This window comes from Actinoplanes sp. NPDC051388, assembly GCF_055586225.1.
In genome coordinates this window covers 1-57,671 of the sequence record NZ_JBVJIP010000029.1, presented here as the reverse complement: position 1 = coordinate 57,671, position 57,671 = coordinate 1, and the positions used below count along the sequence as shown (strand labels likewise).

Below are 57,671 nucleotides of genomic sequence, written 5' to 3'. Positions count from 1 at the left end.
AACCCGGTCCTCGGCATCGGCTCAGCGACCCCCCGCCTCTCCTGGCGGATCCCGCAGGCCGACGCGGACTTCGAACAAGCCGCCTACCAGGCGGAACTGGTGCGCGATGGCGCGGTCGCCGAAACCTTCACGGTGGATTCGGCCGACCAGATCTTGGTGCCGTGGCCGGCAACATCCCTGTCTTCACGGGAGCGCGCCCGGGTTCGGGTACGCGTGCACAGCTCGGAGGGTTGGAGTGACTGGAGTGCGTACGCGGGTGTCGAAGCGGGCCTGCTCGCAGCGGAGGACTGGACCGCTCGCTTCGTCAGTCCACCCGTGGTCGACAGCCCGGAGCAACCCGCACCCGTCCTGAGCGGAACCATCCAGGTGCCCGCGGAAGTGGTACGCGCTCGTCTCTACGCCACGGCACACGGCCTCTACACCGCGGAGCTGAACGGGCACCGCGTCGGTGACCAGGAGTTGACCCCAGGCTGGACCAGCTACCAGCACCGGCTGCGCTACCAGACGTACGACGTCACCGATCTCGTAACCCCCGGCGAGAACCGCCTGGACGTGCTGCTCGGCAACGGCTGGTTCCGCGGCCGCCTCGGATTTCACGGGCAGCGGGGTCTCTACGGCGACCGGCTCGCCTTGCTGGCCCAGCTCGAGGTGACCACCGCAGACGGCTTGGTCCACGTCCTGGCCACCGACGGATCGTGGACCGCCCGGGACAGCACCGTCATCGCCGACGACCTGTACGACGGGCAGAGCACCGATCTGCGCCGAGCCCCCGGGCCGGCGCGCCCTGTCGACGTGCTCGACGTCGACCTCGGCCGGCTGGTCGCACCGGACGGACCGCCGATCCGGATCACGGACATCCTGCCGGCCCGCGCTGTCACCACTTCACCCGCAGGCAAGACGCTGGTCGACTTCGGGCAGAATCTGGTCGGCCGGGTCCGGCTCAAAGTCCGCTCCGGCTCCGCCGGCCAACAGGTCGTCGTCCGGCACGCCGAGGTGCTAGAGAAAGGTGAACTCGGCACACGGCCTCTGCGCACCGCGAAGGCCACCGACGCCTGGGTTCTCGCCGGCCCGGACGACGTCGTCCTGGAGCCGACGCTCACCTTCCACGGCTTCCGCTACGTGGAAGTGAGCGGCGTTCCCGACCTCCGGGTAGACGATATTGAGGCGGTCGTCGTGGGCTCCGACCTGGAGCGCACCGGTTGGTTCCAGTCGTCGAACGAACTGCTGGACCGTTTTCATGAGAATGTCGTCTGGGGCATGCGCGGCAACTTCGTCGACGTACCGACGGACTGCCCGCAGCGCGACGAGCGGCTCGGCTGGACCGGCGACATTCAGGTGTTCTCCCCGACCGCGAGTTTCCTGTTCGACAGCGCCGGTTTCCTCACCAGTTGGCTCGCCGACCTGATGGCCGAGCAGTACAAGGACGGATCCGTGCCGTTCGTGGTGCCGGACGTGATTCGGCGGCCGGGCCCGGCCGCCGCGGCCTGGGGCGACGCGGCCACGATCGCCCCCTGGGTGATCTACCAGCGCACCGGCGATCTGGCCTTGCTGGCCCGCCAGCTGCCCAGCATGCGGGCCTGGGTCGACAAGATGGCCGATCTCGCCGGTGACGACCTGCTCTGGGCCGGCGGCTTCCAGTTCGGCGACTGGCTCGACCCGACCGCGCCGCCGGACCAGCCCGCCCACGCCAAGGCGGACCCGGACGTCATCGCCACCGCGCACTTCGCCCGGTCGGCCGAGATCGTGTCGCAGGCCGCCGAGTTGGTCGGCGACATCGACCGGGCCCGCGAGTACGCCGACCTCGCCGGCCGGGTGCGCAAGGCCTTCGCCGCGGAGTACACCACCGCCGGCGGACGGGTGCTCAGCGACGCCGCCACCACGTACGCGCTTGCCCTGCAGTGGGCGCTGCTGCCGACCGAGGACCAGCGGCGCCGCGCCGGGCGCCGGCTGGCCGACTTGGTCCGCGCGTCCGCGTTCAGGATCAGCACGGGGTTCGTCGGCACGCCGCTGATAACCGACGCGCTGACCGACGCGGGCGAGCCTGAACTGGCTTACCGGCTGCTACTGCAGACCGGCTGCCCCTCCTGGCTGTACTCGGTCACGATGGGCGCCACGACGGTTTGGGAGCGCTGGGACAGCATGCTGCCCGACGGCAGCATCAACCCCGGGCAGATGACCTCGTTCAACCACTACGCGCTCGGTGCGGTGGCGGACTGGATGCACCGCCGGGTGGCCGGGCTGGCACCCGCCGCACCGGGCTACCGGGCCATCGAGGTCCGGCCGGTGCCCGGACGCGGACTCACCTCAGCGTCGGCGACGCACCTCACCCCGTACGGAAAGGCCGCCGCCTCCTGGGAACGCGCCGACGGCCGCCTCAGCCTGCGCGTCACCGTCCCGGTCGGCGCGTCCGCGACCGTGCACGTGCCGGGCCGGGCCGACCCGGTCGAGGTCCGGCACGGCGACCACGAGTGGACGGTCGCCGATCCGGTCCGCGACGAACCGCTACCCGCCGACGCGACCATCCGTCAGGTCATGGACCACGAACCCACCTGGGCCGCAGTCGTCATCGCGGCGTACGACTCGGGTGTCGCCGACGAGACCGAACTTGCGGCCCGGCTCGAACGCTACCTCGACGCTCCGACGAGCCAGCTCGTCGACGCCGCCACCGGTCGCGGCTTCACCCCTGGAGCCGACGCCCTGCGGGCGAGGCTGGAATACCTGCTCCTCCCCCACTGAATCCCTGGAGGCATAATGAGAATCCGATCAATACCGCTGGCCGCCCTGGTGGCCGGCGCGTTGACTTTGGCCGGGTGCAGCGCCGGCGATCTCGGTTCCAGTGACAGCGACGGCGAGGGCGGCAAGGTCACGCTGTCGTACTCCGTCGGCAACAGCGATGACGACGTCAAGATGGCCGAGCAGCTCAGCAAGGACTTCACCGCGAAGAACCCGAACATCACGATCAAGGTGGAGACCCGGCCGGAAGGCGGCGAAGGCGACAACTTGGTGAAGACTCGGCTGTCCACCGGCGACATGACGGACTTGTTCGCGTACAACACGGGCTCGCTGTTCCAGGCGATTGCGCCGGAAAAGAATCTGGTGCCGGTGGACGACCAGCCGTGGATCGGGCAGCTCGACGACAACTTCAAGAAGACCGTGTCGGTCGGCGGCAAGGTCTACGGCGCGCCGCTGGGCACCTTCATGGCCGGTGCGATCATGTACAACCGCGCGGTGTACGACAAGGTGGGACTGCAGGTGCCGAAGACCTGGGCGGAGTTCATGGCGAACAACGCGAAGATCAAGGCGGCGGGGATTGATCCGGTCATCCAGACCTACTCGGACACTTGGAGTTCACAGCTGTTCGTGCTGGGGGACTTCCACAACGTGTCGGCGGCCGAGCCGGACTTCGCGGACCGGTACACCAAGAACCAGGCCAAGTACGCCACGTCGCCGGCCGCGGTCAAGGGCTTCCAGCACCAGCAGGAGGCGAAGGACGCCGGCTACTTCAACAAGGACTTCGCCTCGGCAAAGGTCGTTGACGGGTTGAAGATGCTCGCCAACGGTGAAGGCGCGCACTACCCGATCCTGTCCGGCGTCCCGGGCCAACTCGCCGATACCTTCCCGGACAAGCTCAACGACATCGGCATGTTCCCGCTCCCCGGCGACGACGCGGCCAAGAACGGGATGACCGTGTGGACCCCGGGTGGCGTCTACATCCCCACCACGACCGAGGGCGCCAAGCTGGACGCGGCCAAGAAGTTCCAGGCGTTCCTCGCCAGCCCGGACGGGTGCAACTCGCAGAGCACCGCGGCCGCGCCGACCGGCCCATACGCGGTCAAGGCGTGCAAGCTACCGGCCGACGTGCCGCAGGTGGCCAAGGACATCCAGACGTACATCGACAAGCCCGGCGGGTCCAGCCTGGCGCTGGAGTTCCTGTCACCGATCAAGGGTCCGGCACTGGAGCAGATCACCGTCGAGGTGGGCTCCGGCATCCGTGATGCGAAGGCCGGCGCCGGACTCTACGACCAGGACGTGAAGAAGCAGGCCCAGCAGCTCGGGCTCGAGGGCTGGTAGGTCGGGACACCTGATCCGGTCCCGCGCGTCGCGCGGGACCGGATCGACAAGCCTGCGAGGAGGCCGCTCATGGCAACGACAGCGACGACAACGGTCGCGACCGGCACCGGTCGCGGCGGCGCTCCGGCGGCCACGAAGGGCCGGCGGAAGCGCCGGCTCGACCACCAGTATCCGTACTGGTTCTACCTGCCCGCCGCGATCATCTACACGGTGCTGTTCCTGCTGCCCACGTTCGCGTCGTTCTACTTCAGCCTGACCCGGTGGTCGCTGTTCGACACCGAATTCATCGGGCTGGACAACTTCGTGGCGTTCTTCCAGGAGCCGGCCCTGGTCAAGGGCCTGGTCAACACGCTGATCTACGGCGTGATCACCTCCGGGCTCAAGGTGGTGCTCGGGATGCTGCTGGCGGTGCTGCTCACCTCGCGGATCATCGCCCGCGGTTACCTGCGGTCGGTGGTGTTCTTTCCGGTGTTGCTGAGCGGTATCGGCGTCGGCATCATGTTCCAGGTTCTAATGAACCCGGAACGCGGCCTCATCAACGACACTCTCGGCGTGTTCGGCATCGACGGTCCAGGCTGGCTCACCAACCCGAGCCTGGCGCTGTACTCGGTCGCCCTGATCGACGTGTGGAAGGGCGTCGGCCTGGCCACGCTGATCTACATCGCGGGCATCGTCTCCATCCCCCGTGAGTACTTCGAGGCGGCCAAGGTCGACGGCGCCAGTTCCACCGCCAGCTTCTTCAACATCGTGCTGCCGTTGGCCAAACCGGCGACCGTCACGGTGATCATCTTGTCGCTGATCGGTGGTCTGCGCTCGTTCGACCTTATCTGGGCGACCACCCGCGGCGGGCCGGGTTTCAGCTCCGACGTCATCGCCTCGGTCATCTACAAGCAGTACCAGGCCGGCTTCTACGGCCTGTCCACCGCGGGCAACGTGATCCTCTTCATCCTGGTCACCGCGATCGTGGTGCCACTGTTCTGGTTCCTGTCGCGTAAGGAGGTCGAGCTGTGAGCGCCGACGCTGCCGCCGCACACCCGCGCCGACGGCCGCGGAGAAACTTCACCCTGAGCGTGATCGCCATCGTGGTGTCCTTCGTGATCTTCGTGGTGCCGTTCCTGTTCATGGCCGTGATGGCTCTGAAGGACCGGCAGGAGGCCAGCGAGCTGAGCTTCTCCTGGCCGGCGCAACTGCGGTTCGTGCAGAACTTCCAGGAAGTCATCGAGTCACGCGACTACATGCTGATCATCGCGTTCATCAACAGCGCGATTCTCACAGTCGCCAGCGTGGCGATCATGGTGGTGCTCTCGGCGATGGTCGCCTACATCCTGCAGCGCCGCAGGAACCGCTGGACCGGCTTCATTAACTTCCTGGTGCTGGCCGGGCTGATCATCCCGCCGGCGGTGGTGCCGACGATCTGGGTGCTCGAGGGCCTCGGTCTGTTCCGCTCCATGTTGGGGTTGATCCTCGTCGAGGTGGCGTTCGGCATCTCGTTCAGCATCCTGCTGTTCCGGGCGTTCATCGCCACCATTCCCCGGGACATCGACGAGGCCGCCACCATCGACGGCGCCAGCCCGATGCGGCTGTTCTTCCGGGTCATTTTCCCGCTGCTGCGCTCGGTGGCGATCACAGTGATCGTGGTGCAGGCGGTGGCTGTCTTCAACGACTTCCAGACACCGCTGTACTTCCTGCCCGGCGAACCTACCGTGCAGCTGACCGTCTACAACTTCTCCAGCCAGTTCAGCAGCCAGTACAACCTGTTGTTCATGGACATCCTGCTGATCACGATCCCGCCGCTGATCATGTTCCTGTTCTTCAACCGGCAGATCGTCGAAGGCCTGACCGCCGGCGGCGTCAAAGGCTGATAATGCAGCAGCGGAGCCGCGGTATGGCCCCGCTGCCGGCGGGGGTGCCGCGCAGAACATGACCACGACCGTCAGCTCTGCGCCCACTCCTCGCGCGTTGCGCGAGGCTACCGCAGCCACCTTTACCGCGTTCACTTGTTCAGGGGTAGCCTTCGCGAGTTTGATTTCGCGCATTCCGCAGCTCCGGGACCAATTGCATCTGGATCCGTCGACGTTGGGTCTCGTGCTCCTGTGCTTGACACTGGCAGTGTGGGGGTCAGGGGAGTGGCGTAGCCGCTGGCGGGGATGCCGAGTCGACCTTCGCTGCATGTCTAGTGCCGTCAGTCGTCGAATCTATCCTGCGCGAGTCAAGGGATCTTTACTCAACGGCGCGCCCCCTCTACTCGGTGATTCCTAGAATGATTAGTGGCTGTAATAGGTCTCCGAGATCAGCCCGACGCTTGCGCTCAAAGCCGAATCCCCAGATGTCGGTCAGGAAGGTCCCGCACCCCTTCGGGTGTTCAGAGGGCACCAGCCGAAGCCCGGTGAAGGCGGCCATCGTGCTTATTGCGAGGCGAGAAACACTCTGCCGTAGCCGAGCGGTCGCGGATCCAGCGTCGATGAGCGGTCCGGATGCAACAGTGTCCAACCGGTGATGTTGGCGTAACTGCCGGCGGCCAGCCCTGGGCGCGGGATCAGGTCCTGGAACAGCATCAGGCCGACCCCCGCGACGGCGGCGAAAGACCAGGCGTTGAGCACCTGCAGCCCAAGCACGGTACCTGGCCGCAGCGAAGGCAGTGGCCGCGTAATAGACGACTCCGGCCACGCAGCCGGAAGGGAGCAGCCGTGTGCCGGGAACACGGGGTGCCGGGCTCGGCGCTGTACGCCGTTAGGGTCAGCCCGGGATCGGCTGGCATCGGCATGGCCTCGAACCCGACATCGAGGCGCCCGACGACCGGGTGGTCAGAGCGCTTGAGGCCGGTTTGGTGCAGCCGTACCTCTTGGGCGGCCCACCGGTCGCGGAAGCCGTCGCTACGGGTGGCAAGCTCGCCGACCAGGTGGAACCGGAGGCGCGCGCCAGGTTGCCGCGCTCGAGGCGGGTGTCGTAGTCGGGGCCCGCCCCGGCGATCCGCCGGACGGAGCCCGGCAACTCAGAGTTACTGGCCAGACCGAGAATCGTCGGCGCGGATTATGTATGGGCTGCAAAAGGGTCACAGACCCGGTCCGGCGGCTGCCGCCGAAATCGGGCAGGCCAGCCTGCCCAGGCGTGATGCTCGCCCGCCGCGAAGCGCCAACTTGCGAATGTCGTCCCGCTTGTCCACAACACCGAAACCACGACCCGGTAGACGGTCGAAGCAGCGAGCCGCAGTCGCCGCAGCGGCCCGGCGGGCCGGCGCGGCGCATCTGATGCTGCGCACCGACCGCGCCGGGTCCGCCGACATCGTCCATACCCGAGAACCCCGTCTATGACGAACCGGCACCGCAGGTGGTAGGCGGGCATCTGCCCCCATGCCTGAAATCCGATCGACGTGGGTGAGGTAGGCGCTGTACGGAGGGCGTTGCTGACTGCAGCGGTCCGGCGCCGAGTTGATGAGGCCGCCGCTGGCGCTATTGACCGGGTTCAGGCTTCGGGGACGGTGATGCCGAAGCTGGCGAAGTCCATCTGGTCCGGGTCCATGGTGTCGCCGATGGTGAGCGCGTCGATGCGGGTGAGCTCGTCGGCGGTCAGTGCGAAGTCGAACACGTCGAAGTTCTCGGCGATGCGGTCGGCGTGCACCGACTTCGGGATCGCGGAGCGGCCCTGCTGGACGTGCCAGCGCAGCATGACCTGCGCCGTGCTCTTGCCGTAGGTGTCACCGATCGCCTTGATGACCGGGTCGGTTAGCGGCGTCTTGGGGTCGCCGCTGTAGTGGCGGAAGGCTCAACTCCGGGGACTCGTCCAGGTGCCGCGCCACGAGGTCGGCTCTGCGCAGGCCGGCAACGCCGGGCGGATCTTGGACGAGGTCATCCGCGACCGCTGATCGCGTCCGGGGCTACCAGACAGCCCACCCGACAGAAGGAGATGACATGCCAGCCCCACGCGCCGCCGTCTGTGCAGCGCTGTTGACAATCGCCGGACTGACCGTTGCCGGATGCGGTGGCCTCGGCGGGCCCGAGGAGACCCGGTCGGGCGCCCCAGCCGCCGTGCAGGCGACGCCCTCGCCGAGCGGTACCGACGCCGCATCTCGCCAGGAGGAACAGATGAAGATCAGCATCGCCATCGGCGACGAGCGCTTTTCGGCCACGGTGTTCGACAGTGCCGCCGGCCGTGACCTCATCGCCCAGCTGCCGCTGACCATCGCCATGACCGATCACGGCTCGGTGGAGAAGACCGGCCCGCTGCCGTCACCGCTGTCCACGGCCGGCCAGCCGGACGGTGCCGACCCCGACGTCGGAGACGTCGGGTACTACGCACCCGGCAACGATTTCGTCCTCTACTACGGCGATCAGTCGTACTTCCCCGGCATCGTGATCATCGGTCGCCTGGAGGGCGACGCCGCCGGCCGCATCGCCGGTCTGGATGGCGCCGTCACCGCGACTGTCGACGTCCACGCCGGTTGACGCCGCCCCCGCTGGTGCTCACCTTTGGCGTGCGGCGCCGAGCAGGGTCGGTGACAGCAGCCAGTCCGCGATGCGCTGGACACTCAGGATTGCTTGGGCGTTGCCGGCTTCGTTGAGGTGTCCGTGGCGGGTTCCGTCCTCGCGGATCATGACGATGTCGACTCCGGCGGCGGCGAGTTCGGCGCCGTACTGCTGGCCGGAGGCGCGCAGGGAGTCGATGTCGGCGTTGAGGATGAAGGTCGGCGGCAGGCCGGTGAGGTCGTGGCCGCCGGGGAAGGCGTACGGCTCCGCCAGGGCGGCGTGTTCCCGCACGTAGTGCAGGTTCATCCTGCGGACAGCTACGGCGCCGACCGCGTCGGGATCCGGCAGCGTCCGGACCTTCGCCGCCAGCTCGGCGGTCATCGGTGGCAGCTCGGCGTGCACGACGGGGTAGACGAGCACCACGGCGCGGGGGAGTGGTTGACCGTTGTCCCGCAGCCGTAGCGAGGCTCCCGCGGTGAGCGCCGCTCCGGCGCTGGCGCCGCCGATGGCCCAGAACGGGACCCGGGTGTCCGACGTCGTCGCCCACCGGAACGCCGCGGTGATTTCCTCGGAGGCGATCGGGTAGTGGGAGCGTTCGGCTCGGTCCACCGGCGTCTTGTCTCCGCTCCATTCCGGGACGGGTGCGAGCCGGTAATCCACGGCGACGACCGCGATGCCGCGTTCGACGAACTGGCGAGCGACCCAGTCGCTTTCCGGCATGTCGATGTCGCCGCCGTAGAAGGCGCCGCCGTGCGCCCAGACAAGACCGCCGCCGGCATCGCCGTCAGGTACGTAGACACGGACACCGATGGGGCCGTGCGGGCCCTCGATCTGTCGGTCCTCGATCGTGATGGGGATGGCGCGCCTCCAAGGACGTCGATGCCGGCCAAGTCCGGGCCGCGCGGCGGTTGACGCTTCGCTCTTCGATCAGATGCCGCTGCGGGCGGGCGGAGCTGCGGTGGTGCGGCGGGTGACCAGGGTGGGGGAGAGTTTTACCTGGGCGGTGGGCCTGGCGCGGTCGGCGATGCGGTCCAGCAGCAGCCGGGCGGCGTTGACGCCCATCTGGTGGCCGGCCTGGTCGACCGTGGTCAGGGAGATCGGCCCGAAGGCGGCGAAGGTGGTGTTGTCGTAGCCGGCCAGGGAGATGTCCTGCGGCGCAGAGAGGCCGGCTTCGGTGAAGGCGTCGAGGACGCCCATGGCCACGATGTCGGCGCCGGCGAAGATCGCGGTGGGGCGGACGTCTCGGGACAGCAGGTGCTGGGCGCCGCGGTAGCCGCCTTGCGGGGTGTAGGTGGTTGAGACGACGTCGATGCCGTCGGCCAGGTCGTGGGCGTTCATGGCGTGGCGGTAGCCGTCGGCGCGCTGGGCGTTGGGCATCTCGACGAGGCGTACCGGGTCCTTCTCGAGGTGTTCGATGTGGGCGATGTGGCGGTGCCCGAGTTCGGCGAGGTGAGCGACGATCAGGCCGGCGCCGGCGAAGTCGTCGTCGGTCACGGTGTCGTAGTCGGCGGAGTGGCCGTGCCGGCCGACCACGACGGTCGGCACGGTACGCGCGACGGTCTGCAGGCGCCGGCGGGAGGAGATCGGGGCGATGAGGATGACGCCGTCCATGCTGCGGTCGATCATGGCGTCGGTCAGGCGTGTCTCGCCGGGCTCGTCGTTGCAGCTCTGGGCCAGCAGGAGCTGGTAGTCGCTGCCGTCCAGATGCCCGGTCACGCCGTCGATGACGTCGGCGAAGAAGGGGTTGCGGATCTCGGGCAGCATCACGCCGATGGTGTACGTCTTGCCCCGTAGACCCCGGGCCGCCGCTGACGGGCGGTAGTTCAGTTCCTCCATGGCCGCGCGGACTCTCGTCTGCATCTGCGGGCTCGCCCCGTAGGCGTTGCGGAGCACCTTGGACACCGCCGTGGTCGATACGCCGGCATGCCGAGCCACGTCAACGATGGTCACGCGTCGCACGGCGCTCGGCTGTTCCGGCACTCAGGCTCCTCACGTGGGAAACGTTGCCCGCATTGGGCCGTAAGGGATCGTGGAAATCTTCCGCCGCAGCTCCGGTGGTAGTCAAGGAGCCTCTTGACGTGCTTGGTACCGGCTCGTAGTGTCGGCGAAACATTTGGAGAACGTTACCCACGCCATTCCGGCTGTCCGGTCGACGGCAACTTCACTTCTCCCCATTCGTGCCGACCCGATCCGCATGACCTTGATGAAACGATTCAACATAGGTGGGGCTGCTGTGACAGTTGACGTCAAGACCCGCCCGCCCGACCAGGCCGCCGCCGCGCCCCGGGCCACCCGGCGCCGGGCTACCGCACCGTGGTGGCTCACCCTGCCTGCGCCGCTGCTGTTCGCCTTCGTCGTCCTGGTCCCCAGCGCCCGGGGCGTCTACTACGCCTTCACCGACTGGGAAGGCCTCGACCCGGACTTCGCGGTGCCCGGCAACGGCAACCCCGGCGCCACCTACATCCTGGCCAAGCCCGGCTACCTGCTCGACCTGTCCGACCAGCCCTGGGCCGCGAAACTGCCGCCCGCCTTCCAACAGGTCGCCCAGTACGACGGCAAGACCTGCAACGCGCGGTTCGGGCTCAACGGCATCGGCGCGGTCTACAACGACGCCGCCCTGAAGAAGTCCGGCCTGACCGCCCCCACCACCTGGACGCAACTTCTGAAGTTCTGCGCAGACGCCACCGGCAAGGGCACGCCGGCCTTCGCCCTCGGCATCCAGGACAACTGGGTCACCCAGCTGGTGCTGTACGCGCTGGCCGCCGACGTCGTCTTCGGCGCCGACAAGGACTTCAACACCAAGCAGGCGTCCGGCCAGGCCACGTTCGCCGGCTCGCAGTGGACGACGGCGATGGCCAAGTACCAGGAGATGACCACGGCCGGCTGCTTCCAGAAGAACCCCCTCGGCACCAACTACGAGGCCAGCCAGACCCTCGCCGCCACCGGCAAGACACTCGGCATCGTCCAGGGCAACTGGATCATCGGGCTGCTCAAGGGCAAGAACCCGCAGGGCACGTTCACCATGAAAGCGCTGCCGGCCACCGACGACCCGGCCACGTTCCTCATGCCCGCCGCCGCCGGAGCCGGCTACGCCGTCAACGCCAAGGCCAAGAATAAGGACCTGGCGCTGAAGTTCATCACCTACGCCATGTCGCCGGCGGGCATGAAGGTGTTCAACGAGAAGCAGGGCAGCCTGCCGACTCTGCCCGACGCCGGCACCACCGTCGATCCCGGCCTGGCCGAACTGAGCACCTTCGTCAAGGACAACCGGACCGTGCCGTTCATGGACCAGCTGTGGCCCAACGCCAAGGTCCAGCAGACCATGCTCAGCGGCCTGCAGGAGGTCTTCAGCAACCAGGCCAAGCCCGACGAGGTCCTCAAGGACATGGACACCGAGTACGCCAAGGGCGAGTGAGCCACCGCGCGGCCTCCGCACCGACCGGGGCGGAGGTCGCGCGGCCTCTTCGAGAGGGGCACCAGTGACCGACTTTCCCGACGGGTTCCTGTGGGGCAGCGCCACCGCCGCCGCCACGTTCAGCCACTACAGCGCCCGGGTCGCCGCCGAAGACCTCATGCCGTACGTGTGCACCATCAACGAACCGCAGATGATCGCCCTGCACGGCTACCTCGAGGGCTACCACCCGCCCGGCATCACCAACCCGGTGCTGTGGAAAAGAGCGGGGGAGGCGCTGCTGGCCGCGCACCTGCACTGCGTCAAGACACTCGGCGACGACACCGAACGCGTCGACTACCTGCGCAGTCATCTCGCCGCCCTGGCCCGGACCCGGTCCGAAGGCGTCGACGTGCGCGGCTACCTGCACTGGTCCGCCTTCGACAACTTCGAATGGAGCGAAGGCTACCGGCCGAAATTCGGCCTCATCGCCGTCGACGACGACTTCGTCCGGCACCCCAAGCCCAGCGCCCACGCCTTCGCCCGGGTCGCCCGCTCCGGCCGACTCGACACCCTTTCTCCCGTCCGCTGAAAGGAAAGCACGTGCATCGAACAATCGCTGTCGCCGCGATCGTGGCCCTCGGCCTCGCCGCGTCCCCGGCCGCCGCCACCGCAACACCCGTCCGCTCCTGGCAGTCCTACGTCCTCGGCCCCCACGCCGACCAGGTCACCCCGACCCGCGCCGAGTCACGCGGCACGGTGTCCCACGCCGGATCGCTGGTGCACCCGCACGGCAGGCCGACGACCCTGACCACGACCGCCGGGCAGACCCCGGCCTCGGTCGTGCTCGACTTCGGCAAGGACATCGCCGGCACCCCGTACCTGGACATCACCAAGGTCAGCGGAACCGCCACGCTCAACCTGGTCACCGGTGAAGCCCGGCAATACCTGCGCCAACCGGCCGCGACGACACTCGCCACCCCGGCCGCCGCCGGCGCGCGGCAGGTCACCCTCGCCTCGGCCACCGGCCTCGAGGTCGGCAACACGATCACCCTCGGTGGGCAGACCCGCATCATCGTCGGCTTCGACACCACTACCCGCATCGTCGACCTCGACCGGCCGTTGACCTCCGATGTCGCTGCGGCCGTCGCGGTCGCCAGCTCACCCGGTGCTCCCGCATCCGACGAGTCCCGTGGGCTGGCCGGAGTCGGCGGACCCGACAATCTGCAGGTCACCGCGCCGGGCCGGGTCGCGGGCGGGTTCCACGGCGGGTTCCGGTTCATCCTGCTCACCCTGACCACGCCGGGCACCGTGCAGCTGTCCGGCCTCGGCGTCGACTTCCAGGCCTACCGGGCCACCGCGCGTGACTACCGTGGCTGGTTCCTGTCCAGCGACGACCAGCTCAACCGGATGTGGTACTCAGGCGCGTACACGCTGCAGCTCAACATGAAACCGGCCGGGCTCAACGGTCTGCCGGACGCGCGTATCTACGACGGCGCCAAGCGCGACCGCAGCATCTGGACCGGCGACCTGCTTGTGCAGGGACCCACCATCATCAACACCCTCGGCGACGTCGGCGCCGACTACCTGCGCTCCTCACTGGACGCGCTGTTCGCCACCCAGCGCGCCGACGGGGCCCTGCCCGGCTCACCCGATTTCGCCAAGCGCACCTCACCGGCCGGATCGCCGCTGTTCTACTCCAACAACTACTCCGGGTACGGTGCCCGCGCGGCCATCGACTACTTCCGCTACACCGGCGACCGGGCGTACATCCTCGGCCTGCTGCCGAATCTGCGCCGTGAACTCGCCTACAACGCCACGTTCCTGACCGCCGACAACCTGGTGGCCTCCAACGACCGCGACTACTGGCAGGCCACCCAGACCGGCGCAGTCACCAAATACAGCATCGACTACTACATCCTGCTGCGCGAGATGGCCTGGCTCGAACGCACCGCCGGCTCGGCCCCCGACGCGGCCGGCTACGACGCCACCGCCGACGCCATCAAGACCGCGGTCAACGCCAGGCTCTGGAATCCCACCCTTGGCGCGTACGGGCAGAGCACCGACCACCCCGACGTGCTCGTCGAGGACGCCAACGCCCTGGCCCTGCAGTACGACTTCGTCCCCGCCGACCGCCGCGCAAGCGTGCTGCGGGCACTGAAGACACTGTGGACGCCGTACGGTGCGATCCTCGGCCCGGGCCTGCAGGATCCGACCGGGCACACCATCGAGCCGTTCGGCAACGGCATGGAGACCGCCGGCCGCTTCGCTGTCGACGACGTCGACGGGGCACTCGCCCTGATGCGCCGCACCTGGGGGCCGATGGTCGATAAGCGGAATCCGCTCTACACCGGCGGGCTGTGGGAGTTCAAGAACAGCACCGGCGGCGTCAACCGCCCCTCTGCCAGCCTGGCCCACGGCTGGGCCGCCTCACCCACCGTCCAGCTGACCCAGCAGATCCTCGGCGTCCAGCCCATCGGCGCTGGCTACGCGACCTGGACCATCCAGCCCCGCCCCGGACGCCTGACCTGGGCCCAGGGTGTCGTGCCCACCAAGTACGGCGACATCAGCGCTCGCTGGACCTCGAACAACCACCGCTTCAACCTGCACGTCGCCACACCGAAGAACACCAGCGGCACCGTGGCCGTACCCGCCGGCAAGCGCAGCATCGTGCTCGTCGACGGCCGCCCCGTACGCCCGCAGATCACCAACGGCTACGCCCAGCTGAACCTACGCGGCGGCAGCCACACGATCACCGTCTGGCACTAGGAGAACCGAGGGGCGGCGATGCCGCCCCTCAGCTTCCCCGGCACCAGACCATCCCCGCTTCGCGAAGGAGATCTCAGCGTGAACACACCCATGACCCGCAGAACACTGATCGGCAGCTCGCTGGCCGTAGCCGCCGGCATGAGCATGCCGCTGCCGGCCCAGGCACACGACCGCCGGCGAACCGACGAGGCGGTCACCCGCTACGGCAAGGTCCGCGGCCGACGCGAGGACGGCATCGTCAAGTTCCTCGGGGTTTCCTACGCGACGCCCCCGCTCGGCAGGCTCCGGTTCAAAGCCCCGAAACCGCCGCAGCGGTGGTCCGGCGTACGTGACGCGGTCAGCTTCCCGAATCCTGCGTACCAGGCAGTGGGCGGCGAGATGGGCCCCACCGGCAACGGCAGAATGCCGGCACCATCCGAGGACTGCCTGTACCTCAACATCTGGACGCCCGCCGCCGACCATCGGCGCCGGCCGGTGATGTTCTACAACCACGGCGGCGGCTACATGATCGGCTCCGGGTCCGCCACCGGCCAGGACGGCACCCACTTGGCCCAGCTCTACGACGTGGTCGTGGTCGAGTCCAACCACCGCCTCGGCCTGCTGGGCTACCTGTTCCTGGGCGATCTTGCCCGCGGTGACTACGCCGCCAATGCCGGGATGCTGGACATCCTCGCGGCCCTGCGCTGGACCAGCGAGAACATCGAGAACTTCGGTGGCGACCCGGACAACATCATGGTCTGGGGTGAAAGCGGTGGCGGCGCCAAGACGGCCGCCGTTTACACCATGCCCTCGGCCGCACGCTTGTTCCACAAGGCATCCATCGAAAGCGCCGCACCGCTGCGTTTCCCCACCCGCGACGGTGCCACCGCCCGCGCCGATCGCACGCTGGAACTGCTGGGCCTCACCAAGGCAGACATCCACCGGTTGCATGACATCCCGGCCGCCCGGCTCCTCGAGATCCAGCAGTCCGAGGCTGCCAACGGCGTCGCACCCTGGGGTGATCCCGGCCCGCTGCCCGGCTTCGGCGCCTTCGTCGACGGCCACATCATCCCGCGGCACCCCTTCGCCGACGGCGCCGCACCCTGGTCGGCGAACAAGCCGCTAATGGTCGGCACCTGCCGCGACGAAACGGTGTTCTTCAGCCTCTTCGGCCCACCCGACATCTTCCGCATCGACGACGCCGGCCTGCGCAACGCCCTGAGCAGCACCTACCAGGACGCTGAGCTCGACCGGATCATCGCGACGTTCCGCCGGTCGCGGCCCGGCGCCACCCCCGCACAGCTCTACTTCGCCATCACCACCTCACCGATCTGGCGCGACGCGATCAAGATCGCCGAGTCCAAGGCGGCGCAGCACGCCGCACCCGTGTTCATGTACCAGCTCGCCTACCCCGACCCGACGGTCGTGCCCGGCACGACCTTCCCGCTCGGCTCGCCGCACGCCTCCGACATCCCGCTCAAGTTCGCCAACACCCCCAGTGACGCCCGGCCGGGTCAGCGGGCAACCGCGCGGCACATGAGCGCGCTGTGGGCGGGCTTCGCCCGTCATGGCCGTCCGACCGCGCCCAGCGTGCCGCGCTGGCCCGCCTACACCCCGAAGGACCGAGCCACGATGTGGATCGACGCCGACAGCAGAATCGTGAGGGACCCGGACCGGAGCGAGCGGCTCTTCTGGAACAACCTGTCCTGAACAGGAGTGAGTGTGGGGCAGCACCTCGTTGCCCCACACCGACCGCTGCCGCCCACATCACGGAACGACCGACAGGAACTGGCCACATGCGCAGGATTGGCCTGGGCACCGCGCCGCTGGCGTTCAAGAACATCACCACGCAGCAGGCTGTCGCGACCGTGCACACCGCATTGGACTGCGGTGTCTCGCTGATCGACACCGCCTTGGCGTACACCCGGGCCGGAACCGATTCTGTCGTGCATGTTGCCGATGACATGGATCTGGGCGGTAGCCAGGGTATGGGACACCTAGGCTAAACGTGGCCTTCATATCCCGGTTCTTTCCGGCGATGCTGGTATTCACGCCAGCAAAGTGGGGAGGTCGACATGGACGACAAAGCGCTCGGCGAGTTCCTCCGCCACCGGCGGGGGCGTTTACGGCCCGAGGACGTCGGCCTGCCCGGTGGTGGCCGGCGCCGCACCCCGGGTCTGCGCCGGGAAGAAGTTGCGAGCCTCGCGGCGCTGTCGCCGGATTACTACTCCCGGCTGGAGCAGGGCCGGGTACGCACCCCGTCCCCGGCGGCGCTGGCCAGTCTGGCCCGGGCTATCCGGCTCACCGGCGACGAGCAGGACTACCTGTTCCGCCTCGCCGGGCAGCAGCCGCCGGAGCCGCGCTCACCCCTGGCCCACGTCGACCCGGCGATGATGTACCTGCTGGACGCGCTCGAGCACACACCGGCCCAGGTGGCCGACGATCTGCTCACGGTCGTCGCCCAGAATCGCGCCGCGGAGAACCTGCTGGGTGTCTGGACCGGGTTGCCCGGCTACCAGTCCAACGTCACTTGGCGCTGGTTCGCCGACCCGGCCTCACGCGACAGCAACGACCCCGCCGAGCACGAGCGCATCGGCCGGGCCTACGCAGCCGATCTGCGTGCCGGTGTCGCGCAGCGCTCGGCGGGTGACCGGTTCGCTCAAGGACTGGTCGCCGACCTGCTCGACCGCAGCGCCGAGTTCGGTGAGCTGTGGTCACAGCATCAGGTGGCGGCGCTAACCTCGGCGCCCAAACTCATCCGGCATCCGTTGGTCGGCCAACTCGACCTGCAATGCGACGTCGTGCTGAGCCCGGCCACCGGTCATCGCCTCGTTCTCTTCCGGCCACGCCCCGGATCGAACGCCCACGAGCAGATCGCATTCCTCGACGTGCTGGGGAATCAGAAGTTCGCCTGAATCCCACTGCCTTTCATCCATCACTGCGAAACGCGGACATCTCCGTGTGCCCAAATCCGTCAGTAGAAAGAGTCCCATGAACATCAGCGGAAACACCATCTTCATCCCCGGCGCGACCTCCGGCATCGGCCTCGGCCTCGCCCTGCGCCTGCAGGCCAAGGGCAACACCGTCATCGTCGGCGGCCGGCGCACCGAACTACTGCGGCAGATCGCCGCGGAGCACCCCGGCCTCGACACGATCGCCATCGACACCACCGACCCGGCATCGATCACCGCTGCCCGCGACGAGCTCGCCACCCGCTACCCGGCCCTGGACACCCTGATCACCATGGCCGGCATCATGGAGCCCGAGGACCTCCGCGACCCGGCGTCGCTGGACGTCGCCGAACGCACCGTCGAGGTCAACCTGCTCGGCCCGATCCGGCTGATCAACGCGTTCCTGCCCGGCCTGGTCGCCCAGCCGTCCGCGACCGTCATGACCGTCAGCTCGGGCCTGGCCTACGTGCCGCTGCCGGCCACGCCGACCTACAACGCCACCAAGGCCGCGATCCACTCCTTCACCGAGAGCCTGCGGGTGCAACTGCACAAGAGCGACGTGCAGGTGATCGAGCTGGTCCCGCCGGCCACCCGCACCACGCTGATGAACCAGCAGAACTCCGACGTGGCGATGCCCCTGGAGGATTACCTCGACGAGGTGATGAGCCTGCTCGAGACCGACCCGAAGGCCGAGCAGATCCTGGTCGAGCGCGTCAAATGGCAGCGCAACGCCGAGGCCGAGCGGCGCTACGCCGACGTCCTGGGCGTGCTCAGCGGCCGATACCGATCCTGACCACCGGCCGCGGCCGGGTTCGCACCCGGCCGCCGCATCCCCCTCCGGCGAACGGCCCCCAATAGAAACCACCGTCACGGTGCCCAGCGGGCACCGCATCGCCCGGCTCGGCTTCGGCACCCACCAAATCGCCCCGCGAGACACTGAGCGGCTCGTCACCGAAGCGTTGCGCGCCGGCTACCGGCACATCGACACCGCCCGCTACAACCGCAACGAAGAGGGTGTGGGCGCTGCCGTCCAGGCCTGCGGCTTGACCCGCGACGACATCTGGATCCCCAGCAAGCTCCCCATCGGCGCGGACGACGCCGGCGACGTATGCAGGGCCGTCGGCGAGCTCGGCGCCCACGTCGATCTCTGCCTCGTCCACTGGCCGATGCCGCGGCGTGGGCGCTACCCACGCACGTGGCAGGCGCTGCAAGCCGCACGTTCCGACGGACGGCTCTCCGAGATCGGCGTGTCCAACTTCCACCAGGCTCAGCTCGATCGCATCATCGCCGACGGCGGCCCCCACCGGCGGTGAACCAGATCGAGGTCCACCCACACTTCACCAACGACACCCTGCGGCACTACTGCACCGAGCGGGGAATCGCCGTGGCGGCCTGGTCGCCACTCGGCGCCGGATCCGTCCCGCATGACCCTGCCGTCGCATCGGTGGCCCGAGAACTAAGCCGCACCCAAGCCCAGATCATCCTGCGCTGGCACCTGCAACGCGACGACATCGCCCTGCCGAAGGCGAGCTCACCGCAGCGCATCGCGCAGAACGCCGCGGTGTTCGATTTCACCCTGGACTCCCGCCAGATGGCGGGAGTCCAGCTAGACCGGCCGCACCGGCCCGCACCCGGAACGCCTCTGACCCGAAAGGCCACCATGCGATGAACGGCGCCGCGATCTCCTGTGCGCCGGTGGGCAGTTCCCGCCGTACCCGGCGAACATCTCCAACCGCCACCACGCGTGAGCCGGCGACGGCGACGGCCCCCGCGACCGGCTGGTCCGGGTCCTGCGTGCGGATTGTGCCGACCAGGAGTAGAGCGTTCACGAGACCGCCGCGACGCCGTCGGCGCGCGGATCGGAGGCCGCGGTGAGCATCCCGGCGGACAGGCGGGCGACCTGGACGTGCCCGGCGTCGTCGTGCGGGCCGGCGGTGGTGGCCACGCCGAGACCGAGGGCGGGCGCGGCCTCGGCGAGTGCGGCGGGGAGACCGGGTTCCAGAACCAGCGTCGGACCGGCGTGACCGAGGTCGCGACTGCCGATCACCCACCGCGGGCGGCTGACCGCGGAGGCCGGATCCGGTGCGGTCAGCGCGTCCTCGGCGACTTGGGCGAGGATCCACGGCTGCGAGCGGCCGCCCTGACAGCCCAGCGCGAGCACGGTGTCGCCGGTGACCGCGAGGGCGGGGCAGAGGGTGTGCGGTGGCCGGGCACCGTGCGTGAACCGGCCGGGGTGACCCGGACCGGGGCTGAACGCCGAACCGCGGTTGTGCAGCACGATGCCGGTCTCCGGCTCGAGCACCCCGGCGCCGAACGTCTGGAACACGCTCTGGATCAGCGAGATCGCGTTGCCCTCACGGTCGACCGAGGTAACGGCCACCGTGTCCCCGGTCGGCCGGGGCCCGGCGGTGACCGGCACGCACTCCCGGTCGGTGCGCAGCATCAGGGCGTCGACGTCGATCGGGCCGATGCGGGGGTCGCCGAGCAGGGCGTCGCGGGCCAGCTGGGCCCGGCGGGCGCCGGCGAGCAGATCGGATGAACCGAGAAGGCCGAGGAACGTCGCTCCCTGGCTGGGCGGGGGAGCAGCCGACCACTCGGCGCCGAACGCCCGCACGGTGAGCGGATCGGTCACCTCGACGCGGTGCGCGGCGAAGTCGGCGGGCGTCAGCGGCAGCCGCTCGGCGAGGCGATGGGCCAGGTGTCCTTTATAGAAGGTGCGCCAGTTCCGGCGGATCGCCGCCAGCGAACCGGCCAGCGCCGGCTGCCGCAACGTGTCGCCCTCGGTCCGGCCGCCGACCACCGCGGTGAGACCGGGGTCGGCCGCGATGACGTCCGCGTGGTTCCGAATCGCCCGCGCCAGGCCGGGGCTCACCGGTGTGCCGCCGGCCGCGAGGCCGATCGCCGGATCCAGCCAGCCGGCCCAGTCCAGGCGTGCCCCGAGCCGGGCGATCGCCGCCCAGCCGGCCACCACGCCGGGCACGGTGATCGGAGACCGGACGGCCCCCGCGGCTCCGATCGACAGGATCGCCCGGGGTGTGCCGCCGAGCGGCCGGACGATGGCCACCAGATCTCCGCCTATCGAGCACTGGTGCGGATAGACCACGGTCAGCGCCGCGGCGGCGGCCAGCGCCGCGTCGAACGCGTTCCCGCCCGCGGCCAGGCCGGCTTCCACGGCGATCGGATGTGGGGCGGCGAGGGCCACCCTGGTCATGCGGCGTCCCGGCGGATCAGTACGGCCCGGGCGAACGAGGCGTCCGCGTCCACCAGCTTGGCGGGAAGGCAGACCAGCTCGTACTCGCCGGCGGGCACCGCGTCGAGGTCGGCGTTCTCCAGGATCAGCACGCCGGCGCCGAGCAGCAGATGGTGGACGTCCCAGGTCTCGGTGCGGGTGTGGCTCTCGATCGTCAGATAGTCGATGCCGAGCAGCTCGACGCCGTCGTCGATCAAGACCAGGGCGGCCTCCGGGGACAGACCCACCCAGCTGGGGGCCCGGTCGGTCGCCTTGAGCGGCCCGCCCGAGTTGGCCGTCTTGAACAGCACCCGGGTGTGCCCGCCGATCCCGGCCGCGGCCAGATCCTCGACCGTGATGTCGCCGGTCACGTGTGTCAGGTCGGCGACGATCGCCGGGCCGATCAGCGAGCGCAGCGACACCCGGTCGATCGGCGTCGCGCCGTCGACGAAGTGCACCGGGGCGTCCACGTGGGTGCCGGTGTGCGCGCCGAGCCGCCAGCGGGTCACGTTCGAGGCGTCACCGCCGGCCAGCGACTCGACGATCTCCACCTCCGGCTTGCGGCCCCAGTGCAGCATCTGCGGATGAATCGGCAGGGTGATGTCGAAGATCTCCATCTGTCTCGCCTCCTAGGGCCGGTGCGCCGGGTTCGGCCACGGCTCGGCGATCGCCGCGGTGACCGCCCGTGCCGTGGTGTTGACGCAGCGTTCAAACTCGGCCTTGCCGTGTTCCGCGTTCGCCTGGCCGACGTCGCGGCCCCAGACGCCGGTCACACTGACCTGGTCCATGCGGTAGTCCCAGAACGAGTCCACGTCGGTGTGCGAGACGATCCGGTCCGACCGGACCAGTCCGGGGCGCAGGTGCAGCATCACCGACGTCTCGAAGTAGTTGGCGTGCATCAGGCCGCGACCGTACGTGACGTGCCCGTCCACCTCGGGGCCGGGATACATAGTCACGTACCCGAGCGCCCGCACCCGCGCATCCGGGTGCCGCACGCGCAGCTTCTCGGCCGAGACGTCCAGCGAGCCGTTGTTCCAGATGTGGCCATTCAGCAGCACGAACTGGCGGACGCCGCTCGCGTGCAGCGAGTTGATGATGTCCTCCATCACCGCGATCAACGTCTCCGGGCGCAGCGCGACGGTGCCGGCGAAGTCGCCGTGCGATCCGGAGACGCCGTACGCGACGGTCGGCACCACCGGCACCCGGGTCACCGCCGACACGGCGTGCGCCACGGCTTCGCAGATCACCGCATCCACCGACAGGGGCAGGTGCGGGCCGTGCTGTTCGATCGCGCCGACTGGGATGATCACCGCGTCACCGACGGTCCGCGCCTGTTCGGTGGTCAGCTCTTCCCACCGGACCGGGTTCTGATTCACCATGCTCGCCTCGTCTTCTCCGGCAACATCGCCAGCGCCGGCATCGCGGCCGGGCCGTCGTCCGTGGTCACCCAGACGGTCGCGTCCGGGCTGTAGTCGCTGATCAGTTCCCGGCACACCCCGCACGGCGCGATGATCCGGAACGTGCCGGCCGGCTTGATCTGCACCGACACCACGCTGTCGACCAGCAGCGGGGCGCCAGCGGGCAGGCCACCGCGGGCCGCGCCGAGGGCGATGCCCTCGGCGCAGATGGAGCTGCGCCGGCAGGACCCCTCGAGGTGGACGCCGGTCCAGACGCTGCCGTCGACGGTGCGCAGCGCGGTCGCGACCTCGTGCCGCCCGGCCACGTACACCTTCGACAGCAGCTCCTCGGCGAGCCGCAGCAGAGCCACGTCGGCGGCGGGCATCGACGCGGGCGGCGCGACCGGGGCCGTCATACCGCCAGGCCGAGAATCTTGGCCATGTTGCCGCCCTCGACGAGCGCGCGGTCCGCCTCGTCCGGGATCGCCTTGGCGATCTTGAGGCGTTCAAGGTCGAAGTCCGACCCCGGCCACTCACTGCCCAGCAGGATCTTGGCCGGGCCGAGCCGGGCGTACGCGCGCCGGACGTCGGCCATCAACGTTGCCGAGGTCTCCAGGAAGATGTGCGGATTGCGCTCGGACACGATGATCGCCTCGGGCACGTTCCACACCGCTCCCATGTGGGCGATGATCGTCGGAACGCCCGGGTGGCCCTTGGCTATCTCCTCGATGGCCAGCGGTGCGCAGAAGGCGTCGTCCAGCGCGTTGATCAGCACCGGCAGGCCCAGTTCGGCGCACTTGACGAAGATCGGGTCGAGCAGGCCGTGGTCGGCGACGTGGTATCCGTGCATGCTCGGGTGCAGCTTGAGCCCGGAGAGACCGGCCGCGGCGAACCGCTCGATCTCGTCCAGCGCGTCGTCCGCCTGCGGCATCACCTGGCCGAAGCCGATCAGCCGGTCCGGATGCGCTGCGACAAGGCCGATGATGAAGTCGTTCTCGATCCGCTGGGCGAGCGAGCAGACCATCGCCTTGTCCACCCCGGCCGCGTCCATCCGGGCCAGGATCCGTTTCGGGTCGAACGGCTGGTAGGGCGGCGGCGCCTCGCCGGGCCGGACGCCGGTGAGGTAGTCGGAGCGGCCGCGGACGTCCTGCGTGGTGTTGTAGGCGTCGATGATCAACGGGATGACCCTTCATGGGCGGCTGGGATGAGCGGGAGGTGGCAGCGGACCGACCGTCCGGGCTGGATCTCGGTCAGGGGCGGCGCGACGGTGCGGCATTCGTCGACCGCGTACCGGCACCGGGTGTGGTACGTGCAGCCCGGCGGTGGGTCGGCTGGGTCGGGCGGCTCGCCGTCGACGACGATGCGCTCGCGGGCCGGCTCGGGGTTCAGCCGGGGCACCGACGACAGCAGCGCCTCGCTGTACGGGTGGGCCGGCGCGACGTAGAAGTCGTCCCGCGCCGCCACCTCGATGATCTGTCCCAGATACATCACGGCGACCCGGTCCGCGACGTGCCGGACGACGCCGAGATCGTGCGAGATGAACAGCATGGTGAGCCCGCGGTCGCGGGTCAGGTCGGCCAGCAGGTTGATCACCTGGGCCTGGATCGAGACGTCCAGCGCGGAGACCGGCTCGTCGGCGACGATGAACCGCGGGCTCGGCGCCAGCGCGCGGGCGATGCCGATGCGCTGGCGCTGCCCGCCGGAGAATTCGTGCGGACGCCGGTCGCCGGCTTCGGTGCCGAGGCCGACCAGCTCCAGCAGTTCCCGAGCCTGCCGCCGGGCGGCCGCCTTGTCCATGCCGCGGGCGCGCAGCAGCGGTTCGGCGACGATGTCCACCACCCGGCGGCGCGGGTTGAGCGACCCGAACGGATCCTGGAACACCATCTGCAGCTCGGCCCGGGTGCTGCGCAGCACCTTGCCGCGCAGTGCGGTGATGTTCAGCCCCCGGTATCGGACCGCGCCGGAGCTCGGTTCGATCACGCGCAGCATCGCCTTGCCCAGAGTGGACTTGCCGCAGCCGGACTCGCCGACCAGGCCGAGGGTTTCGCCTTCGTGGACGGTCAGGCACACGTCGCGGACCGCTCGCAGGCGCGAGGCGAACTCGACGGTGAGATTCTCGACCTCGATCAACGGGTTCACGGGACACGCACCTCGGTCCGGTCCGGCCCGAGCACACAGGCGTCGAGCTGGCCGAGCGCGCCGAACCGGTGGATCAGGGCCGGTTGCTCCGCGGTGCACGCCTCGTGGGCGAACGCGCACCGGGGCGCGAACGCGCATCCGCGCGGCCGCCGCACCCCGGTCAGCGGCGAGCCGGTGATGGCGGGCAGGCGCTCCCGGGACGGGCCCTCGATCTGGGGCACCGAGGCCAGCAGAGCCCGGGTGTACGGGTGCTGCGGCCGGAAAAGTACCTCGCTGCGGGTGCCCTGCTCGACGATCCGGCCGGCGTACATGACCGCGACCCTGTCGGCGACCTCGGCCACCACGCCCAGATCGTGGGTGATCAGCACGATCGTCGTGCCGTGGTCGGTCTGCAACCGCTTGAGCAGCCGCAGCACCTGCGCCTGGATGGTCACGTCGAGGGCGGTCGTCGGCTCGTCGGCGATGAGCATGGCCGGCTCGTTGGCCAGGCCGATGGCGATCATCACGCGCTGCCGCATGCCGCCGGAGAGCTGGTGGGGGTACGCCCTCGCCCGCTGCTCCGGGTTGGCGATGCCCACCTCGCGCAGCAACTCGGCCGCCCGCTGCCAGGCCAGCTTGCGGGACGTTCGCTGATGCGTGCGGATCATCTCGACGATCTGCGCGCCGACCCGCTGCGTCGGGTTGAGCGCGGCCAGTGCATCCTGGAAAACCACGGCGATGTCCCGGCCACGAACCCGGCGCAGCTCCTGTTCACTTGCCGCGATCAGGTTCCGGCCGCGGAACTCGGCGGTGCCGCTGATGTGCGCGCGCGGTCCGCGGTTCAGCCCGACCAGGCTCATCGCCAGCGCCGACTTGCCGGACCCGGACTCGCCGACCACCGCCAGCAGCTCCCCGGCGCGCAGGTCGAGGTCGACGCCGCCGACGGCGGGGAGCCGCCCGGCCGGAACGTCGAAATCGACGCGCAATCCGCGCACCGAGAGCAGTGGTGGCTCAGCGGTCATGACGCCAGCGCCCGCTCGATGACCTCGACGACCGCTCCGGGGTGGACACGCGGGGTGAAGTGACTGCCGGGCACCTCGGAGACGGTGGCGCCCATCCGCTTGGCCATGTCCCGCTGGATCGGCGTGGACAGCGTCTTGTCGTTGGCGGCGATCAGATACCAGCTCGGTATTCCGCGCCAGGCCGGTACGCCGGTCGGGTCGGTGAAGATGGCGTTCGCGCTCGGCCGGGACTCGCTGTCCCAGATCGCGCGCTGCTCGACCGCCACGTCCCAGCCGATCTCGTTCCAGTAGGCCTCGTCGTGCACGGATGCCCACTCGCCGTCAGGCCCGCGCCGCATGAACTTGGAGACCTCGGCCGGCGGGTAACGCTCGACGATCCCGTTGACCGTCTCACCTTCGTCCGGGGCGAACGCCGCGACGTAGACGAGACCGGTGACGTTCGGCTCGTGCCCGGCGTTGGTGATCACCGCTCCGCCGTACGAATGGCCGACCAGCAGCACCGGCCTGTTGATCGCGCGGATCGCCGCGGCCGTGTTCGCGATGTCGTCCCGCATCGATGTCATCGGGTTGGTCACCGCGGTGACGTCGTGCCCGGCGGCTTCCAGCAGCGGGACTACTTCGGTCCAGGTGGCCGGAGTGCCGCCGGCGCCGTGTACCAGCACGATGTTCATGGTTCAGGCCTTTCGCAGCCGGGGATCCAGGACCAGATAGAGCAGGTCGACCAGGACGTTGACCAGGGTGAACAGCAGGGCGATGGCGAGCGCCGAGCCCTGCACCACCGGGTAGTCGCGCTGCAGGATGCCGTTAGTCAGCATGTTGCCGACGCCGGGATAGCTGAACACCGTCTCGGTGATAAGCGAGCCGCCGAGCAGTGAGCCGAACTGCAGACCGAGCACGGTCACGATGGGCAACGACGAGTTGCGCAGCACGTGCCGGCGCAGGATCTGGCCGGGGGACAGGCCCTTCATCCGGGCCGTACGCACGAAGTCGTCGCCGAGCACCTCAAGGACCGAGGCCCGCACGATGCGGGTGATGAAGCCGGCCATCGACAGCGCGAGCGTGGCGGCGGGCAGGATCAGATGTTTCAGCCACGGCAAGACGAGCTCCGGCCGGTCCTGCAGGATGGCGTCGAGCAGCACGAAGTTGGTGAACGGGCGGTAGTCGAGCTGGTTGGGCAGCCGGCCGAGCACCGGCAGCCAGCCCAGCCACACGCCGAACACCACGATGCCGAGCACCCCGAGGGCGAACCACGGCAACGAGAACCCGATGGTGCCGACGGTGCGGGTGAGGCTGTCCACCCAGGTGTCCTTACGCAACGCCGCGATCGCGCCGGTGACCAGTCCGAGCACGATCGCGATCAGCATCGCGGCGACGGTCAGCTCGATGGTGGCCGGTAACCCGCCGGCGAGCAGGGTCGTCACCTTGGACCCGCCGAAGAACGAGGTGCCGAGGTCGAGCGTCACCAGGTCGTGCAGGAAGTCGGCGTACTGCTGGAACAGCGACTTGTCGAGCCCGAGCGCCTCGTTGATCCGCGCCTGGTTGCGGGTGATCTCGGCGGCGGTGCTGTCCCCGGTGGCGCCGCCCGCGGCGAGCGAGGAGGCGGGGGAGCCGGGCAGCAGGCGCATGGCCAGGAAGACGATGCTGGAGAGGAAGAACAGCACGATGGGTACGGCCAGCAGCCGGCGGACGATCAGCCACGGGGTGCCGAGGCGCTGCCGCACGGAACGGCCGGCCGACCCGGGGGTGACCGTCGGCAGCGCGGGTGTCGTGGTCATGACGCGCTGCGGGGGTCGAGGGCGTCGCGCAGGTCGTCGCCGGCGAAGTTGCAGGCCACCACGAAGATCAGCGTGGCCGCGGCGGGCAGCACCACGAGCCGCGGCGCGGTGTAGAGGAATTCCTGGCCGGCCTGGACCATGTAACCCCAATCCGGTGTCGGCGGCTGGATGCCGAGCCCGAGGTAGGAGAGGCCGGCGGCGAACCCGGCCGCCACCGACAGCGTCATCACCACCTGCGCCAGCAGCGGTCCGGCGACGTTCGGCAGCACCTCCTGCGCGATGATCCGAGGCGCACGGGTGCCGCCGAGGCGGGCCGCGAGCACATAGTCGCGGCCGGCTTCCCGTGCCGCCAGCGCCCGGGCGAGCCGGGCCAGACCGGGTGCCAGCGCGGCGCCGACGCCGACAACGAGGCTCGGCACGCCCGGCCGCCAGGCCGAGACGACCAGGATGATCAGTAGCATCGACGGGAACGCCAGGGCCAGGTCCATCAACCGCATGAGCACCCACTCGACCCGCCTGCCGTAGAAGCCGGCGACCAGCCCGATCGTCACGCCGGACAGCGCGGCCAGCGCGGTCGCCAGAAACGCGACGAGCAGCAGCGGCCGGGCGCCGTAGACCATCCGGGCCAGCATGTCGCGGCCCAGGTCGTCGGTGCCGAGCAGATGTCCGGCCGAGCCCGGTGGCAGCAGCGCGCCGGCCGTCTGCCGGGCCGGGTCGGCGCCTACCAGCAGCGGGCCGATCAGGGCGATCAGCACGAACAGGCCGGCCACCCCCCAGGACACCGCGGCCGGCACCGACCGGGCGACGCGGCGCCGGGCGTACGCGGCTCGCATCGCTCCGGCCCGTGCCGGCCGCAGACGCCGGGCTTGGTCAGACACTCGCCTTCTCCATGAAGCAACGGTGCGAACCGAGGGCGGCGACGTTCACGCCTTTCACCTTCGCCCCGGTGACCACCGGATTGCAGGAATACGCCAGCATCGACAGCACCATGTACTTCTCGGCGAAGTTCCGCTGGATCTCGGAGTACTTGGCGGTACGCTCGGGCCCATTCGGCAGGTTCTTGGCCGCGGAGAGCTCGCCGGCGTACGCGTCCGCGCCCGGCAGCGTGGCGAATCCGGTGGCGAAGTCGCCGTAGACGCCGGCCGGCATGCCCATCGACCCGATCATGTTGTCCGGGTCGGGCACGTACGAGTTCCGTTCCCAGATCATCAGGTCGTGGTACTCGTCCTTGGGATCGATCACCCGGCCGAAGTAACTGGCCGGGTCGGCCGAGTCGGTGACCACCTTGAGACCGATGTCGGTGAGGTTCTGCGCGACGATCTGGGCTGCCTTCGGGTGCCAGCTGTCGCTGGCCGCCATCAGCCGGACGGTGCGGCCGTTCGCACCGGCGGCCTGGATGAGACGCTTGGCCTCGTCGAGGTTCCGGGTGCTCAGATCGGCGAGCTTCGGGTCGTGTCCCGGTTGCGACGGCGGGATCGCGTACCCGACCGGCAGCGCGCCCGCGCCGGAGAACGCCTGCGCCAGGATCTGCTCGCGGTCGACCGCCAGGTTGATCGCCTGGCGGACCTCGAGTTCCTTGATCCGCCGCGCGTCGATCAGCATGATGGCGTCGAAGCTGTACGGCGTCTGGTGCACCGTCACCGCGGGGTTCTTGCGCAGCTGGTCGAGGGCCGAGTACGGCGTGAACTGGGTACCGCCGATGTCGCCGGAGATCAGCGAGCTGACGATCGTCGACGGGTCCTGGACCTGCTGCAGCACCAGCCTGTCGATCGGTGGCTTGCCGAGCCGGAAGCCGTCGAACGCCTCCAGCACGACGGACTGGCCGCTGGTGGCCGACGCGAACTTGAACGGGCCGGTGCCGACCGGAGCCTTGCCGATGTCCTTGCCGCTCTGGTCCAGGGCAGCCTTGGACAGGATGCGCCCGCCGATGTCGGAGAGGCGGGCGAGCACGGTGGCGTCCGGCGACTTGAGCTTCAGCACGACCGTGTTCGGGTCCGGGGCGGTCAGGCTGTCCACGTTCTTGCCGACGCTGTTCAGTGGCCGGGACGCACCCTCGGGGAGCGTCTTGTCGTTCTGGTTGAACTGGCGGCCGAGGCTGGCCAGCACGTCGGCCGAGGTGAACATGGCGCCGTCGTGGAACGTGACGCCCTGGCGCAACTTGAACGTGTACGTGAGCTTGTCGGCGGACAGATCCCAGCTCTCGGCCAGGTCCGGCTGCGGCTCGGTGGAGTCGAACGGGATGAAGGTCAATCCGCGGTAGATGCAGTCGACCGCCATCCAGTCGCCCAGGGTGGTGTAGAAGGCGGGGTCGATGACGGCGCTGGTGCCATCCACCGCGAGGGTCAGCGTGCCGCCGCTGCGGCCGCCCTCGCCGCCGCCGTCCTTGTCGTCGTCGGCGGCCACCCCGCAGGCGCTGAGCAGGCCGCTCAGTCCCAGTCCGGCGCCCATGCCGAGCAGGGCGCCGCCGCGTAGTAGGGATCGTCGGGACAGTGATGTGGTTCCGAGAGAGTCCGTCATGGTGGGTACTCCTAGTCCCGGAGTGGATGTGATTTCAATCAAATTGGATCCAATGTTGGTGCCATTGGAGTCTCAAGCTGAATACGTCCGTGTTACGAGCAGCAGTTGTCGTCGCCGGCGGCGACAGCGGGGTCCGGGATGTCCATGACCGGGCTCCGGTCGAAGAAGCCGTCTGGCTCGAAGGACAGATGGATGCTCTCCACCGGCATGACCGGCCACTGTTCGGGTCGGGGCCGGTGATGCACCCCGAGGACCGGCCACAGCACCAGGGGAACGCCGTCGATCGAGCGGTCCTGCAGCTGCCACACCTGCACGCCGTCCTCGCCGGGCTCGGCGTGGTTTGGGTACTGACCCCCGATGAATTTCTCGTCCGGGTCGTACGGTGTCGCCCACAGATGCTGATGGATGAAGGGCGCGCGGCGGTGCATCACCGAGTCCGGCCGGCCGAACGAGCGCGTGGTGTTCTTGATCTGGAGCCGATATGCGGTCGGCTCGCCGTAACGATTGCGCTGGTCGGCGCTCTCCACCCGCCAGTGCCGGGCGATTGACGGATCGGTCCGCCGGGCCGCCTCGGACTCGCGGGTGAACGCGGTGCGTACGTTGCGCACGGCATTGCCGTACGGGTTCAGGGCCGGATCCGGCTCGGCCTCGGCGTGCTCCTCGACCAGCCGGTTGAGGTCGCCGTCGACCGCCGTGTCCAGGCGGATGCCGAAGTAGTGCTGGTGGGTCGGCGTCTGCACGCGGGAGGAGACGACCCGGCCGTACGGGACCTCGTCGCCCTCCACGATGCCCGACGCGCTGAGGATGCCGGTGAGCTTGACCTCGAGCTCGATCCGTCCGTCCTGATGCAGTGACCAGTAGAAGCCGTAGTCGTAGTTGGCGACGGTCTGGAAGTTGGAGACGATCAGGCGCCGGCTGCGGCGGACCTCGCTCACACCGCGGCGCAGATCGTTGTGCTTCCAGAGGATCCCGGCGTCCTCCTCGTGCATGCAGATCGCCTGCGGGATCTCCACCGGCGTCCCGTCGCCGCCGAGCACGGTGGCGTCGAAGTAGTGGATGACGCCCAGGCAGTCGCAGCCCAGCGCCAGCGAGTTGGTGAGCGGGCCGGCGCCGTACTCACCCCAGTCGAAGAAGTTCTTCCGGTACTGCGTGGAGTTGCTGTCCAGGTACGGCACATACATCTCGTTGCAGGCGGCGCGCTTGAGGATCGGGCGGCCCTGGAAGGTCAGGTCGTGGAGCACCAGGCCCTCGCGGTGGGTGAAGCCGAGCCGGAACGTCCAGCCCTGCCAGTCCACTCGCCGGCCGGCCACGGTGAAACTGGGCCCCTCGCTCTGCACCACCTCGAGCGGCTTGAGGCCCGCCCGGTCGGCGCCCCAGCCGTCACGACGCAACGGCCCGGCCTCCTCGGACAGCGGCACGAGCCCGTGATCCTCGACCTCGAGCACCTCCATGGTCTGCATGTCGATGATCGGGACGACGCCCTGCACCGGGCGTGCGTACCCGTTGTCGTCCTCGGTGGTGCGGTGCCAGACCGTGCCCCAGGTGATCCGCCGGTCCTTGTACCGCTCCGGCTCGAACCCGCCCATCGACTCGGCGTCGATCATCACCAGCGACACGTCGTGGATGCCTCGCTTGACCAGGGCCGCCCGGAACAGCGGGCTCTCCCGGCAGGCCTGGGCGGCGGCCCGCGCCTCGACCGAGGTGATGCCGGGGCGGCGCGGGTCGACCGGCTGCCAGTCGAGGCACCGGCTCTCCGCGCCGCTGATCGAAACGTCGATCTCCCATGCGTGGTCGCGGTCCATGGCGACCAGCCCGAGCCTGACCTCGCCGGCCGGCGAGGCGCCGGCGGCCACCGCGCGGGCGTGGTCCTCATCCAGGTAGACGCCCCAGAAGCGGGTCTGCTCGCCGAGCCGGCCATCGGCGCGGGCGGCGGCGACGGCCGCGGAGATCTCGGCGGCGGTCGGCGGATCCAGCGGATGCTGCCGGCCGGCGGGCGCGCCCGAGGTCGGATGGCAATTCATGGTGCTCCTCCCTCACGGTCTTCCCGGGTAGATGCAACGTACGATACTTTTGGATCCCGCGGAATAGTTATTGGATCCAAATACAGAGAGCGTGGCTTGCTATCGTGCTAGCACCTACGACCGGATCTGAGGTCACAGTGGACGCACCCCGGGGAAGCGCGCTCGTCGACGAGACAGCGGCGGCGATCCGGGCCCGGATCATGTCCGGCGACATCCCGATCGGTGCGCAGCTGCGCCAGGCCGAGCTGGCCAAGGCGCTCGGCATCAGTCGCACGCCGGTGCGCGAGGCACTGCGCCAGCTGCAGACCGGCGGCCTGATCGAGGTCGTTCCGCACCGGGGCGCGGTGGTGCGGGTTCCGGCGCCGTGGGAGGTCCGGGAGACGTACGAGGTGCGCGCCGAGCTCGAGGGCCTCGCCTGCCGGCGGGCCGTCGCCCGGATCACCCGCGAGGGCCTCGCCGGGCTGCGTACGGCCAACGAGTCCCTCCGCCCGGGCGCGATCCGGCCGGACGGCTCCAGCACGATGGCCAACGACGAGTTCCACACGCTGATTCACGGCGTTTCCGGGAACGAACGGCTGGCCAAGGTGATCAAGGAGATCAACGGGGCATTCCCGCGGAACGTCTCCGCCCTGGTGCTGCGGGACAACCCCCGGCACCGCGAGGACAACTTCGCCGAGCACGAGCGCATCATCGCGGCCCTCGAGGCGGAGGACGCCGACCTGGCCCGGCGTGAGATGCAGGCGCACGTGATCAGCGCCGGTGAGCAGCTGGCGCGGTGGTACGAGCGACGGTCCGCGACGGTCTTCAAGGGTTGATCACTCCCAGCGCGGCGGGGGAGAGCGCGTCCAGGTCGGGCCGCGGCACACCGGTCGCCAGGTCGGCCAGCGCCGCCCCGATCGCCGGGCCGAACTTGAAGCCGTGCCCCGAGCAGGCCGCCGCGACCAGCACCTGCGGGGTGCCGGGAAGCTCGCCGACGGCGAAGCGGTTGCGTGGCGCCATCGTGTACCGGCAGGCGATCGCGTCCACGACGGTGCCGTCGGTGCCGGGCAGGAAGCGCCGTGCCAGCCCGGCCAGCAGGTCGATCTCGGCCGCCGTGGGCGGGCGCTGCGGCTGCCCCGGATCGTCGGCCGGACCGTGGTCGAGACCGACCTTGAGCGCGCTGCCGCCGACCGCCGGCAGGCCGTAGAGCAGCCCAACGTCCGGCACGTCGACGGAGAACGCGCCGAGCTCGAGCGCCTGCTGCTCGCGAACGAAGACGTTGACGATCCGGACGACGTTCAGCAGCGGTGCGAAGCCCGGCAGCAGGCTCGACGTCCACGGTCCCGCGCAGACCACCAGCCGGTCCGCGGTCAGCTCGCCGTCGCCGGTGCTCACCCGGACCCCGCCGCCGTCCGCGGTCCAGGCCTTGACCGCGGTCCCCGGCCGGCGGTCGACGCCACCGGCCGCCGCCAGCTCACGCAGGCAGCGCATCGCGGCCGCCGCGTCGATGATGCCCGCGGCCGGGTCGAACAACGCGGTCCAGCCCGGATCCAGGCGCAGGCCCGGGAAGAGGCGGGCGGCCTCCCCGGCGCCGACCGGACGGCACCCGGGGCCGCGCAGCCCACCGGCGCCGGGGCGGGCGTACAGGCCGCCGGTGGTGGTCACCAGGCTGGTGCCGGCGGCGGCGCCGAGGTCGTCCCACGCGGCGTACGCCCGGTCGACCAGCCCGTCCCAGAAATCCGTGGGATAGGCCCGCCGGATCATCCGGGTGAGGCCGTGCGACGACCCTTCGGTGTGCCCGTCGGGAAAGCGGTCCACCTGGATCACCCGGGCCCCGCGACCGGCCAGTTGCCAGGCGGCGGCGCTGCCGTGGATGCCGGCGCCCACGACGATCACATCCGCCCGGTCCCCCGGTCGCCTCGAGACGGGCCAACGCCGGCCTCCGGTGAGGGCTTCGGCCAGCGCGGCCACGTCGTTCTTGTCGTTGTAGACGTGCACCGACGCGCGCACGACCGCGTCGAGCCCGCGCCGGCCGAGGTCCCACTGCCCATGCCCGGCCGGCACCTGGGCGACGTGGACCCCGGCTGCGCGCAGCCGCACGACCGTGTCCCGCGGGGCCTCCCCGTCCTTGACGAACGTGACGATGCCGGCCGCGGCCGCCGCCGGATCCGTCACCCGGATCCCGGGCAGACCATCCAGGGTGGAGCGCAGATACCGGGCCAGGGCGGCGATGTGCCGGTGGATCTCCGGCACACCGAGCGCGAGCGCCTCGTCGAGCGCGACGCCCAGCCCGAGACGCAGCGCGTGCGAGGTCTCCCAGGTCTCGTATCGGCGGGCGCCCGGTTCGATCTCATAGGTGCCGTCGGCGTGCCACCGGGCCGCGCGGACATCGGGGTGGATCGGCCGCATCCGCTTGCGCATCGCCGGGCTCACATAGAGCAGGCCGGTGCCGCGCGGGCCGCGCACGAACTTGCGACCGGTGCCCACCGCGATGTCCACGTGGTCGGATGTCACGTCGAGCGGCAGCTGGCCGATCGACTGGGTGGCGTCCAACAGCAGCGGCACGCCGGCCGCCGAGGTGAGCGCGCCGATCTCCCCGACCGGCTCGACCAGGCCCGAGGAGGTCGGCACGTGCGCGACCGTGACCAGCGCGGCCGGCGTCCGCAGCGCCTCCGCGAGGGCGTCCAGATCGGTACGCCCGGCCGCGTCCACCGGCAGCACCTCGACGGTGACGCCGTGGCTGCGCTGAAGCTCCAGCAGATGCAGGGCGGCGCTGACATAGCTGGACGCCCCGGCGAGGATCCGGCTGCCCGGCGGCGGCGCCAGTGCGTCCACCGCCCGTTGCCAGCCGATCGTGGCGCTCTCCAGCAGAGCGATGTCGGCGGGTCCGGCGCCGAGCAGGCCGGCGGCCGACGCGTACACGGCGTCGTGGCGGTCCCGGGCGGCCTCGGCCGCTTCGTACCCGCCGACCCGAGACTCGAGCCGCAGGTGGTCGACGATCGCGCCGAGCACCGCCTCGCTGGGCAGCGCGGCGCCCGCGGCGTTGAGGTGCCGCGCGTGCCGGAGGCCAGGGGTGACGTCCCGGAGCCGTTGGACGTCGACGTTCACAGGGCGATCACCACGCCCTTGCGCTCGCAGAACCCGTGCAGCGCCTCGTCGCCGAGATCCTTGCCGAGGCCGGAGTCGCCGACTCCGCCAAAGGACATCGCCGGGTCGAAAATGTTGTAGGTGTTCACCCACACCGTGCCGCAGTGCAGCGCCGACGCCATCCGGTGCGCCCGCGACAGATCCCGCGTCCACACCCCCGCCGCCAGGCCGTACGCGGTGTCGTTGGCGATCGCGAGCGCCTCCGCCTCGTCATCGAAGGTGATCACGCCGGCTACCGGACCGAAGATCTCCTCGCGCGCGATGACCATGTCGTTGGTGACCCCGGTGAACAGCGTCGGCGCCACGAAGAATCCGGGCCGGTCGGGAACGTCGCCGCCGACCGCCAGGGTCGCGCCCTCCTTGACGCCCTTGCGGATGAATCCGAGCACCTGCTGCCGCTGTTCCTCGGAGATCAGCGGACCGACCGAGACACCGCCGTCCAGCCCGTTGCCCATCGGCACCCGGCGGGTCGCCTCGGACAGCCGCTCCACCATCTCGCCGGCGATCGATCGTTGCACCAGAAGACGGCTGCCAGCCGTGCACATCTGCCCGGAGTGGCCGAACGACGCGCGCATCGCGGTGGTCACCGCCGCATCCAAGTCGGCGTCGGCGAACACGATGTTCGGGCTCTTGCCGCCCAGCTCGAGGGTCAGCCGCTTGGTCGTGGCCGCGGCCGAGGTCATCACGAGCCGGCCCACCTCCGTGGAGCCGGTGAAGGACACCTTTGCCACGCCCGGGTGGGCGACCAGCGCGGCGCCGACCTCGCCGTCGCCGGTGAGCACGTTCAGCACGCCGTCCGGCAAACCCGCCTCGGCGCAGAGGGCGGCCAGCTTGAGCATGGTCAGCGGGGTCTGCTCGGCCGGCTTGACCACCACCGGGCAGCCGGCCGCGAGTGCCGGCGCCAGCTTGTGCGCGGCGGTCATGATCGGGAAGTTCCACGGCAGCACCAGCGCCACCACGCCGACCGGCTCGAGCACTGTGTACGCGTGATGGGCGCCGCCGTCGATCGGCACCACCGTGCCGGTCAGCCGGCCCGGCGCGCCCGCGAAGTGCCGGAAATCCTTGGCGCTGAACGCGGTGTCGGCCCGGGAGCGCTCGATCGGCTTGCCGTTGTCCCTGGTCTCCAGGACGGCCAGCTCCTCGAGGTTCGCCTCGATCAGGTCGGCGATCCGGGTCAGCACCCGGGTGCGCTCCAGCGGAGGCAGGCCACTCCAGCGCCGGTCGGCGTACGCCCGGCCGGCCGCCGCCACCGCCGCGTCCACATCCGCGGCGGTCGCCTGGGCCACCCGGGTCAGCTCGCCGCCGGTGGCCGGGTCGGTGACCGCGAACGTCTCGCGGTCGCCGGGCGCCACCCACTCGCCGTCGATCAGGAACGGCTCCTCAGAAGAGATCGAAATACTCACGCTGCTCCCAATCCGAGACGTGTGCGAGATAGCGGGCGAACTCCTCGCGCTTGAGCCGGGCGTACCACGCCACGACCTCCGGCCCGAGCGCTTCGGCGAAGACCGGGTCCGCCACGAGCGCGTCCACCGCGTCACCGAGCGAGCCAGGCAGCGAGGTGGCGTCCGCCGCGTACGGGTCGGTGACCGGCGGACCCGGATCGAGGTCGTTGCGGATGCCGTCCAGCCCGCTGATCACCTGGGACGCGACGTACAGATAGGGGTTGGCGGCCGGTTCGCCGCAGCGGTTCTCCAGGCGTACGCCGGAATCCTGCTCGAGCCCCGCCACCCGCACCATCGCACCCTTGTTGTCCACGCCCCAACAGACCCGGTCCGGGGCCAGAGAGAAGGCGCGATAGCGCTTGTAGCCGTTGACCGTCGGCGTGGTGAACGCCGTCGCGCCCCGGGCATGGGCGAGCAACCCGCCCAGATACTGCCGCGCCGTCTCGGACATTCCGTCGAAGGCCGCATTGCCGGTCTTGACGTCGCGCAGCGACTGGTGCAGATGCCAGCCCGCGGAGACGACCGACGGACCGGCCGGACGGGCCATGAACGTGGCGTGGTGGCCGCTGCGCCGGGCCAGCTGCCGCACCGCCGACCGGGTCAGGATCACGTCGTCGGCAGCCCGTGCGGCGTTCGCGGCCTGCAGCGTGATCTCCAGCTGGTTGGGGCCGAACTCGAGCTCGACCGAGCGCAGCGGCAGATCGAGCGCGTGCAGCCCGCTACGCAGATCCTGGGCCAGGCCGTCGATCCGGTCCAGGCCGTCCTCCAGCAGCAGCTGCGAGCCGGTGCTGACCGGGCCGACCAGTGGCGCCCGGCCCGGCGCGCCCGGCACACCCGCCCGGTCGTCGGTCATCGTGGCCTCGGACGCGCGGAACACGTGGAACTCCAGTTCGACGCCGACCGTCATCGCGAAACCAGCCTGGTCCAGCAGGGCGAGCTGGTCGCGCAGGATGCTCCGGGTGCAGAATGGCACGCCGGACCCATCCGGGAAACGCAGATCGCAGAGCACCCACCCGGTGCGCGGCGCCCAGGGCAGCACCCGGAAGGTCGTCGGATCGGGCACCAGCACCACGTCGCCGGCACCGGTGAAGCCGTCGACGCCGACCCCGGTGTCGGCGCTGAAGACCGCGAACACCGAGCGGCCGGAGGTGTCCTTCAGCAGCAGCGAGCTCGGCGCGGTGACGCCCGAGCGCAACGCCGCGGGCAGGGCGGCCCGGGTCAGGGTCTTGCCGTGCAACACGCCGTGCTGGTCGGCGAAGGAGAACCGGACCATCTCCAGGCCCAGCTCGTCGATCACCCGGCGCATCTGGGCGGCGGCCGCGTACTGCGCGTCGGTCCACAACTGGTGGCGGTCGACGAAACCGCCGCGCTCCGCGGCCAGCAGCGGCCGGGCGTTCGAGCCGCCGCCCCCGTCGGCCATCGCCCGTTCGTCGAAGTTAGCCACGGCCACCCGCCCAGGGCGATTTCTTGCGGCGTTCGGCCTCGCGCTCGCGCCAGATCTGCTCCCACGTCTCGCTGGGCGCCACGGTGTCGACGGTGAGCGGACCGGTCAGCGCCGCCGCGGTCGTCTCGTCCACCGCCCGGGCCGGCAGGGGCCCGCCGGACTCGAACGTCTCGATCGCATGCAGCAGCAGGCGGCGGTTCGCGGTCACCGCCCGGTCCGAGACGCCGAGCCGCTCGACCGTGCGGTCCTGGATGCGGCCCATGCTCTCGACGGCCCACTGGTCGTGGACGTTGATGTCCAGCCCCATCCCCGTGTACGTGAGATCGCGCTGCTCGGCCGGACTGTATCCCCAGTTGTTGGCGCGATTGCGCAGCGGACGGTAGTCCGGCAGCGAGACCTCGGCGAGGCGCTGAGCGAGCAACGTCTCCCGGTCCGTCTCCTCGGCGAAGTCGTAGAAGATCATGTACCAGTAGTGGTTCTCGTCATCGATCGGCACGTGCCACTGCATGAAGACCTTGGAGTTGCCGAACGGCACCACGAACGCGTTGGGGAAAACCAGATTGGTGATGCGTACGTGGCGCATCTGCTCGGTCAGCTTCCGGATGGCGAAGACGCGCAACCCGTGCTCTGCGGGCTCCACCTCGATGTCCGGGCGGTAACTGTTGCCCACCAGCTTGGAGAGCTTCTGCCCGGTGCCCTCGACGACCTCGCTGAACTGCTGCCCGTACACCTCACGGGGGTCCTCGGCGATGAACCGGTGCAGGAAGGACACGTGGCTCGGGTCGATGCCGCCCTCGACGCCCTGCAGCCAGTTGCACTCCCACAGACCCTTGAAGGCGAACGAGTACTCCTCCGGCGCCTGGAAGCAGTCGTAGTGCGGGAACGGCGGCGGCTCGCCCTCACCGAGGTAGGCGAAGACGATGCCGTTGCGCTCGACGCAGGGGTAGCTGGCGATCCGGATCTTGTCGGCGAACCGGCTGTGCGCGGGCTCGGCGGGCTGCTCGCGGCAGCGGCCGTCCGCGCCGTACAGCCAGCCGTGATAGAGGCAGCGCAGGCCGCCGTCCTCGAGGCGCCCGTAGGCGAGGTCGACGCTGCGGTGCGCGCAGAACCGGCTGAGCAGGGCCCAGCCGCCGTCATCGCGCCGGAACAGCACGAGATCTTCACTGAGCAGCCGGACCGGCTTGACCGGGCGGTCTGCGGACATCTCCGACACCAGGGCGGCGGGCTGCCAGTAGGCCCGCATCAGCCCACCGAGCGGGGTGCCGGGACCGCTTCGGGTGACGAGGTCGTTGTCCTCCTGCTTGAGCACGTCGCTGCTCCCACGTATCCATGATGCACAAAATTGGATCCAACTCTTGCATATCTGAGTCCAGTCGTACAGAGCCGCGGGCGATTGACTCTGTAGCCCCTCGATCGCCTACTGGGTCGGCGCGGGGACCGCCGCGCTCAGGTGGCTGGTCACGTCGCAGGCTGGGGCGGGCCGGCCGATGTGGTAACCCTGGGCGAGGTCGCAACTCCACTCGCGCAGGGGGCGAGGGTGTCGGCGTCCTCGACGCCTTCGGCCACGACGGTGAGGCCCAGCGCGTGCGCCAGGTCGATGGTGGACCGGACGATGACGGCCGAGCGCGGCCCGGTCCGCAGGTCGGCGATGAACGAGCGGTCGAGTTTCAGCTCGCCGGCGGTGTGCAGCCGCCGCAGGTGGGAGAGGGTCGAGTGGCGGGTGCCGTAGTCGTCGATCGATACTTCGACCCCGATCGCGGCGAGCTGGTCGAGGACGCTGCTGGTTGTCGCCGAGTCGTCAGCATCATCGTCTCGGTGATCTCGACCGTCAGGGCGTCGGCCGGCAGACCGTGGCGGTTCAGCAGTTCGGCCACGAGTTGCGAGAGATCGTCACCGCAGGGCGATCCCATCTCAGCGTTCAAAGCGCCCGTGACCAGGACGGACAAGGTTTTCGGCACCCGCAGCGTCGAGATCGTGCGGACGCCGCCGCGGGCGCCCCGCGCGAACGCCTACGCCGCACGGTACGCACGGTGCGCCGCGAGTGCCTCGACCGGATCCTGATCTACAACGCGCGGCACCTGCTCGCCACGCTCGAAGAATACGTCCGGCACTACAACGAGCACAGACCCCATCAAGGCCGCGAGCAACGCCCACCAGCCCTGGATGTGTCCCCAACCCCGGTCACGGATCTGGCCACCGTGCGGCTACGCCGGACACGCGTACTCAACGGTCTGATCAGCGAGTACTCCCAGGCTGCGTAGCCGAAACCGGGTTTTCGAACGGTACGGGGTACACGGGGAACTGCTCACCTTGGGAGTGAAAGTCGCCGCATCCACGGTCTGGGCAATCCTGCGAGAGGCAGGCATCGACCCCGCCCCGGAGCGGGCCGCCACCACCTGGTCGCAGTTCCTGCGGTCGCAGGCCGACGTATTGCTGGCCGCGGACTTCATCGAGACGATCACCCTGACCGGGACGAGGATGTACGTCCTGGCCGTCACTGAGCACGGCAGCCGCCGTATCCGGATCCTCGGCGCCACTGCGCATCCGAGCGCCGCGTGGGTGACCCAGACCGCCCGCAACCTGTTGATGGACATCGAAGAAGCGGGATGCCGGGTGAAGTACCTGATCCGCGACCGTGACGGCAAGTACCCGGCCTTGTTCGACGCTGTCCTCGCCGACGCGGGGATCATGGTTGTGCTCAGCGGCGTCCAGATGCCCCGGATGAATTCGATCATGGAACGCTGGGTGCGTACCTGCCGCCGCGAACTGCTGGACCGGACGCTGATCTTCAACCAACCGCACCTACTGCACGCGTTGCGCGAGTTCGAGATCTTCTACAACGAGCACAGGTCACACCAGGGCATCGCCGGCGCCCGGCCGCTCGTCCCATTACCCGAACCGATCACTGACCCGGATCGCCTCGCCCACCTGACCGTCCACCGACGTGACCGCCTCGGCGGCATCCTCCGCGAGTACCAGCCCGCCGCCTGAGCTGCCCGGATGGCATTATCGGCAGGTACACGGCGCCCGGTTTGGCATGTGCGCGGCCGTGAGGTCAAGAAAGCCGTTGCGCCGCGACGGCGGCTGCCGCGCGGGCCGCTCTGCCGTTGACGCCGAGTCTTGCGTAGATGTTCGACAAGTGGCGTTCGACGGTGCGCGTCGACAGGTGAAGACGCTCAGCGATCTCCTCGTTGCCGCGGCCCTGACCGACAAGGCCGATGATCTCGCGTTGGCGGTCGGTGAATGAGACCTCTTCCGCGGCCCGATGGTCGGCTCCGAGGAAGCCCGACGCCTCCGTGAGCAGCCGTGACCAGGCGGGCTCGTCGGATGACAGTACGTGGTTGCGCCCCTGCAGTGGCACGAACTGGCTGCCCGGGATCAGCCCGGCGAGAATGCGGCCCTGTTCGAAGGGCACGAACGCATCTTCGTCCAGGTGCAGCACAAGCGTCGGTGCGGTAACTCTGGCGGCCTCTGCGGTGACATCTACGGCGGTGTGCGCGGCGTTGATCCGGGCCATGTCGCCGGGTGCCGCGCTGGCCTGCTGGAGCATCACGAACGCTGTGACCACGTCAGGGGTGGCGTCCGGCAGTAGCAGCCGAGCGAACACCTCGCGTAGCGCGCGTGGCATGTCCGTCTCCGGCCGTACCATCGCGTCGATCATGCGCACTTCGGCGTCCTGCCTGGTGCCCAGTGGTCCGCACCGGGCGTAGGTGCCATAGAGGACGAGGGCGCGGACGCGTTCGGGACGGCGCGCGGCGAACGCGACCGCGATCGGGCCGGCCTGACACACCCCGAGCAACGCGCATTGGTCGACGCCGGCCGCGTCGAGTACGGCCGCGAGGTCATCCAGCCATAGGTCCAGCGACTGGGCGTCAACTCCCCGGTCGGACAGACCGGTGCCGCGCAGGTCGTACCTGATCACGGTGTTGCCGGCGGACAAGGCGGCGATCCAGTGCCGTCGGACGGGGCTGTCCCACTCCAGTTCGAGGTGTGAGAACCAATGGGGCGCAACCACCACGACGGGGCCGCGGCCGCTGACTGCGTAGGCGATTCGGACGCCATCCGTGGCCGTGGCGAACCCGATTCGCTGGCCGGCCACGGAGACACCCTATCCCCGAAGCGCTGCGCCGGGAGCTTCCGTGGGCTACGTGTTCGCCGCCAACGCCTCCGGCGAGAATGCGTGCCCGCACCGATGCCGCCGCTGCTTCGGCCGCCCTACCGTCGGGTGCACACCAAACGAAGGCGGCAATCATGCGTATTGCTCCCCATAGCCATCAACGAGAACCATGAAACTGCCGCAGGGAAACGGCCTGGTGCTCGCCGTGCTGCGTTCTCGCGCCCATCGGCTTATCAGCGGGATGGTCATCGAGCTGCACTACGTCGGGCGGCGCACTGGACGGAAGTACGCCCTGCCCGTGCAATACGCCCGAGCAGGCGAGCGTCTTGTGATTCGGCCGCAGCAGGTGCAGCGTTCGGGCTGGTGGCGCAACTTCTCCACGCCGACCGCCGTGACGGTGATGACCGCCGGGCGAATCCGGTACGGCACCGCCCACCTCGTCGCCGCACAGGAACCGGCATGGGAACAGGCCCGCGACCTGTACGCAGCTCGTTGGCGCCGTTCTCCACAGGCGATCGCCGGACCACTCGTCGTGATCTCACTCGAGCCTGAGCGGTGGCCCGTTGCATCACCCACGACGCCTTCAGAAGGCCGCGGGCCCTTTCCCTCGCAACCGGACTGAGGAGGTTGTGGTGCACACAGCTGGTGATCGGGCCGTGGTGCTCGGCGGAAGCATGGCAGGTCTGCTGGCTGCCCGGGTACTTTCCGACGCCTACGCCGAGGTGGTGATAGTCGAGCGCGATGAGCTTCCGCATGGAGCAGCGCACCGTCGCGGGGTGCCGCAATCACGGCACATTCACGGGCTGCTCGCGGGAGGCCAGCAGGCTTTGGAGGAGCTCTTCGACGGTCTCACAACCGAATTGGTCGGACTCGGCGCCCCGGCGGGGGACCTGCTGGAGGACCTCCGGGCCTACTTCGGGGATCACCGACTGCAACCCGGTCCGTCGGGCCTGCTGGCGCTGCAAGCCAGCAGGCCGATGCTTGAGGCGGCCCTGCGGGCACGAGTGCGCATGCTGCCGTCCGTGCAGTTCATGGACCAATGCGATGTCGCCGGACTCACCACCACATCCGACAACCGCCGCGTCACCGGTGCGCGAGTGGTCCGACGACTCGACGGCACGGCGGAGCAGGCCCTGACCGCAGACCTGGTCGTGGACGCCACCGGCCGCGGTTCTCGCACCCCGACCTGGCTCGAGATGCTCGGATACCCGCGTCCGCCGGTGGATCGTGTCGACATCGGTATCGGGTATGCCACCCGGACCTACCGGCTGGTTCCCGGACTGCTCGACGGAGGTCTGGGGATCCTCAACGCGCCGACACCCGACCACCCGCGGGGCGGAGCACTCGCGGTAATCGAGAACGACCGCTTCCTCGTCACCTTGTTCGGGATCCTCGGCGACCACCCGCCGACCGATCCCGCGGGCTTCACCGGCTTCGCCGCCACTCTGCAGTTCCCGGACATCAAAGACGCCCTGCGCGACGCAGAACCGCTTGATCAGCCCGTCGCGTTCCGCCACCCCGCGAGCGTGCGACACCGCTACGAACGGCTTTCCGTGTTTCCTGACGGCCTGCTGGTGATCGGCGATGCAATGTGCACCTTCAACCCCATCTACGGTCAAGGAATGAGCGTGGCGGCGTTGCAAGCGCTGACCTTACGCGCCCACCTGGAGCGGCACACCACACCCCGGCCGGTCGCATTCCTTCGGCAGATCGGCCGAATCGTCGACGTACCATGGAACATGGCCACAGGCGGCGATTTGGCCTTCCCGACGGTCGCGGGTCGGCGCACCGTCCAGGTTCGGGTCCTCAACCGCTACCTTGCCAAGTCGTTCGCCGGCGCGGCAGATGATCCCCGGCTCGGGCGGGCGTTCCTCAGAGTCGCCGGGCTGGTCGACCCGCCCCGGACGTTGCTGGCACCTGCCGTGGCGACGCTCGTACTACGGCCGGGCTCGCACCGGTCACGGCAGCCAAGGATTGCGTCGCCCAGGTAATCCACAAATCTGCCCGGTTGGCTCGGCGTGTTCGCTAATCCCGCAACGCAATGGACCGGCAGGTGAACCGCCCCGGGTTTGATATCGGCCCGACCTCTTGTGGAGGATCGAGTCATGTCACGCCCTTCCCCGTACCCCGCCGAACTGCGACAGCGGGCGGTGCGGATGGTCGCCGAGGTGCGGCCGAACTACGAGTCCGACTGGGCCGCGATCACTGCGGTCGCCCAGAAGCTCGGCATCGGCACCGCGGAGACACTGCGCAAATGGGTCCGCCAGGCCCAGGTTGACGGTGGGCAGCGCGCCGGAGTGAGCACGGAGGAGTCAGCGGAGTTGAAGCGGCTGCGCCGGGAGAACGCGGAGTTGCGCCGGGCGAACGAGATCCTCAAGACCGCTATTTTCACGAACTGAGGACTCGCACCCTCGCATTGGTGTTGCCCAGGGGTGTTGTGGCTGGCAATGCGCTGTCATCGGGCAGATCCGGATGCCGAGAAGTACGCACTCCATCTTTGGTCCGCTGGGCGCCTCGTAGGCGAAGAAGCGCTCGGCTGCCGTGTCGCACTTTCCCGGTAGCTGGTCGGTGGTCGGATCGGCCGCAATAGTGCGAAGGCCTAGACAGCCATAGCTGCCCAGGCCTCCGTAGCTGACCGGGGAGAACGTTGGGAGAAGCGTCAGTCCCGGAACGGTGCGTCACTCGGTGGCATGACCTTGCCGCAGTGGCTCGTGTGAAGATCCCTCGCCAGGGCAGCGCTGTGCGCACCGCCGGGAGCCGGCGCGGTGGCGTGCTGCGCAGGCGTCGGCTTGGCGTGTGCGGTCCGCGGCCTGATCCGAACAGAGCCGTCTTCTCCACCACAACGCAGACGGCACCAGAGCACGATTAGAAACGCACGGTGCGATGCGCGAGGATGACCGGATGGTGCTACTGGAGCGGTCCGGTCCGCGGGCTGAGCTCGACGCGGCGGCCGAGGCTCTGGATCGCGGCCGGGGCCGGCTCGTGCTCGTCCATGGAGAGGCCGGTATCGGGAAGACCAGCCTCGTGCGGGAGTTCCTGGCGGGGTTGGCTCCCGGCCGTCGTCTGCTGAGTGGAGGGTGTGACGATCTCTTGGCGCCGCGGCCGTTGGGCGCTGTGCTCGAGCTCGTCGACGGGCTGGTCGACCGGCCCGACCTGGCCACGCATCCCGGGCGTCAGCTGTACGAGGTGCTGCGCTCCGAACCGACGATCTGCGTCGTGGACGACGTGCATTGGGCCGACGAGGCAACGCTCGACGTGCTCACTTATCTGGCGCGACGCGTGCCGGAGCTGCCGCTCCTGCTGCTGCTGACATTTCGTGACGACGAGATGCCCGCCGACCACCCCCTGCACCGCACCCTCGCCGCAGCACCTTCCTCTCATTGCCGGCGGATCGGACTGGCGCCATTGAGCCTCGACGCCGTACGACGCCTGACGGCACCGGGTGTCGACGCTGAGGCCGTGCATCGCGTCACGGGGGGCAACCCCTTCTTCGTTTCTGAAGCGCTCGCCTCCGGCATGGAGCGGGTGCCGGCCAGCGTGCGCGATGCCGTTCTCGGCCGCTTCGGACGGCTGCCGCGAAGCGCCAGGGCCACCGCGGAGTTGGTCAGTGTCGTGCCAGGCCGGGCGGAGCCGTGGCTGGTCGAAGCGTGTCTGGGTGGGAAAGACGATGTCGCCTCGTGCGAGAGACACGGGTTGCTCACGGCCGATCGTGACGGGATCAGGTTCCGGCACGAGCTGGCGCGTTGGGTGATTGAGGAGTCGCTGTCGGGTCAGCGTCGAAGCGAGCACAATCGCGCGGTCCTCCGTGCACTCATCGCCGTCGAGGCTCCCGATGCCAGGCTCGCCCACCACGCCTGGCGCGCTGGCGACGCCGCCGCGGTGGTCCGGCATGGGCTCAGCGCGGCCAACCAGGCTGCCGCTTCCCGCTCGCACCGGGAGGCCGCGGACCTGTTCGAGCAGGTGCTGGAGCACGAGGAGCTGCTGGCGCCGGGCGAACGTGCCGACGCGTTCGACGACTTCTCGACTGAGGCGTATTCGGCCGGACGGGATGACCTTGCCGTGCACGCCCGCGAGCGTGCGCTTGCCTTGCGTCGGCAATTAGGTGATCCGCGCCGAACCAGCGACACCTTGCGCTGGCTCTCTCGGGTGCGGTGGACGAGCGGTGACCGCGCGAGTGCCGAAGCTGCCGCCCAGGAGGCTGTCGACATTCTCGTGACCCGGCTCAACCATGCTGCGCCGTGTCGGGAGCTTGCGATGGCGCTCAGCAACAAGTCCCAACTCGCGATGCTGGCCCCACGCGTCGAGGAGGCCATCATGCTGGGCGAGCAAGCGGCTGAGATCGCGGAGGCCCTGGGTGACACCGAGACGGTCGTCCATGCCCGGGTCAACATCGGCACCGCTGTGGCCCTCCGCGATCTGGACGCGGGGTTGGAGCTGCTCTTCGAGGCCGCCCAGACGGCCGGCCGGCTCGGTCACGACGATACTGCGTGCCGCGCTCTGGTCAACGCCACCTGGAGGTGCATGACCGCCCACCGGATCCCGGCCGCGACCCGGCTCTTCGAGCAGGCGATGGCGCTGGCCCACGATCGGGGACTGCAGATCTACATCGACTACCTGCATGTCACGCGCGCTCTGCTGGCTTTGGCGACGGGCGACTTCACGGCGGCCCAGTTGGACGTCGAGAAGGCACCGAACATGAACCGGGCGCCGTCCTTGGTGGTCCGGGCGAGCATTGCGATGCGCCGCGGTGAGCCCGATGCGGCCGCTCTGCTGCACGATGGCTGGGAGGTTGCCCTGGCCACCGCCGAGCTGCAGCGGCTGCTGCCGATGGCCTGCCTGCGAGCCGAGTGGGCGTGGCTGCATGACGACGCCGCCGGAATCGACGCGGTAACCCGCGACGTCTACGAGCTTGCGCTCCGGCAGGGTTCGCCTTGGGAGGTCGGCGGCCTGGCGATCTGGCGTTGGCGAGGCGGAGTACTCGGCGACGTACCTGGGGGGCTGCTCGAGCCGTACGCCCTGGAGTTGGCCGGCGCGCCGAGGCTGGCGGCCGAGGCATGGGAGCAACTCGGCGAACCGTACCCACAGGCGCTGGCGCTGCTCGGCTCGGGTAGCACTGGGGACGTCGCTGAAGCAATCGAGATCCTCGACCGGCTGGGCGCCGCCGCCGTCCTTCCGCTGGCCAGAAGCCGGCTGCGCGACCTGGGTGCTGCTACGCCGCGCGGCCGAGCCAGCAGTACCCGTCGCAACCCCGGTGGGCTCACCGACCGACAGCTGGAGGTGGTGCGATTGCTCGGGCGAGGCCTGTCCAACGCCGAGATCGCCGGCGAGCTGGTGCTGTCACCGAAGACGGTCGAGCACCATGTCGGAGCGGTGCTGACCAAGCTCGGAGCCACTTCCCGGCTCGAGGCCGCCGAGGCCGCGCGGCGTCTCGGGATCAGCGGCTTCGTCTGATCTGGGGGTCGGCGACGCAGAATTGGGGGCGCTATCCCGATGTCTGCGGGGTTGGGCGGCTCCTAGCGTCTCCGGCATGACCACTGACACCACTGCGAAGTCCGAACGGAGCGGGCGGATCGATGTGCCCGGTTTCCGCGGGGAGCTCATCGAGCCCGGCGATTCGAGCTACGACGAGGCCCGCGCCGTCTACAACGGCGCGATCGATCGGCGCCCGCGCGTCATTGCCCGCTGCGTCGATGCCGCCGACGTGATGGCTGCCGTTTCTACGGCACGTGCCCTTGGCCTGACGATCGCCGTTCGCGGCGGCGGTCACAACGCGGGCGGTCTGGGCGTGTGGGACGACGCGCTCGTCATCGACCTCTCGGCGATGCGCTCGGTCCACGTAGATCCGGCCGAGCGCATCGTCCGGGTCGAGGGTGGCGCCGTCTGGGGCGATGTCGATCACGCGACTCATCCGTTCGGGCTGGCTGTGCCGAGCGGGTTCATCTCCTCTACCGGCGTCGGCGGCCTCACGTTGGGCGGCGGAATCGGTTATCTGGCCCGGCAGTTCGGGCTCACCATCGACAGCATGGTGGCCGCCGATGTGGTGCTCGCCGACGGGACGATGGTCACCGCCGACGCCGCGCGCCACCCGGATCTGTTCTGGGCGCTGCGCGGCGGCGGGGGCAACTTCGGTGTCGTGACCTCCTTCTCGTTCCGCGGTCACCCGGTGCGCAACGTCGCGGCCGGACCGATGTTCTTCGACGTCACGCGCGGGGACGAGGTCATGCGGGCGTGGGATCGACTCCTCGCGGAGGCGCCGGAGAACCTCAACGGCTGGTTCGGCTTCCTCGTCGTCCCGACTGTCGATGATTTCCCCGCCGAACTGCGGGGACGCACCGTGGCTGCGGTCATGTGGTGCTTCAACGGGCCCGCCGCCGACGCAGCGGAGCTGCTGGCGCCGATGCGCGCGCTCGACCCGCTGCTCGACGGGGTTGGTGAGGTGCCCTGGCCGGCCCTGCAATCGGTCTTCGACCCGCTTTTCCCCCCCCGGCCTGCAGTGGTACTGGAAGGCCGACTTCGTCGACGATCTCACCGACGACGCGATCGCGATCCACGTCGAGTACGGCAGCAGGCTCCCGACGCCGCAGTCGACCATGCACCTCTACCCGGTCGGCGGTGCCGCCCAGCGCATCGGTGCCGAGGAGACGGCGTACGCCTACCGTCAGGCGAAGTATGCCCAGGTGATCGTGGGCGTCGACCCCGCGCCCGCCAACCTGGACCGGATGACGGCGTGGGCCCGTGAGTACCACGACGCCCTGCACCCGCACTCGGCCGGCGGCGCCTACGTGAACATGATGATGGACGACGAGGGTCCCGACCGGGTGCGAGCCAGCTACCGCGACAACTTCGCGAGGCTGGTCGACGTCAAGCGCCGCTACGATCCCGGGAACGCGTTCCACGTCAACCAGAACATCGCGCCCGACGCGGCCCCCGATGAGCGGGCAGACCGGGGTTCGCCGTTTCGAACTTGATACTCACCGTGCAGCCAAGCGGGCCCTGGGGCCAGCGCGTACGGCGCGCAGGGCGGGGAGTCATCGTCCATCACTATGCCGCCCTGCCGGCGGCAGATCCGGCCACGGAGCGGCCACCCCAGTGAGCGCTGCGGCGGGTCCGGCCCCGTCTGCGGTGACCCAACAGATCACCGCGGTCGCGGGTTTCGCCTACGGGGTGAGCGGCGCCGACATCCACGTATTCGGCGACGGCGGCCCCGTGTATCTGCTGGAGACCGCATGGCCTACTCGGCCTGTGCGCGGTCGATGATGTGCGTGACGGGAGACGCCGTACACAGCGAGACGACAGGCAGTCGTTAGCGGTCTTCGACGAAACCGCCGAGGAGTATTTCGCTGACCCTCGGGCCGTGCTCGCTCCGACACGGCGTGACGAGCCATTGGGTTTCGGCCTCCGTACCGGCGCTCTCCGTTGAACAGGCGCGACGGCTCAGTTGCGTTAGCTCGTCGGGGATCAAGGCAGGCTTGACCGGTGAAGCATGCCGCGCGTTCACGTCTCTGGTCGCCTCCCCCGTCCGCGTTCACCGGGTTCCGCTTCCCGGCCGAGGTGATCGTGGTGGCGGTCCGGTGGTACCTGCGTTACGGGCTCTCCTACCGCGATGTCGAAGAGCTGCTCGCCGAACGCGGGATCGAGGTCGACCACGTGACGGTGTACCGATGGGTGCAGCGGTTCACCCCGTTGCTGGCCGGTGCCGCCCGATTCGCTCGCCACTCACCTGGCGACCGTTGGTATGTCGACGAGACGTACGTCAAGGTCAACGCCGTGTGGCGCTACGTGTACCGGGCGGTCGACCAGCACGGTCAGGTCATGGACGTGCTGCTCTCGGCGCGCCGGGACGCTACGGCCGCCCGCCGGTTCTTCGCCCGGGCGTTGCGGACGCTGAAGCTGACGCCGAGTGAGGTGGTCACCGACGCCGCGCTGGTCTACCGTGCCGTGCTCGACGAGCTGCTCCCCTCGGCCTGGCACCACGTCGAGCAGTACGCGAACAATCCGATCGAGGCCGATCACGGCCAGCTCAAGCGAAGACTGCGACCTATGCGCGGACTCCAGACCGATCGGACAGCCCAAGTGGTCATCGCCGGGCACGCCTTCGTACAGAATCTGCGACGCGGCCACTACGACATCGCACTCGACACTCCGCCGGCCACCAGACTCGCCGCGGCGTTCACCTGTCTCGCTCGAGCCATCTGACCGGCGGCGGCCGAGGAATTCGTCGCGCTCGCCGAACAGATAATGCAACGGAGCCGGCGTAGGCATGTTCGGGGTGGCCGTCATCGATGTTCCGCCCGCAGCCGACCTCGCCCGAGTACGTCATCTGCTCGCAGGAACCAGCCAATGTAGCGGCGGCAGCCACGCAAACTCTGGAAGGCTGCTCTGACCTACCACGACGGCCCCGGCAAAGATGAAGAACAATGCGCTGTCCACACCAGAGTCGTACGGCACCCTCGATCGGTTGTCTATGCCATGCCGAAGCACGGCGGCACGGTCGACCTCCTACCTCTTTGTCCGCTGGCCATGTCGGCTCGTGCTGCTGGTGGACCGACGATGCCGCCTAGTGACGAGTCGTGGCGCGTGGCTGGAGCCCGCGACGAGTCGGGGGAGTCGGTTGGCTGGCACCTGTTTGGTGAGCGCACTGAATCGCGTTCTGAGCTCCCGAGATTGGCTCCGCTGGTTCCTGGCATGGGTCGTGGCGGGGCCTTTAGGTTCGGTTGGTATCCCGGCGACGTAGGGGAGAGCCATGCCCGGAACGCCCCATCCGACACCGTCGGAATCTGTCCAGCCTCCGTTGGGGGGATCGGGTTCGCGGGTGCCCGCCGGTCAGGTGGAGCCGCCTGGCTCCCTGTCGTCCGCCCGCTCGGGGGCTCGACCCCACCTCCGCGGCTATCTGATCCGCCTGCTGCTGCCTAGCCTGGGTCCAGGCCTGCTCATGGGAGTGATCGGTGCTGTCGGCGCCACCCGACCGGTACTCAGCTGGGACGAGGTGGCCACAGCCGACGTGGCGAGGCGGTCCACGGGACAGATCTGGGCCATGATCCACAACGTCGATGCCGCCCACGGGACGTACTACTTCCTGATGCACGCCTGGACGCAACTGGCCGGCACATCGGTGTGGGATCTGCGCCTGCCCTCGATAGTGGCCATGGCCGTCGCGGTCGGGTTTGCCGGCGAGCTGGGCCGGCGGCTGTTCAGCCCGCTGGTCGGCGGTTTGGGCGGGCTGTTCCTCTGCCTGATACCCAACACCTCCCGCTACGCCGCGGAGGCCCGTCCGTACGCGTTCAGCTGCCTGCTGTCCGTACTGGCGCTGCTGCTGCTGCACCGCGCGCAACAGCGTCCGGGAGCGGCCCGGTGGATCGGCTACGGCCTGGCCGTCGTGCTGCTCGGGCTCAGCCACATCGTCGCCCTGACCACCCTCGCCGCGCACGCCGTCGCGGTCGGGTACCAGTGGCGGCGTCAGCGATCGTGGCGGACGCCGGCTGCGTGGGCGGCGACCGTGCTGGTGGCCCTGTTGATGCTCGTGCCGCTGTTCTGGCTGGTGGCCGGGCAGCGCGAGACAGCGTTCTGGGCGGGTCCGGTAACACCTGGCGGGCTGGGCGCGGCACCCGCCGCGCTGGTCGGCTCGAGGCCTGCCGCGTGGCTGCTGATCGGCCTGGCGCTGCTTGCCGCGTGGCGGCCGATCGACCGGATGGTCGAGATTAGCGCCCTCCTGCTGGCTCCGCCGGCCGCCCTCGCCGTCATTTCGGTGCTCGTCCAGCCGCTGTGGGTACCGCGTTACCTGCTCGTGGTCTTGGCGCCGCTGGCGCTGCTGGCCGCAATCGCCACCGTGCGGGCCGATCCTGCGGGACCGGTTCAGCTACTGCGCATTGTGTTGGTCCTAGCCGTGGTGGCGGCCACGGTGTACCCGGGGCAGCGGGACGTGCGCGAACCGACGGCGAAGAACGGGGCGGACTACCGGGGTGCCGTCCGGCTCTTCCAGCGCCACGGCCTGCCCGGCGACGCGATCCTGTACCAGGACCGCAGCCGGACGCTGCGCGCCGGAGTGGACTACTACCAGATCGAGGCGGCGTACCGGCCGCGGGACGTGCTGCTGCGCCGCTCGGCGGCGCAGTCGGCGAGCCTGATCGCCGAGGAGTATCCCGACGGGGCCACCCGGCTGGCCGGCGTCCAACGGGTGTGGCTCATGGTCAACGACCACCCGACCGATCCAACAGTACGGACACCGACGGCTCGAGGCGTTCTGCGGGACGACTTCCAGCGGGTCGCCCTGTGGCGGATATCCGGAGCCACCATCGCCCTCTATCAACGGCCAGGCTGAGCGGCGCCGGGTGGGCGTCGTCCCGCAATCGGCCGTTTCCAGGACGGCGTACCAGTGGGCGGCCGCGACCCGGAGACGCGTCCCGAAGCTGGTGCCAAACCGACGGGTCCGCCCTGGATGTTCGATCCTGGACCTGCCGAGCGGGGGGTGCACGGGCGGCCCCTGGCTGGCGCCACTGGTCGCAGGGCCGACGTATCTGCACCTGTGCGGAGCGGTTGCCAATGAGACGTACCGGGGTCGGCTACGGCAGACTCGGACCCGGTAGCTACTACAAGGGCGAGGCTGGTCCTCGCGTGGTCCGTTGTGTGATCCATGCGTGATCGACAGCCTTGGTGCGGGCCGTCACCCGTCAGCAATAATCGTCATTCCGATACGACCTATCCGCAGGTAGGCCGGCACGTCGCCCAGCGCCTGGTCGGCCGACGGCGAGACCGTGTTGGACGTCCCGGCGAAGCCGTCCGCCCGGGCCCGGGGTCTTCGCCAGCGGCCAGGGCCGCAATACCGACCCGGTCGACGCCTGCAGCGTCGCCGTGGTCGCCCCGCGCACCGACGGCCTGCGGCATGTCGTCGTGGACGACACCACTATGGCGTTGCGGCTGCTGGTCGACCGTCGTGACCAACTCGGTCGCGCCCGTACCGAGGTCGTGAGCCGGGCACAGCGCTCATCGCAGAGGCCTGTGGGGCCCACAATCTCGGTTGGCTACGCGGCCTGCGCGTATTCGTTGATCAGTCCGCCCAGGATCGGTCGCCGTTGCACGTCGGCGGTGGGCTGGTTGGCGATTTGTGAGCGTGGCGCGGGTGGTCGGTGGCCAAGAGAGCGATGTGGCCGGTGCCCGTTGTAATGCGCCGTGTACTGGGCGAGGACCATTGCCAAGTGTCGTTCGCCGGTGATGAGGATCCGGTCGAGGCATTCTCGTCGGATCGTGCCAACCCAGCGCTCGGAGTGCGCGTTCGCGCGGGGCGCCTGCGGCGGTGTCTTGATCACGGGGCGCCGCGGGTGAACTCGCGATTGACCAGGTCGCTGGCGGTCGCGGTGTCGTGCAGCGGCCGGCGGTATCTGTGGGTGGGCAGGCCTTTGATACCGGGCGGTTGCGCCGGACTGGACAAGTCGGACAGCGGAGTCCAGCCTGCTGAGGGATTGGCCGCAGGTCTAGGTTGTGGGCGGGTCGAATTGACGCGACACGACAGGAATTGAGGAGTGGCATTCCCGTGGCAGACAACGCACCGTCCCCAGGTCAGGACCGGCCGAAGCTCGACAGCTCCGTGCCGCAGTCGGCCCGGGTCTGGAACTACTGGCTGGGCGGCAAGGACAACTACGCCGTCGACCGCGAGATCGGTGATCAGATCCGGGAGTTGAACCCGCACATCGTGGAGATCGCCGTTGCCGCTCGGGCCTTTCTCGTACGCGCGGTGACGCATCTGACCCGGGAGATGAGGATCCGCCAATTCCTCGACATCGGCACCGGTCTGCCGACGGTCAACAACACCCACGAGGTCGCCCAGTCGGTGGCCCCGGAATCGCGCATCGTCTACGTCGACCACGACCCGCTGGTGCTCGCCCACGCCCGCGCACTGCTTGTGAGCACTCCCCAGGGTGCCACCAACTACATCGATGCCGACCTGCGCGAACCTGACCAGATCCTGCGCGAGGCCGAGAAGATCTTGGACTTCACGCAGCCTGTCGCGCTCATGCTGATGGGAATCCTGGGCCACATAACGGACGACGATGAGGCGTACGCCATCGTGCGTCGGCTGCTTGCGGCGCTGCCCTCGGGCAGCTACCTCGTCGTGTACGACGACACCAACGTCATCCATGGCGAGGCGATGGACGAGATGGTGCGGCAGTGGAATGAAACCGGCGAGAATCCGCGCGTCAACCGGACCCCGGAGCGGCTCGCGCGCTTCTTCGACGGTCTGGAGATCTTGGAGCCGGGTGTCGTGTCGGTGACCCGCTGGCGCCCCGCCTCCGCCGACGTCAGTCAGATCCCAGAGGTAGATGACTTTGGCGGGGTGGGCCGAAAGCCCTGACGCGCCGCGCGTGCCCTTGGGCCATGGCGGATCCGGGCGCGATCCGCGAGGACCTGCACTGCACGACGGTGATGCTGATCGGCACTGATACCCAAACGGCAAATCGCAGCCGCCCAGCACGCTCTGGACGCCGGGCTCGACGTCTACATCCGGCCGTATCTCGCCGACCGTCCACACTCGGCGATTCGCGGCATGGGAGCTGGATGCCCGTTGCCCGCTCCGATCCGTGTCACGCCAGCGGCTGTCCGGCCCGCATCGCCGCGTATAGCAGGTCGCAGTCCTGGTCGATGAGCACGCTCGTGTCGTGCGTAAGGCTGTCCGACTGGTTGAAGACGACGAAGCCGTTGTTGACGACGCACGCCCGGGCACTGACCGGGCCGATGACCTCGACCTCCGCCGCGTCGCTGCTGTCGAAGTAGGCGACACCGTCGACCCGGAGGGCGCCGAGCACCAGCAGCCGGGCGTGGAACTCGACCATGAGGTGGTGGACGGTAAGGTCGCCGGTCACCACGAGGCCGCAATACTCGGTGTGGTCGAAGATACGCAGTACGCCGTCCACGGTGAGGTCGCCGTCAATGACGTACAGGTCGGTGTCCATACCGGAGTAGAGGTACAGGTCACCGGGCACGCGCACCGCGCCGGAGTGCACTGGAACGTCACTGAGCCACGGGTAGGACTCGGCGAAGAAGTCCTCACCGACCATCTGATCGAAACACGAGGTGTCAGCAGCCCAACGTTGCCGGATCTGCTCGTACGGGACCAGCCGCCAGCCCAACTCGTCGAACCAGACCTGGGTGTCGGTCTCCTCCGCCGACGCACGGGCAACCACCGACCTGTCCGGGCCAACCGGCCGCGCACCAAGGCGCTCGGTGGCCCGCGCGGTGACCTGTTCCTCGTCGTTGCTCACTGTCCTAGGCCTCCCAGCCGCGAGTTCGGAACGCGCACACCGTACTCCCAGCGCTGCCGACTCGGTCCGCATGCCCTCCTCGGCAAGCCACCGATCCCCGGGCGCTCCACGACGTAGACGAGAATCTTTCGCAACTGACCTGCCGTGACTGGCGCGGCAGCCCGCGTGGCTCCTCAGCCGCCGCGCATGCACCCCGCAGATGGATCTCTCATGCCAAGGTCGACTGCATTGTTCTGCCGCGAACCGCTGGACGACCGCGGCGCTGGGCGAGGGTAGCGTCGCTGGCGTTCTGATCAGCGGCGCCCGGCGGGTGAGAGTGGTTTGTGCATTACGATGACGACGCTCGGTGAGCCGTTGGCGCCCGTCAGCGTCTGGCGGCCGATCTCGCGGTAGCCCCGCGCCCGGTAGAGCGGCTCGCCGGACAGGGTTGCGCCGAGTTCGATGGCCGTGTATCCGGCAGCCTGCGCGGCGTTCTCTCCCAGCTGCAGCAGCAGCGAACCGATGCCCCTGGCGGGTCCAGCCGGGACGGGTGTACATAGCGCGAATGCGGGCCGCGTCGGCCGCCGGGGCGGCGTAGCTGTCGTCGCGGCCGGCCGTATGGTCGCCGCCGTAGAGCGTGCGGCGTCTGCTCCAGCCGCCGCGGCCGATCGCACGGTCCTGCTGATCACCCACCGCACCGATGCCCTGTCCGACGTGGACGAGGTGGTGAGCCTGACCCGTCCGGCGGGGTCCTTCGGCCCTGCCCGCCGGGCCGTCCTGGCGGAAGGCTGAAGACAGGACAAGACCTGGAGGAACCAGGACAAGACCTGGAGGAACCATGACCTACCGCATCGCGATCAACGGATTCGGCCGGATCGGCCGCAACTACCTGCGCCGGCTGCTGGAGCAGGACATCTCCAACGCCGGTTTCCAGGTGGTCGCCATCAACGACCTGTGGGATGCCGCCACCCTGGCGCACCTGCTGGAGTACGACTCCGCGTTCGGCCGCCTCGGCCACGAGGTGGGCTATGCGGACGACGTGCTCAACGTCGGGTGGCACAGCATCCCGACGTTCTCCGAGCGCAGCCCGGACACGTTGCCGTGGGCCGATCTGGGTGTCGACCTGGTCATCGAGTCGACCGGCCGGCTGCGCACCCGCGACGACGCGGCGCTGCACCTCAAGGCGGGCGCTCGCCGGGTGCTGATCTCGGCGCCCGGCAAGGGTGTCGACGCCACCCTGGTGCCCGGGGTCAACGCGGACACGTACGACCCGGTGCGGCACCAGATCCTGTCGGCGGCGTCCTGCACGACGAACTGTGTCGCGCCGCTGCTGAAGGTGCTGCACGAGGCGTTCACGGTCGAGCAGGGCTATCTGACGACGGTGCACGCGTACACCAACGACCAGAACGTGCTCGACGCTCCGCACAAGGACGCGCGCCGGGCCCGGGCCGCCGGAGTCAACATCATCCCGACCAGCACCGGTGCGGCCAAAGCCGTCGGCCTGGTGCTGCCGCAGCTGGCCGGCCGCCTCGACGGGGTGGCGCTGCGGGTGCCGGTGATCGACGGCTCGATCAGCGACCTCACGCTGCAGCTCGGCACGGACGTCACCGCCGCGCAGATCAACGAGGCGGTGGAAGCGGCCGCCGCGGCGGACGGGCCGATGCACGGCATCATCCGCTACACCGAGGCCCCGATCGTGTCCTCCGACATCGTCGGCGACCCGGCGTCCTGCGTCTTCGACGCCGCACTGACCCAGGCGCGCGGGCGCATGGTCAAGGTCTTCGGCTGGTACGACAACGAGTGGGGCTACACCAGCCGCCTCGTCGACCTGACCAAGCAACTGGCCGCTGCGGGCTGACGGCATGCGTGCCCGGGACATCATGACCAGACCGGTACACACCGCCGGGCCGGACTGGTCGGTGGCGAGCGCCGCGGCGCTGCTCGCCGAGAAGGCGGTCACGGCGCTGCCGGTGATCGACGACGACGGGCGGCTGGTGGGCATGGTGAGCGAGGGAGATCTGCTCGAGCACCGGGTGCCCACCGACCCCACCGCCCATCTCTGGCGTGACCTCGACAGCGAGATCCCGGCGCCTCCGCAGACCGTGCGCGAGGTGATGTCCCGGCGACCGCTGACCACCACGCCGGAGGCGGACGTCTCGGACGTGGCCGCCGTCATGATCCAGCACGAGGTCCGCAGTCTGCCGGTCGTCGACGACGGCCGGGTGGTCGGCATCGTCAGCCGGCGCGACATTCTGCGGGCCGCGATCCGCGATGACGACGTGCTGATCCGGGAGATCCAGCACCGGCTGGACGAGTACGCGGGCGAGGCCGGCCGATGGACGGTCACCGTGCACGACGGGATCGCCACGGTCGCGGGGACGCTGCGCGACGACACCGAGAAGACCGTCGTCGCGGTCCTGACGCGCTCGGTTCCCGGTGTCACCGGGGTCGCCCTGACCGGCTGCTGACCCGGCCCGAACGGCGGGGGGGGGGGGGGGGGGGGGGGGGGGGGGGGGGGGGGTTGGTGGGGGGGGGGGGGGGGGGGGGGGGGGGGGGGGGGGGGGGGGGGGGGGGGGGGGGGGTGTGATAGGGAGGGATAGGGTGTGT

The 57,671-nt window shown here is 69.5% G+C and carries 49 protein-coding genes and 4 pseudogenes (1 of these 53 running past the window's edge); 28 read left to right on the top strand and 25 right to left on the bottom strand.

Annotation, left to right across the window (positions count from 1 at the left end; genetic code table 11):
- From ACZ6TI_RS44775 to ACZ6TI_RS44760, 4 genes are all read left to right on the top strand, one after another.
- Positions 1-2,736, top strand: partial view of a glycoside hydrolase family 78 protein gene (locus tag ACZ6TI_RS44775; protein WP_465351393.1) — the 3' portion only. The gene continues 54 nt to the left of window position 1, outside the view; the window shows 2,736 of its 2,790 coding nt (coding positions 55-2,790); its start codon lies beyond the left edge, outside the window; it ends in the stop codon at positions 2,734-2,736.
- A gap of 15 nt (positions 2,737-2,751) precedes the next feature.
- On the top strand, positions 2,752-4,071 hold the full coding sequence (locus tag ACZ6TI_RS44770) for an ABC transporter substrate-binding protein (protein ID WP_465351392.1): 1,320 nt from the start codon (positions 2,752-2,754) through the stop codon (positions 4,069-4,071).
- A 69-nt stretch (positions 4,072-4,140) separates the two neighbouring features.
- On the top strand, positions 4,141-5,082 hold the full coding sequence (locus tag ACZ6TI_RS44765; protein ID WP_465351391.1) for a carbohydrate ABC transporter permease: 942 nt from the start codon (positions 4,141-4,143) through the stop codon (positions 5,080-5,082).
- The gene (locus tag ACZ6TI_RS44760; protein ID WP_465351390.1) at positions 5,079-5,933 is read left to right on the top strand and encodes a carbohydrate ABC transporter permease; all 855 of its coding nucleotides are present in this window, start codon (positions 5,079-5,081) and stop codon (positions 5,931-5,933) included. Before ACZ6TI_RS44765 ends, ACZ6TI_RS44760 begins: the two co-directional genes overlap by 4 nt.
- 543 nt (positions 5,934-6,476) lie before the next feature.
- Here ACZ6TI_RS44760 and ACZ6TI_RS44755 read toward each other — a convergent pair.
- From ACZ6TI_RS44755 to ACZ6TI_RS44745, 3 genes and pseudogenes are all read right to left on the bottom strand, one after another.
- Complete coding sequence (locus ACZ6TI_RS44755) at positions 6,477-6,686, bottom strand: hypothetical protein (protein WP_465351389.1); 210 nt, start codon at positions 6,684-6,686, stop codon at positions 6,477-6,479.
- A pseudogene (locus ACZ6TI_RS44750) lies at positions 6,626-6,988 on the bottom strand (MmyB family transcriptional regulator); the annotation flags it as partial. The gene ACZ6TI_RS44755 and the pseudogene ACZ6TI_RS44750, both read right to left, overlap by 61 nt.
- Before the next feature lie 545 nt (positions 6,989-7,533).
- On the bottom strand, positions 7,534-7,782 hold the full coding sequence (locus tag ACZ6TI_RS44745; RefSeq protein ID WP_465351449.1) for an aldo/keto reductase: 249 nt from the start codon (positions 7,780-7,782) through the stop codon (positions 7,534-7,536).
- Between the two features lie 314 nt (positions 7,783-8,096).
- Here ACZ6TI_RS44745 and ACZ6TI_RS44740 point away from each other — a divergent pair, with 314 nt between their 5' ends.
- Positions 8,097-8,513, top strand: coding sequence for a cyclophilin-like fold protein (locus ACZ6TI_RS44740; protein WP_465351388.1), 417 nt, complete (start codon positions 8,097-8,099; stop codon positions 8,511-8,513).
- Between the two features lie 18 nt (positions 8,514-8,531).
- On the opposite strand, the gene ACZ6TI_RS44735 is transcribed toward ACZ6TI_RS44740, so the two are convergent.
- The gene (locus ACZ6TI_RS44735; RefSeq protein ID WP_465351448.1) at positions 8,532-9,344 is read right to left on the bottom strand and encodes an alpha/beta hydrolase; all 813 of its coding nucleotides are present in this window, start codon (positions 9,342-9,344) and stop codon (positions 8,532-8,534) included.
- Positions 9,345-9,461: 117 nt separating this feature from the next.
- Positions 9,462-10,484, bottom strand: a complete 1,023-nt coding sequence (locus ACZ6TI_RS44730) for a LacI family DNA-binding transcriptional regulator (protein ID WP_465351387.1) — start codon at positions 10,482-10,484, stop codon at positions 9,462-9,464.
- Between the two features lie 283 nt (positions 10,485-10,767).
- Between ACZ6TI_RS44730 and ACZ6TI_RS44725 the strand changes: the two genes are divergently transcribed.
- The 8 genes and pseudogenes from ACZ6TI_RS44725 (at position 10,768) to ACZ6TI_RS44690 (ending at position 19,293) form a co-directional block, all read left to right on the top strand.
- Positions 10,768-11,949, top strand: coding sequence for an ABC transporter substrate-binding protein (locus ACZ6TI_RS44725; protein ID WP_465351386.1), 1,182 nt, complete (start codon positions 10,768-10,770; stop codon positions 11,947-11,949).
- A gap of 64 nt (positions 11,950-12,013) precedes the next feature.
- Positions 12,014-12,517: a family 1 glycosylhydrolase gene (locus ACZ6TI_RS44720; protein ID WP_465351385.1), complete on the top strand. Its 504-nt coding sequence runs from the start codon at positions 12,014-12,016 to the stop codon at positions 12,515-12,517.
- Between the two features lie 11 nt (positions 12,518-12,528).
- The gene (locus ACZ6TI_RS44715) at positions 12,529-14,694 is read left to right on the top strand and encodes an alpha-L-rhamnosidase C-terminal domain-containing protein (RefSeq protein WP_465351384.1); all 2,166 of its coding nucleotides are present in this window, start codon (positions 12,529-12,531) and stop codon (positions 14,692-14,694) included.
- A gap of 78 nt (positions 14,695-14,772) precedes the next feature.
- Positions 14,773-16,383, top strand: a complete 1,611-nt coding sequence (locus ACZ6TI_RS44710) for a carboxylesterase/lipase family protein (RefSeq protein WP_465351383.1) — start codon at positions 14,773-14,775, stop codon at positions 16,381-16,383.
- Positions 16,384-16,469: 86 nt separating this feature from the next.
- Complete coding sequence (locus tag ACZ6TI_RS44705) at positions 16,470-16,679, top strand: aldo/keto reductase (protein ID WP_465351382.1); 210 nt, start codon at positions 16,470-16,472, stop codon at positions 16,677-16,679.
- A 69-nt stretch (positions 16,680-16,748) separates the two neighbouring features.
- The gene (locus ACZ6TI_RS44700) at positions 16,749-17,588 is read left to right on the top strand and encodes a helix-turn-helix transcriptional regulator (protein WP_465351381.1); all 840 of its coding nucleotides are present in this window, start codon (positions 16,749-16,751) and stop codon (positions 17,586-17,588) included.
- A gap of 76 nt (positions 17,589-17,664) precedes the next feature.
- Positions 17,665-18,417, top strand: coding sequence for an SDR family oxidoreductase (locus tag ACZ6TI_RS44695; protein ID WP_465351380.1), 753 nt, complete (start codon positions 17,665-17,667; stop codon positions 18,415-18,417).
- Between the two features lie 79 nt (positions 18,418-18,496).
- Positions 18,497-19,293 (top strand): annotated as a pseudogene (locus ACZ6TI_RS44690) (aldo/keto reductase).
- A gap of 156 nt (positions 19,294-19,449) precedes the next feature.
- Here the strand turns inward: ACZ6TI_RS44690 and ACZ6TI_RS44685 are convergent.
- From ACZ6TI_RS44685 to ACZ6TI_RS44630, 12 genes are all read right to left on the bottom strand, one after another.
- Complete coding sequence (locus ACZ6TI_RS44685) at positions 19,450-20,835, bottom strand: gamma-glutamyltransferase (RefSeq protein WP_465351379.1); 1,386 nt, start codon at positions 20,833-20,835, stop codon at positions 19,450-19,452.
- Positions 20,832-21,470 carry a cyclase family protein gene (locus tag ACZ6TI_RS44680; protein ID WP_465351378.1) on the bottom strand — a complete coding sequence of 213 codons (639 nt, stop codon included), beginning with the start codon at positions 21,468-21,470 and terminating at the stop codon, positions 20,832-20,834. The genes ACZ6TI_RS44685 and ACZ6TI_RS44680 overlap by 4 nt, the downstream gene beginning before the upstream one ends.
- A 12-nt stretch (positions 21,471-21,482) precedes the next feature.
- Positions 21,483-22,232 (bottom strand): creatininase family protein, encoded by a 750-nt coding sequence (locus ACZ6TI_RS44675; RefSeq protein WP_465351377.1) that lies wholly within the window; start codon positions 22,230-22,232, stop codon positions 21,483-21,485.
- A complete protein-coding gene (locus ACZ6TI_RS44670) occupies positions 22,226-22,666 on the bottom strand; it encodes a cytidine/deoxycytidylate deaminase family protein (protein ID WP_465351376.1) in 441 nt (146 codons plus the stop codon). Before ACZ6TI_RS44670 ends, ACZ6TI_RS44675 begins: the two co-directional genes overlap by 7 nt.
- On the bottom strand, positions 22,663-23,427 hold the full coding sequence (locus ACZ6TI_RS44665; protein ID WP_465351375.1) for an amidohydrolase family protein: 765 nt from the start codon (positions 23,425-23,427) through the stop codon (positions 22,663-22,665). The genes ACZ6TI_RS44670 and ACZ6TI_RS44665 overlap by 4 nt, the downstream gene beginning before the upstream one ends.
- A complete protein-coding gene (locus ACZ6TI_RS44660; protein WP_465351374.1) occupies positions 23,424-24,389 on the bottom strand; it encodes an ABC transporter ATP-binding protein in 966 nt (321 codons plus the stop codon). The genes ACZ6TI_RS44665 and ACZ6TI_RS44660 overlap by 4 nt, the downstream gene beginning before the upstream one ends.
- A complete protein-coding gene (locus tag ACZ6TI_RS44655) occupies positions 24,386-25,390 on the bottom strand; it encodes an ABC transporter ATP-binding protein (protein ID WP_465351373.1) in 1,005 nt (334 codons plus the stop codon). Before ACZ6TI_RS44655 ends, ACZ6TI_RS44660 begins: the two co-directional genes overlap by 4 nt.
- On the bottom strand, positions 25,387-26,061 hold the full coding sequence (locus ACZ6TI_RS44650; RefSeq protein ID WP_465351372.1) for an alpha/beta fold hydrolase: 675 nt from the start codon (positions 26,059-26,061) through the stop codon (positions 25,387-25,389). The genes ACZ6TI_RS44655 and ACZ6TI_RS44650 overlap by 4 nt, the downstream gene beginning before the upstream one ends.
- A 3-nt stretch (positions 26,062-26,064) precedes the next feature.
- Positions 26,065-27,165 (bottom strand): ABC transporter permease, encoded by a 1,101-nt coding sequence (locus ACZ6TI_RS44645; protein ID WP_465351371.1) that lies wholly within the window; start codon positions 27,163-27,165, stop codon positions 26,065-26,067.
- Positions 27,162-28,043 (bottom strand): ABC transporter permease, encoded by an 882-nt coding sequence (locus ACZ6TI_RS44640; protein ID WP_465351370.1) that lies wholly within the window; start codon positions 28,041-28,043, stop codon positions 27,162-27,164. The genes ACZ6TI_RS44645 and ACZ6TI_RS44640 overlap by 4 nt, the downstream gene beginning before the upstream one ends.
- Positions 28,036-29,682 carry an ABC transporter substrate-binding protein gene (locus ACZ6TI_RS44635; RefSeq protein ID WP_465351369.1) on the bottom strand — a complete coding sequence of 549 codons (1,647 nt, stop codon included), beginning with the start codon at positions 29,680-29,682 and terminating at the stop codon, positions 28,036-28,038. Before ACZ6TI_RS44635 ends, ACZ6TI_RS44640 begins: the two co-directional genes overlap by 8 nt.
- A gap of 92 nt (positions 29,683-29,774) precedes the next feature.
- Positions 29,775-31,703: a primary-amine oxidase gene (locus ACZ6TI_RS44630; protein WP_465351368.1), complete on the bottom strand. Its 1,929-nt coding sequence runs from the start codon at positions 31,701-31,703 to the stop codon at positions 29,775-29,777.
- A 137-nt stretch (positions 31,704-31,840) separates the two neighbouring features.
- Here ACZ6TI_RS44630 and ACZ6TI_RS44625 point away from each other — a divergent pair, with 137 nt between their 5' ends.
- Complete coding sequence (locus ACZ6TI_RS44625) at positions 31,841-32,518, top strand: GntR family transcriptional regulator (RefSeq protein WP_465351367.1); 678 nt, start codon at positions 31,841-31,843, stop codon at positions 32,516-32,518.
- On the opposite strand, the gene ACZ6TI_RS44620 is transcribed toward ACZ6TI_RS44625, so the two are convergent.
- The 5 genes and pseudogenes from ACZ6TI_RS44620 to ACZ6TI_RS44600 all read right to left on the bottom strand — a co-directional run.
- Entirely contained in the window at positions 32,508-34,790 is a 2,283-nt protein-coding gene (locus ACZ6TI_RS44620; protein WP_465351366.1) for an aminotransferase class V-fold PLP-dependent enzyme, read from the bottom strand. The two genes, ACZ6TI_RS44625 and ACZ6TI_RS44620, sit on opposite strands and share 11 nt — an antisense overlap.
- On the bottom strand, positions 34,787-36,232 hold the full coding sequence (locus ACZ6TI_RS44615) for an aldehyde dehydrogenase family protein (RefSeq protein ID WP_465351365.1): 1,446 nt from the start codon (positions 36,230-36,232) through the stop codon (positions 34,787-34,789). Before ACZ6TI_RS44615 ends, ACZ6TI_RS44620 begins: the two co-directional genes overlap by 4 nt.
- Positions 36,210-37,715 carry a glutamine synthetase family protein gene (locus ACZ6TI_RS44610; RefSeq protein ID WP_465351364.1) on the bottom strand — a complete coding sequence of 502 codons (1,506 nt, stop codon included), beginning with the start codon at positions 37,713-37,715 and terminating at the stop codon, positions 36,210-36,212. The genes ACZ6TI_RS44615 and ACZ6TI_RS44610 overlap by 23 nt, the downstream gene beginning before the upstream one ends.
- Positions 37,708-39,024 carry a Rieske 2Fe-2S domain-containing protein gene (locus tag ACZ6TI_RS44605; RefSeq protein WP_465351363.1) on the bottom strand — a complete coding sequence of 439 codons (1,317 nt, stop codon included), beginning with the start codon at positions 39,022-39,024 and terminating at the stop codon, positions 37,708-37,710. Before ACZ6TI_RS44605 ends, ACZ6TI_RS44610 begins: the two co-directional genes overlap by 8 nt.
- A 149-nt stretch (positions 39,025-39,173) precedes the next feature.
- Positions 39,174-39,497: pseudogene (locus ACZ6TI_RS44600) on the bottom strand (EAL domain-containing protein); the annotation flags it as partial.
- 68 nt (positions 39,498-39,565) lie between these two features.
- On the opposite strand from ACZ6TI_RS44600, the gene ACZ6TI_RS44595 reads away from it, so the two are divergent.
- Together ACZ6TI_RS44595 and ACZ6TI_RS44590 are read left to right on the top strand one after the other, a co-directional pair.
- Entirely contained in the window at positions 39,566-39,976 is a 411-nt protein-coding gene (locus ACZ6TI_RS44595; RefSeq protein WP_465351362.1) for an integrase core domain-containing protein, read from the top strand.
- Positions 39,977-40,145: 169 nt separating this feature from the next.
- The gene (locus ACZ6TI_RS44590) at positions 40,146-40,706 is read left to right on the top strand and encodes an integrase core domain-containing protein (RefSeq protein WP_465351361.1); all 561 of its coding nucleotides are present in this window, start codon (positions 40,146-40,148) and stop codon (positions 40,704-40,706) included.
- Positions 40,707-40,770: 64 nt separating this feature from the next.
- On the opposite strand, the gene ACZ6TI_RS44585 is transcribed toward ACZ6TI_RS44590, so the two are convergent.
- Positions 40,771-41,814 carry an alpha/beta fold hydrolase gene (locus tag ACZ6TI_RS44585; RefSeq protein ID WP_465351360.1) on the bottom strand — a complete coding sequence of 348 codons (1,044 nt, stop codon included), beginning with the start codon at positions 41,812-41,814 and terminating at the stop codon, positions 40,771-40,773.
- Between the two features lie 187 nt (positions 41,815-42,001).
- Between ACZ6TI_RS44585 and ACZ6TI_RS44580 the strand changes: the two genes are divergently transcribed.
- From ACZ6TI_RS44580 to ACZ6TI_RS44545, 8 genes and pseudogenes are all read left to right on the top strand, one after another.
- Entirely contained in the window at positions 42,002-42,454 is a 453-nt protein-coding gene (locus ACZ6TI_RS44580; RefSeq protein ID WP_465351359.1) for a nitroreductase/quinone reductase family protein, read from the top strand.
- Between the two features lie 52 nt (positions 42,455-42,506).
- Positions 42,507-43,823, top strand: coding sequence for an NAD(P)/FAD-dependent oxidoreductase (locus ACZ6TI_RS44575; RefSeq protein WP_465351358.1), 1,317 nt, complete (start codon positions 42,507-42,509; stop codon positions 43,821-43,823).
- A gap of 114 nt (positions 43,824-43,937) precedes the next feature.
- Positions 43,938-44,216, top strand: a pseudogene (locus tag ACZ6TI_RS44570) (transposase); the annotation flags it as partial.
- 499 nt (positions 44,217-44,715) lie between these two features.
- The gene (locus ACZ6TI_RS44565) at positions 44,716-47,283 is read left to right on the top strand and encodes an ATP-binding protein (RefSeq protein ID WP_465351357.1); all 2,568 of its coding nucleotides are present in this window, start codon (positions 44,716-44,718) and stop codon (positions 47,281-47,283) included.
- A 76-nt stretch (positions 47,284-47,359) separates the two neighbouring features.
- The gene (locus tag ACZ6TI_RS44560; protein WP_465351356.1) at positions 47,360-48,571 is read left to right on the top strand and encodes an FAD-binding oxidoreductase; all 1,212 of its coding nucleotides are present in this window, start codon (positions 47,360-47,362) and stop codon (positions 48,569-48,571) included.
- Positions 48,552-48,800, top strand: coding sequence for a BBE domain-containing protein (locus ACZ6TI_RS44555; RefSeq protein ID WP_465351355.1), 249 nt, complete (start codon positions 48,552-48,554; stop codon positions 48,798-48,800). The genes ACZ6TI_RS44560 and ACZ6TI_RS44555 overlap by 20 nt, the downstream gene beginning before the upstream one ends.
- A 508-nt stretch (positions 48,801-49,308) precedes the next feature.
- Entirely contained in the window at positions 49,309-50,028 is a 720-nt protein-coding gene (locus tag ACZ6TI_RS44550; protein WP_465351354.1) for an IS6 family transposase, read from the top strand.
- A gap of 838 nt (positions 50,029-50,866) precedes the next feature.
- Complete coding sequence (locus ACZ6TI_RS44545) at positions 50,867-52,150, top strand: glycosyltransferase family 39 protein (protein WP_465351353.1); 1,284 nt, start codon at positions 50,867-50,869, stop codon at positions 52,148-52,150.
- 700 nt (positions 52,151-52,850) lie between these two features.
- Here ACZ6TI_RS44545 and ACZ6TI_RS44540 read toward each other — a convergent pair.
- Positions 52,851-53,135 (bottom strand): integrase core domain-containing protein, encoded by a 285-nt coding sequence (locus ACZ6TI_RS44540; protein WP_465351352.1) that lies wholly within the window; start codon positions 53,133-53,135, stop codon positions 52,851-52,853.
- A gap of 224 nt (positions 53,136-53,359) precedes the next feature.
- On the opposite strand from ACZ6TI_RS44540, the gene ACZ6TI_RS44535 reads away from it, so the two are divergent.
- A complete protein-coding gene (locus tag ACZ6TI_RS44535; RefSeq protein WP_465351351.1) occupies positions 53,360-54,178 on the top strand; it encodes an SAM-dependent methyltransferase in 819 nt (272 codons plus the stop codon).
- A 229-nt stretch (positions 54,179-54,407) separates the two neighbouring features.
- Here ACZ6TI_RS44535 and ACZ6TI_RS44530 read toward each other — a convergent pair whose 3' ends face one another.
- Positions 54,408-55,085, bottom strand: a complete 678-nt coding sequence (locus ACZ6TI_RS44530) for a hypothetical protein (protein WP_465351350.1) — start codon at positions 55,083-55,085, stop codon at positions 54,408-54,410.
- A gap of 597 nt (positions 55,086-55,682) precedes the next feature.
- On the opposite strand from ACZ6TI_RS44530, the gene ACZ6TI_RS44525 reads away from it, so the two are divergent.
- Genes ACZ6TI_RS44525 through ACZ6TI_RS44515 form a run of 3 tightly spaced genes read left to right on the top strand, consistent with a single transcriptional unit; the run spans position 55,683 to position 57,532 of the window.
- Positions 55,683-55,856, top strand: coding sequence for a hypothetical protein (locus tag ACZ6TI_RS44525; RefSeq protein WP_465351349.1), 174 nt, complete (start codon positions 55,683-55,685; stop codon positions 55,854-55,856).
- 46 nt (positions 55,857-55,902) lie between these two features.
- Positions 55,903-56,922 carry a type I glyceraldehyde-3-phosphate dehydrogenase gene (gene gap, locus ACZ6TI_RS44520; RefSeq protein WP_465351348.1) on the top strand — a complete coding sequence of 340 codons (1,020 nt, stop codon included), beginning with the start codon at positions 55,903-55,905 and terminating at the stop codon, positions 56,920-56,922.
- Between the two features lie 22 nt (positions 56,923-56,944).
- Positions 56,945-57,532: a CBS domain-containing protein gene (locus ACZ6TI_RS44515; RefSeq protein ID WP_465351347.1), complete on the top strand. Its 588-nt coding sequence runs from the start codon at positions 56,945-56,947 to the stop codon at positions 57,530-57,532.
- Positions 57,533-57,671 lie beyond the last annotated feature (139 nt).

Coding starts and splice junctions, on each gene's coding strand:
- ACZ6TI_RS44525 (WP_465351349.1), top strand. CDS start 55,683: ATGGTCGCCGCCGTAGAGCGTGCGGCGTCTGCTCCAGCCGCCGCGGCC.
- ACZ6TI_RS44765 (WP_465351391.1), top strand. CDS start 4,141: ATGGCAACGACAGCGACGACAACGGTCGCGACCGGCACCGGTCGCGGC.
- ACZ6TI_RS44575 (WP_465351358.1), top strand. CDS start 42,507: ATGGCAGGTCTGCTGGCTGCCCGGGTACTTTCCGACGCCTACGCCGAG.
- ACZ6TI_RS44635 (WP_465351369.1), bottom strand. CDS start 29,682: ATGACGGACTCTCTCGGAACCACATCACTGTCCCGACGATCCCTACTA.
- ACZ6TI_RS44655 (WP_465351373.1), bottom strand. CDS start 25,390: ATGACCGCTGAGCCACCACTGCTCTCGGTGCGCGGATTGCGCGTCGAT.
- ACZ6TI_RS44675 (WP_465351377.1), bottom strand. CDS start 22,232: ATGGTGAATCAGAACCCGGTCCGGTGGGAAGAGCTGACCACCGAACAG.
- ACZ6TI_RS44680 (WP_465351378.1), bottom strand. CDS start 21,470: ATGGAGATCTTCGACATCACCCTGCCGATTCATCCGCAGATGCTGCAC.
- ACZ6TI_RS44555 (WP_465351355.1), top strand. CDS start 48,552: ATGACGGCGTGGGCCCGTGAGTACCACGACGCCCTGCACCCGCACTCG.
- ACZ6TI_RS44645 (WP_465351371.1), bottom strand. CDS start 27,165: ATGACCACGACACCCGCGCTGCCGACGGTCACCCCCGGGTCGGCCGGC.
- ACZ6TI_RS44705 (WP_465351382.1), top strand. CDS start 16,470: ATGCGCAGGATTGGCCTGGGCACCGCGCCGCTGGCGTTCAAGAACATC.
- ACZ6TI_RS44770 (WP_465351392.1), top strand. CDS start 2,752: ATGAGAATCCGATCAATACCGCTGGCCGCCCTGGTGGCCGGCGCGTTG.
- gap (WP_465351348.1), top strand. CDS start 55,903: ATGACCTACCGCATCGCGATCAACGGATTCGGCCGGATCGGCCGCAAC.
- ACZ6TI_RS44685 (WP_465351379.1), bottom strand. CDS start 20,835: ATGACCAGGGTGGCCCTCGCCGCCCCACATCCGATCGCCGTGGAAGCC.
- ACZ6TI_RS44565 (WP_465351357.1), top strand. CDS start 44,716: ATGCGCGAGGATGACCGGATGGTGCTACTGGAGCGGTCCGGTCCGCGG.
- ACZ6TI_RS44630 (WP_465351368.1), bottom strand. CDS start 31,703: ATGAATTGCCATCCGACCTCGGGCGCGCCCGCCGGCCGGCAGCATCCG.
- ACZ6TI_RS44700 (WP_465351381.1), top strand. CDS start 16,749: ATGGACGACAAAGCGCTCGGCGAGTTCCTCCGCCACCGGCGGGGGCGT.
- ACZ6TI_RS44650 (WP_465351372.1), bottom strand. CDS start 26,061: ATGAACATCGTGCTGGTACACGGCGCCGGCGGCACTCCGGCCACCTGG.
- ACZ6TI_RS44695 (WP_465351380.1), top strand. CDS start 17,665: ATGAACATCAGCGGAAACACCATCTTCATCCCCGGCGCGACCTCCGGC.
- ACZ6TI_RS44670 (WP_465351376.1), bottom strand. CDS start 22,666: ATGACGGCCCCGGTCGCGCCGCCCGCGTCGATGCCCGCCGCCGACGTG.
- ACZ6TI_RS44515 (WP_465351347.1), top strand. CDS start 56,945: ATGACCAGACCGGTACACACCGCCGGGCCGGACTGGTCGGTGGCGAGC.
- ACZ6TI_RS44545 (WP_465351353.1), top strand. CDS start 50,867: ATGATCCACAACGTCGATGCCGCCCACGGGACGTACTACTTCCTGATG.
- ACZ6TI_RS44580 (WP_465351359.1), top strand. CDS start 42,002: ATGAAACTGCCGCAGGGAAACGGCCTGGTGCTCGCCGTGCTGCGTTCT.
- ACZ6TI_RS44560 (WP_465351356.1), top strand. CDS start 47,360: ATGACCACTGACACCACTGCGAAGTCCGAACGGAGCGGGCGGATCGAT.